The organism is Saonia flava (genome assembly GCF_011927795.1).
Lineage (GTDB): Bacteria > Bacteroidota > Bacteroidia > Flavobacteriales > Flavobacteriaceae > Saonia > Saonia flava.
Genome location: NZ_JAATJJ010000002.1, coordinates 57,672 through 115,342, shown reverse-complemented (window position 1 = coordinate 115,342; position 57,671 = coordinate 57,672). Strand labels below are relative to the sequence as shown.

Sequence of the window (57,671 nt, the reverse complement as noted above, 5' to 3'; positions counted from 1 at the left end):
AGTAAGCCCGGACCATCCTATCCAAAGACTTTCACCCCCTTTGTGCACAGATTTCATACCAGTTGCCAAACCACCTACGCTCGGTGTTGCGGTTATAGAACCATTATGAATTTGTAATTGAACGGGTAATCTGTTTGAGATTATGATAGTTTTCCCCATAAATTGGATATGTTTTGACCTTTCTTGAAATTAATTTCTCTAAATTTCGGCAAAATTGATGGCATAAAAAATTAATAGAAAAAGAATTAAGGATATTGCGTGTATGAATAATTTGGATTACGGAATTATTGGAAATTGTAGGAGTGCAGCATTGATTTCTAAAACTGGGTCTTTGGAATGGTGTTGTTTACCAGAGTTTGATTCATCCTCGGTTTTTGCTAAAATTCTTGATGAAGAAATTGGCGGGAGTTTTGAAATCAATGTTGGAGAAAATTATTCAATAGAGCAACGATATAAAAAGGATAGCGCAATATTGATCACTATTTTTTCTGAGGGTAAAAATATTTTTGAAGTACATGATTTTATGCCTAGGTACTACAAGGAAAATGGAGGCTATCAGTCTCCTCCAGAGGTGGTTAGGTACATTAAACATATATCAGGCAGGCCTAAATTCAGTGTAAAATATGACCCAAGACTGGAGTATGCCACAGGAGAGACAAAGACCTATGTTAAACATAATTTTGTGGTAAGCCTTACGGAGGGAGAAAAATTTGATACGGTATTCCTGTACACCTCGTATAACAAAAATGCAGTTGTTGAAGGTAGGGAAATGGAGGTGACAGAGGATGGTTATTTTCTGTTTGGTTACAATGAGAAAATTTTATTGCCATCTACCCGTAAATTGTATTTAGAATTAGAACGTACTAAGGTCTATTGGTTAAATTGGGTAAATAAGACACCCAATTATAAAAAATACAATAACCAAATTATGCGCAGTGCCATTACATTAAAGCTGTTGAGCTATGATAAGTCGGGGGCTGTTTTAGCCGCTGCTACCACCTCATTGCCAGAAACAATTGGTGAAGTTCGTAATTGGGACTACCGCTTTTGTTGGATAAGGGATTCCTCTATGGTTATAAAGGTAATGTCCGAACTAGGGCATAAAAATATTGCTAGACGATATTTGCAGTTTATCATTGACCTTATTCCCGATAAGGATGAAAAACTACAAATAATGTACGGTATCAATAAAGAAAAGAAACTTACAGAAGTATCTTTGGAGCATCTGAGCGGCTATAAAGGGTCAAAGCCCGTCCGTGTTGGAAATGCGGCCTATAAACAAAAGCAGAATGATATTTATGGCATTCTAATGGATGTCATCTATGAACAGTTGGCTAAGTTTAGTATGGACATTGAGAATGGTGAAGAACTATGGGGCATTACAAAGGGAATTGTTTGGATTGTAGGAAACCATTGGAAAGAAGCGGATAAAGGTATTTGGGAATTTAGGGCAGAGGACAGGCATTTTACGTTCTCAAAGGTTTTGTGCTGGGTAGCTATTGACAGAGCAATAAAAGTGGCCAAGATTCTTGGGAAATCTGTAAAAATTGAGAAGTGGACCCTATTGGAGAAAGAAATTAGAGAAGATATTCATGAAAATGCATGGAACAAAAAGAAAAATGCATTTGTACAGTCCTATGGTTCTTCACATTTGGATGCCTCTGTACTATTAATGGAACCTTATGGATTTATTAATGCCAAGGACCCAAGATATGTGGGCACTGTTAAGGCAATTGAGGCGGAATTAAGCAATGATGGGTTATTGTATAGGTATAAAAATGAGGATGATTTTGGATTGCCCTCATCATCTTTTACCATTTGTACCTTTTGGTTTATAAACAGCCTTTTTAAAATTGGGGAGGAAGAAAAAGCAATGGCACAATTCGATAAATTATTGAGCTATAGCAATCATTTAGGATTGTTTAGCGAAGATATTGATTTTAAAACTAAAAGGTTATTGGGAAACTTTCCACAGGCATATTCTCATTTGGCATTGATAGAATGCGCTGTAAACTTCTCTAAAAAAGAGGGAGAAGAAAAAATATTGGAATCTATGCGGGAATAGGGTAAACAAAAAAACGCTCCCAAAGGGAGCGTTTCTCAAATTCAGCTTCAAAACTTAAAGCACTTACTTGAATTAGTCAAAGGTATAACCATTATCTGCAGCTACTTTATCAGCAATTTGTGTGCGTAAAGCCACTACATTAGGGTTGTTGGTATATTTTGTGAAACGTTTAAGTCCCATTAACATCATACGTTGTTCATCTCCTTCAGCAAATGAAACGATAGCTTCTTTTCCTTTTTTAACTACTATATCCGTTGCATTGTAAAGATATAGTTTGGACATGGCTATTTGTGCAGCCTGGGCTTCCTCACCAAAACGTTTTGCATTCTTTTCTGTTCTAAGAATTGTGGATTCCACCATGTAAGCTTGAATGAGGATATCTGAGGCAGCCATCATTAATTGTTGATGTTGTTCCAGTTCAGGACCAAACTTTTGTACAGCACTTCCTGCCACCATTAAGAATACTTTTTTAAGTCTTGCAACAAGGTCTTTCTCTTCTGCAAACAACTCTGAAAAGTCTGGAGTGTCAAAAGAAGGGATTCCCATTAATTCTTCACCAACGGCTGTTGCAGGGCCCAATAAATCAACATGCCCTTTCATTGCTTTTTTGACCAACATACCAACAGAAAGCATTCTGTTTATCTCATTGGTGCCTTCATATATTCTAGAAATACGTGCATCCCTCCATGCTTTTTCCATTGGGGCATCTGCACTAAAGCCCATTCCCCCAAAAATTTGAATGCCTTCATCTGAGACAAATTGGACCAATTCTGAAACTGCCACCTTTAGAATGGAACATTCAATTGCATATTCCTCAACACCTTTTAGTTCTGCTTCTTGGTGTGAATTTCCTGCTGCTTCCCTAAGGGAAATCCTGTCTTCAATATTTTTGGCAGCTCTGTAGCTTGCAGATTCACTTGCATAACATGCAGTTGCCATTTCTGCTATCTTAGATTTTATAGCACCAAAAGTTATAATTGGAGTTTTAAATTGAATTCTTTCATTGGCATAATTTACAGCTTCACCAATGATTCTACGTTGGGCATCCAAACAGGCAGCTGCCAATTTAATTCTACCAATGTTTAGGGCGTTCATGGCAATTTTAAAGCCATTTCCACGCTCTGAAAGCATATTTTCCACGGGAACCTTGGTTTCATTAAAAAATACCTGACGGGTAGAGGAGGAGTGTATCCCTAGTTTTTTCTCTTCATCCCCTAAAGTAATTCCATTTTTTGGATTGTTTTCAACAATGAACCCAGTTATGTTTTTGTCATCACCAATACGGGCAAAAACAATAAATAAGTTACAAAAACCGGCGTTGGAAATCCACATTTTTTGACCCGTAATACTGTAGTGCTTTCCATCATCTGATAGAACTGCTTTTGTCTTACCAGAATTAGCATCTGAGCCAGCTCCAGGTTCCGTTAAGCAATAGGCTCCAAACCATTCTCCAGAAGCCAATTTTGGAACATATTTTTGTTTTTGTTCTTCAGTTCCGTAGAGTGTTATGGGCATAGTTCCAATGCCAGTATGAGCACCAAAGGCCGTACTAAAGGAACCAGTAGCACCAGAAATATAATCACAGACCAACATAGTGGAAACAAATCCCATTCCCATGCCACCATACGCTTGGGGTACTGCGATACTTAGCAAACCCAGTTCCCCGGCCTTACGCATACATTCCTCTGTATAAGCATAGTCCTTATGTTCAAATTTTTCCCAATGTGCCCACAATTCCCTATCAACAAATTCTTTTGTTGAATCGCGCATCATTTTATGCTCTTCGGTTAAATCCTCAAGAGTGAAAATATCCTCGCATTTAGTTTCTTTTACGAGAAATTGACCTCCTCGTAAAATCTCTTTATTTATTGTATCTGTACTCATTTGTATAAAATTTTATATAACCCTTTAATTCAAAAACTCATAGATTCCTGCAGCACCTTGACCCGTTCCCACACACATGGTTACCATGCCGTATTTGCCCTGCATATTTCTTTTTCTCATTTCATCAAATAATTGGACAGATAATTTTGCTCCGGTACAACCTAAAGGATGTCCCAAGGCAATGGCACCACCATTTACATTTACAATATCTTGATTCAAATTTAATTCGCGCATAACAGCCAAGGATTGTGATGCAAAAGCTTCATTAAGCTCAATTAATTCAATATTATCTTGTTTTAAACCAGCCTGTTTTAGAGCTTTTGGGATAGCTTTTACCGGACCAATTCCCATGATGCGAGGCTCAACACCAGCTGCTGCATAGTTTACCAAACGTGCAATAGGCTCAATATTTAGTTCTTTTACCATGTCCTCGCTCATAACCAAGACAAACGCGGCACCGTCACTCATTTGAGAGGAGTTCCCAGCAGTTACACTTCCACCAGCGGCAAAAACAGGACGTAATTTATTAAGAACCTCAATTGAAGTTCCTTTTCTTGGTCCTTCATCTTTAGTAACCGTATACTTTCTTGTTGCCTTTTTTCCGTTGGTGTCAACATATACCTGTTCCACATCAATGGGAACAATCTGATCCTGAAAACGGTTTTCCGCCTGTGCTTTCAATGCTTTCATATGAGAGTTGTAGGCAAACTCATCTTGATCTTCCCTAGATACTTTAAACTCATTGGCGACAGCCTCAGCTGTATTTCCCATTCCCCAATAATAATCTTCATGTCCAGATTTGGCCAAATCATAATTTAATTCTGTTTTATATCCCGTCATAGGAACAGAGCTCATACTTTCTGCTCCACCAGCAATAATACAATCTGCCATTCCTGACTGAATTTTTGCAGTTGCTATGCCAATGGTTTCGATTCCTGAAGAACAAAAACGATTTACCGTAACACCGGGAACATCAACAATATCCAATCCCATTAAAGAGATTAAGCGGGCCATGTTCAACCCTTGGGAGCCTTCCGGCATTGCATTGCCAACAATAACATCATCAATGCGTTTTTTATCTAATTGAGGAAGCTCCTTCATCATATACTCGATGGTTTCAGCAGCTAATTCATCGGTTCTTTTAAACCTAAAAACTCCTTTTGGGGCCTTACCCACCGCTGTTCTATATGCTTTTACTATATATGCTGTTTTCATTTTTTTAATTTCTTAAAGGTTTCCCTGTTTTTAGCATGTGTTGAATTCGTTCCAATGTTTTACGTTCGGTACAAAGTGATAAGAATGCTTCACGTTCCAAATCCAATAAATATTGTTCGGTCACCAAAGTAGGTTCAGATAGGTCACCACCTGCCATAACATATGCCAATTTGTTTGCAATTTTATGATCATGCTCACTTATATATCTACTGGCTTCCATAGCATCTGTACCTACCAAGAACATTCCCAATGCTTGTTTACCCAATACTTTTACGTCTTTTCTTTTTACAGGTTTTGTATAGCCAGCTTCTGCCATTAACTTAGCATGTGCCTTTGCAGTTGCTATTTGTCGGTCTTTATTTACCACAACAAGATCTTTTCCTTTTTGAAGGATTCCCAAATCATAGGCTTCGTAGGCGGAGGTAGATACCTTTGCCATACCTATCGTTAAGAAGTATTCTTGAAGTATATTTAGTTCTACATCCCCTTTTCTAACCGAATCGGAAGCTCTAAGGGCAAATTCTTTTGAACCACCACCACCAGGAATAACACCCACTCCAAACTCTACCAAACCAATATATGTTTCTGCTGCGGCAATTACCTTATCTGCATGAAGTGATAGTTCACAACCACCACCAAGACACATTCCATGGGGGGCAGAAACCGTAGGAATAGAAGAGTATCGCATACGCATCATCGTATCTTGGAACATTTTAATGGCCATGTTTAACTCATCATATTCTTGTTCTACGGCCATCATGAAAATCATTCCAATATTGGCTCCAACAGAGAAGTTCGCAGCTTGATTACCAACTACAAGACCTTGGAAGTCCTTTTCGGCCAAATCTATACCTTTATTTAAACCTGACAAAACATCACCTCCAATGGTGTTCATTTTTGATTGGAATTCAACATTTAAGATTCCATCTCCTAAATCCTCGATTACAACACCACTGTTTTTAAATACCTCTTTGGATTTTCTAATATTATCCAAAATAATAAAAGAGTCCTGTCCAGGAACTTTCTCCATTCCTTTCTTAGGAATATTGTAGAAGTAAGTGGCACCGTCTTTTACAGAATAGAAAGAAGGCTCTTTCATTTCCTTAACCCAATCGGCTGCGGTTAGCCCTTCTGCCTTTATTAACTCCAATCCTTTTTCCTTACCAATGGCATCCCATATTTGAAAAGGCCCATGCTCCCATCCAAAACCGGCTTTCATGGCATCATCAATCTTATATAGGTCATCCGTTATTTCAGGAATACGATGCGATACATAGGCAAATAAAGCCCCAAAACTTTTTCTAAAAAACTCTCCGGCCTTATCTTTTCCATTTATCAAAATAGGAAAACGGTCCACAACTTTATCAATGGTTTTGGTGAGCTCTAATGTGGCAAATTTTGCACTCTTCTTAGAACGATAATCCATCGTATCTAAATCCAATGTCAATATTTCACTTTTCCCACCTTCACCTTTTACCTTTTTATAGAATCCTTGACCAGATTTACTGCCAAGCCATTTATTTTCTGACATGGTTTTAATAAAATCCGGTAATTCAAAAAGGTCTAAACGTTCATCATTTTTACAATTTTCATGGATTCCGTTGGCAACATGTACTAGGGTGTCCAAACCAACAACGTCTACTGTACGGAATGTAGCGGATTTTGGTCTACCAATTACGGGACCGGTCAATTTATCAACTTCTTCTACGGTCATTCCCATTTCTTTGACAGCGTGGAAAAGGCTTTGAATGCTGAAAATTCCAATTCTGTTTCCTATAAAGGCTGGAGTGTCTTTGGCAATAACCGAAGTTTTGCCCAAATACTGCTCCCCATATCCGTTTAAAAAGTCTAATACTTCGTTGGAAGTTTTAGGTCCAGGAATAATTTCAAACAACTTTAAATAGCGCGCTGGGTTAAAGAAGTGTGTTCCACAGAAATGTTTTTGAAAATCATCACTTCTTCCCTCACTCATAAAATGAATAGGTATACCAGATGTGTTAGACGTAATTAAAGTACCTTTCTTTCGATGGTTGTCTAAGCTTTCAAATACCTTCTTTTTGATATCTAATCGCTCTACCACCACTTCAATAATCCAATCCACTTCCGCAACTCTTGCAATATCATCGTCAAGATTGCACGTGGTAATTCTATTTGCAAATTTCTGATGATAAATAGGAGAGGGTTTGGATTTTAATGCGGCTGTAAGCGAATCGTTCACCAAACGATTACGCACCGCTTTATCCTCTAAAGTAAGTCCTTTCGCTTTTTCTTTGTCATTGAGTTCCCTGGGAACAATGTCAAATAACAATACTTCTACACCAATATTGGCAAAATGACAAGCAATGCCGCTCCCCATGATACCTGAACCAATAACAGCTACTTTATTAATATGTCTTTTCATTTTATAATTAATCGGTTGTTGTTTTTGTAAAAATCTCTTTTTCTGAAATTACCTTATTGATGGTTTCTATTACTTCAAAAAAGGTATCTAATTTTTCCTCGGAAACATTCTCTTTTATGGCGTCATTAAAACGTAAAACAGCGTTTTTTGAATCCTCCCTTTTCTGCAATCCAAGGGGAGTAAGATGAATTAAAACCCCTCGCCCATCTTCTGGGTTTGGCTTACGATAAATAAACCCTTTTTCCTCCATTCTTTTTAAAATCCTTGACAAGCTGGTTGCCTCCATTCCCATTTTGGGCCCCAATGCCGTAGAGGGAGTTCCCATTGAACGACTTATGCTGAGCAGTGTAAAACCAACGGCCATTGTAGAATCAAAATTCTTGGCTTCTTCATTATACATTTTAGATACTGCCTGCCATGTAGCTCTAAGAGCATAATCTATCGTCATTTCTTTCATATGGTCGGTTTTCAATCTTTCAAATATATAAAAAATTTATTATGCATGCATAATAAATTTAAGAAAAATCGACTAAATGAAAATGTATGATTATGGAATGGGGGTTTTTGGGAGTTAGACTATAACGGAACAATTAATGTCCATAAATATCATTGTATAAAGCAAGATATTTTTCTTTAATAATTTTACGTCTAAGTTTCATGGTAGGGGTCAGGTGTCCCTCGTCCACACTCCATACATCCGGGGTTAATCTAAATTGCTTTACTTTCTCCCATTTGGCGAAACTCTCATTGGCAATATCGACTTCTTCTTGGTAGCGAGCCAAAACTCTTTCATTATGAACAATATCTGAATTCTCCCCTAGAGTAATATTATGACGATTTGCCCACTCATATAAAAACTCAAAATTTGGTTGAATCAAAGCTGCAGGCATTTTCTCACCTTCGCCCACAACCATTATTTGTTCAATGAAGCGGGATTGTTTAAACTTATTTTCCAATAATTGCGGAGCAACATACTTGCCGCCGGATGTTTTGAACATCTGTTTCTTGCGATCTGTAATTTTAAGAAAACCATCTTCATCAATTTCTCCAATATCTCCCGTATGAAAATAGTCATCGGTCATTACTTCTGATGTTTTCTCTGGATCTTTATAATAACCCATCATTACTTGGGGGCCTTTGGCCAAAATCTCACCATCCTCAGCAATTTTTATTTCAGTTCTGTCCAAAGGTCTTCCAACGGTTCCTATTCTAAATCCTTTTTTCCGCATATCATTAACGCTGAGCACAGGGGACGTTTCAGTAAGGCCATAACCTTCCATGACACCCATTTCTGCTGCGTTAAATATTCTTGCCAATCTTGGTTGTAAGGCTGCACTACCAGAGGCTATCAGCGACAGGTTACCTCCAAGACCTTCTTTCCATTTGCTAAAAATTAGTTTACGTGCCAAGGACAACTTCTTTTCATATAACCAACCATTCTGACCGTAAGGTTCATATTTTAATCCCACTTCAACAGCCCAAAAGAACAGTTTCTTTTTTATTCCCTTAAGTTCAGTTCCTTTGGCAATGATTTTGTCATATACTTTCTCAAGTAATCTTGGAACGGCGGTCATTACATGTGGTGCAGTTTCTTTAAGATTGTCACTTATTTTATCCATGGATTCGGCAAAATAAATGGATACTCCTTGATATTGATATAAATACATCAACATACGTTCATAAACATGACAAACTGGTAAAAAACTTAAAGCTCTCACATTGCCATTTTCTATTGGAAGACGCTTAGAGCTTTCTAACGCATTGCTTACCAAATTGTTATGGGATAACATTACACCTTTTGGCCTACCAGTAGTACCAGATGTATATATTATTGTAGCTAAATCTTCTGGCTGAACCGCAGCTTTTAATTTTTCTACTTCTTTTTGATTGGATGTATCAGACCCCAATTCCAGGACTTTTTCCCAATTACTGCAATTAGATAGGTCATCAAAAGAATAGACGTCTTTTAATTTTTTAAGTTTGGAGCTTATGGATAGTACTTTCTTTAAAACTTCAGAACAAGAAACAAAGCAATATTTAGCCTCTGAGTGATTTAGTACATATTCATAATCATCTTCAGATATTGTTGGATAGATGGGAACATTTTGGGCTCCAAGCTGGAGAATGCCAATGTCCATGATATTCCATTCTGTCCTATTGGTCATGGAAATAACAGCAATTTTGTCGTTTGGTTTAACACCCAGTTTTAACAACCCACGACTTATGGCATTTGCTTTATCCACATATTCTTGGGTAGAGGTGGGGGTCCATTTACCGTTATATTTGGTTACCAACGATTCTTTAAGATTGAATTTTTCCAATTGATATTGTGGAAAATCAAATAACCTGGTTATGTTTTGCATACTTAGTATCTAAATAGTAATTGCAAAGTAACAAAAGGAAATGGGAATTTAAAATGGTATTAATAAATATATACTGTTTTAATTGCAAATTTCTTGATCTTTTATAATGAATGTAGTTTACCGATTTTAACCATTTATCGACAATAAATTGTAATTGAACATGTTATAACTACACCTTAGTGTTTTGTAGGAAAAATCTTCACACAAACTCTGTAGGTTTGTTTTCATGTTTAAAAACCAAATCGTAGGAATTATGGAAAAAAAATACTTAATAAAATTTAATGTTCAATATATTACAGTTTTTATTTTTCTAGCTTTAGGAAGCTTCGAAGCAAGTTCACAATCGGAACCTTTTGATTGTGACTTCAATGCTTATTTATTTCAATATAATGATGTCTATGCTTTGGATTTGGCATCAGGGAGTTCATATTTGGTGGCTCCTAATATTACCTCTGGCAATATTAATGGTGCTGCATATAATTCTGCCGATGGATACCTGTGGGGTTATTTAAGTACGCCCCAAATTTCGTTAGTGAGAATCGGAAAGGATTTTAGTACCGATGTATATACCATACCAGAATTGCCCAATAATGGAAATAAATATGTTGGAGATATATCTATAGATGGTATATACTACTTTAGAGCTGGTTCTAGCACTTATTATAGTGTTGATTTAAATCCTGAATCAAACAATTATTTACAATATCTGGGGGCTAGCACCTTGAGCAAATCCATTAAAATTCACGATTGGGCATTTAATGCGGCTGATAATAAATTATATACTGTAGAAAAAGGAACAAATCATTTATATCGTATTGATGCAGAATCTGGAGTGGTGGAAGACTTAGGTGAAGTTCCTATTTTGGCCGGACTTAACTATACTTTTGGAGCTGTTTATTTTGATGTAGATGGTAACTTTTATGTATCTGCCAATCAAACTGGTTCTGTTTACAAGATTAATGAAGTGCACAATATTCAGAGCGGAATAATGACTTCTAATATTTTTGCATTTGGTCCAGCAGCTTCCAGTAATGATGGTGCTAGATGCCCAACGGCCCCAGTTCCGCAAGAAGATTGTATTAATGGTGTGGATGACGATGGTGATGGGCTAGTTGATTGTGATGACCCGGCTTGTTCTGGAATTGCGGAATGTCCTGTAATACAGACAGCGTCAAGTGCCAATGATGGTGGACTTGAAAGTAATGATAGGTTAGCCAATTTAATTAACAATAGAAATTACCAACGTGCTAAAAAGAATTATGTTTTTGATAAAAGCAAAGCAAAAAGAGTAAAAAAAAGTGACCTATATGGTATAAATGCTAAAACTAATGTAAACAATATTCCATTAACTAATTTAATTCCAATTGGTGTGGTAGGGGAAACCAGTACTATAGAATCTTCCCCAGATGATTTATTAGATTTAACCAATGCTTCCGATATTTATTCGGTAGATTACTTAAATGACACAAAAAACCTTGGTTCGGTTATGGTTATTAAAACTGATAATCAAGTATATGAGCATAGTAAATTTATATGTGATCGTTTTCTTGGCGCGGAACTATTATCCGTTTCTAATATTCAATTACGTGAAAAAGACTTTATAAAATCCATTATCAAACAACCAGATGGTAGTAAAGAATTTGCACTAACATTTTCAGCAAGAGTAAATAATGAAAATAGTTTCATAATAGAATCTCACTGGAATATAGATGCGTATGTTAAGGATACACCATATTATAATTTTCAGATTTGGTCCAATTCTATTGATGACCTTTTAAAACTTGCAGATGAAATTTTAAATTTGTTGGAAGCCAATGCTGAAATTTCAACATACAATGGCTCACCACCACCACCAGTGTTTGTGAAATCTGCCAGATATAGAAATGGTGAAGTACTGCTAAACATGGTAAATAATAATAATTCAAATTCCATTAACCTGGAAGGTGGGTTAAAACTTACTGAAACAAGTAATACTGAGATAATTGGTGTTTCTGCTAGTATTGATGGTTATCTGGACTCTGTTTCCTTGCACACAGGGACGTTGTTCGATTTAGGTTTTAGAATTTCTGCGGGTCTAGGAGATACACCAGATGATTTGTTTGTGGCCGATGCCCCATGGGGGTTAGATGGTTCTGCCGGGGATACCACAGTTGATACTTATGAAGTTTTACCGGCACAAGGACCATATATAGGTGAGGGCTACCCGATTGAACGAAATGTAATAATTGAAGGATCTACAAGTAATTACATGGGTGTATATAGAGCTCTTAGTCCAAGATTTGCAGCAGTAGACCTTAGTGATTATCAAAAGGTAAGTTTTAATGCCAAAGGTACTGGTACGTTGGAAGTACAATTATTAAAAGGGGATGGGTCTATATTTATAACCAGGGTCTTCTTAGAGAATGAGATGAAGACCTATATGTTAAGTGACTCTGATTTTAAGGATGATGGAGGAAATAATACAGATTTTGCCAGTATTAAAGTAATATCCTTTAATCTAATAGCCGCGAATGGACATAACGAGAAAAAAAATATGGAGTTGAGGAATATCGATTTTCATAATCGTGAAGCAAGTCAACAGTTCATAGATAGTAATCTCAATAAATCTATTGTATATCCAAACCCAATGGTAGAAAGTTCCATATTGTATTTTTATGAAGAAAAAGCGTCAGAATATCAATTTGATGTGTTCACACTCGATGGTCGTTTAATGACGAACCAGCACATGGAAGGTGCTAGTGTAGAAGGACAAAATGAAATCACCTTGAGTAGAAGAAATCTTGCTCCTGGCCTATACCTATATAAAATTCAAAACGCTTATGACAAAATTTGGAGCGGTAGATTGTTGGTTAAATAATTTGAGTTTGATTTATGAAAAGCTGCATGTTTTCATTTTGCTATGAAATATGTAGCTTTAAGTTTTGATAATAATATTAGGTTGTAATTCTTGATTTTATAAATTTAAATTGTCCGTTATGGTTAGATTCATGTTCACATACATGAAACCATTTACAATAGTTGTTTGTTGGCCCCCATGGCCAATCCTGATCTACAGATAATAACCATTCATCATCTCTTTTAGCAAACTCTTTTATGGTATGCTCACGCACTTGAGAAAGCTCATTTAGGTAAAACTCATAAGTATTACCTTTAATTTTCTTTCTTGCTTCATCCCCTAAACGAGAAGCGGTAGTCCATTTTTTTGCATCATCGGAAGGCCAGTCCCCCCAATTCTTATTTTCAAACGTATGTATTTGATAAAAACGCTCAGTAGCGGCTAAATGCATTAACATGGCACCAATACTATTTGCATTTTCATCTACAAGAAAATCCAAATCGAAAACACTCATATCTTTTACAGGGGAAAGAATTACCATGCGCATCCAATTCATCATAGAAACCAAAGTGCCAATTTGTGGAGTAAAACCTTCTTTGGGGCCAACAATATTTATATCATTTTCCTGACCATAATTTAAGGGTAGAACATCTGGAGACGCATAAATATTCCCAGTGCTAAAAGCTCCTAAGGTGAGTAATGATGATTTTTTAATAAAATTCCTTCTGTTAAAAGAATGCTCTATATTTTGCATAGTCTAATTATTTGACCATAAGTTAGTTATTATTTTTTAAAACCCATTTTCTTGCGTTTACAAAAGCCTCTAACCATGGGGACACTTCATCTTTTCTATCTTTTGGGTAGTAAGCCCAATTCCATGGAAAAATAGAGCGTTCTATATGTGGCATCGTCACTAGATGCCTACCAGAACTATCACATAACATAGCAGTGTTAAAATCACTGCCATTAGGGTTAGAAGGGTAGTCTTTATATCCATATGTGCCTACTATGTCATATAAATTCTCGGAATGTGGTAAGCTGAATTTTCCTTCACCATGGGATATCCAAACTCCTAAAGTAGTGCCTTCTAGCGAGGAAAGCATTACAGAATTATTTTTTTGGATTTTTACAGATGTAAAATTACTTTCATGTTTCCCTGATTCATTAAAGGTTAGTCTACCATGGGTCTCATGTTCAGGGTTTATTAAATCCAGTTCCATGAACAATTGGCAGCCATTGCATATTCCAATAGAAAGTGTATCAGGGCGAGCAAAGAAATTTTTAATGGAAGAATTGGCTTTTTTATTGTATTTAATGGCTCCTGCCCAACCTTTGGCACTTCCCAAAACATCGGAGTTGGAGAACCCGCCCACAGCGCCAATAAATTGAATATCTTCTAAAGTTTCACGACCAGAAATCAAATCGGTCATGTGAACATCTTTTACATCAAAACCAGCTAAGTACATGGCGTTGGCCATTTCTCGTTCAGAATTACTTCCCTTTTCTCGTAAAATTGCTGCTTTTGGTTTCTTGGCTCCATCAGAAATAACGGGCAATATACCTGTGAAGTTTTTAGAAAAAGTGTATTGAAGAGGCTGTGCCTTATAATTATTAAATCTGTCTTTTGCTAAATTATTGGCAGTTTGCTTACTATCTAATAAATAAGAGGTTTTGAACCATTTGTCTCTTAATGACACTACATTGAGTCCCATTTCCATTCCTCCATTTTTAATTGTCAACGTACTTTCTGAAACTACCTTCCCAATTTTTTTGAAATCAATTTTGGCATCATTCAATAGGGTTTCAATTGAGCTGTTATTGGCTTGAAAAACTATTCCAGCATTTTCCGAAAACAATAGCTTAATAGTATCAGTTTCTCCCAAATCGGTTAAATCCAATTTGGCACCTAAATCGTTGTCCGCAAAGCACATTTCCAACAATGTAGTAATTAATCCACCCGAAGCTACATCGTGTCCAGCAACAATGTGATTATTTTTTATAGCATTTTGAACAGTATTAAAGACGGTCTTTACATAGCTGGCATCTTTTATGGTAGGGGCTTCATTGCCAATTTTATTTAGAATTTGCGCAAAAGAAGAACCGCCAATCTTATAAGAATCTTTGGATACGTTGATGAAATATATATCCCCACCATTTTTTTGAAATACTGGCTCAATAACATTGTTAACATCATTACAGTTTCCTGCTGCTGATATAATTACAGTCCCTGGGGCTATGACTTCCTCATCTTTGTATTTTTGCTTCATGGATAGGGAATCCTTACCAGTGGGTACATTGATTCCCAGGGCAATGGAATATTCTGATACGGCTTTTACAGCTTTGTACAACCTTGCGTCTTCCCCTTCATTTTTACAAGGCCACATCCAGTTGGCTGAAAGTGAAATAGATTGTAGCCCTTCTTTTAAAGGAGCCCAAATAATATTGGTCAAAGCCTCTGTAATACTGTTTAAACTTCCTGCTACGGGGTCAATCAACCCAGAAATAGGGGAGTGTCCAATGGAAGTGGCAATCCCTTCTTTTCCTTTAAAATCCAATGCCATTACCCCGCAATTGTTCAAAGGCAACTGTAATGGTCCCACACACTGTTGTTTTGCCACGCGACCCCCAACGCATCTATCTACCTTATTGGTCAACCAATCTTTGGAGGCTACTGCCTCCAATTGCAATACTTGTTCCAGATAATCGTGGAAGTTTTCCAACGAATAGATGGGAGTATTGTACTTCCTTTCTATGGAAGTGTCCGTCATAATTGTTTTTGGAGAACTCCCAAACATACCAGAAAGAGCTAAGTCCATTGGCTTTTCACCACTTTTTTTGGACTCAAAAGTAAATCGATGTTCCCCTGTAACATGTCCTACTTCATACATGGGTGAACGTTCTCTTTCTGCAATTCGTTGTAATAAGCCAATATTTTTTTCGCCAATTACCAATCCCATACGTTCTTGGGATTCGTTCCCAATGATTTCTTTCGATGATAGGGTAGGGTCACCTAAAGGGAGTTTGTCCAAATCTATCTTACCGCCTGTTTCTTCTACAAGTTCAGACAAACAGTTTAAATGGCCACCTGCACCATGATCATGTATGGATACAATTGAGTTTACATCACTTTCCACCATGCCTCTTACTGCATTCGCCGCTCTTTTTTGCATTTCTGGATTGGAACGTTGTATGGCATTCAATTCTATAGACGAATCAAAGGCACCCGTATCTGCACTGGAAACAGCTGCGCCACCCATACCAATGCGATAGTTGTCACCCCCAAGAATTACTATTTTATCCCCTTTTGCAGGAATATCTTTTATGGCTTGGTCTGCTTTTCCATATCCAATACCACCTGCTTGCATAATTACTTTGTCATACCCTAGCTTTCTTGATTCTTCTTGGTGTTCAAATGTCAACACAGAACCTGCAATCAATGGCTGTCCAAATTTATTTCCAAAGTCCGATGCCCCATTGGATGCCTTAATTAAAATGTCCATTGGGGTTTGGTATAGCCATTCTCTTTCTGTCATTCCACTTTCCCATGGACGATTTGGGTCCAACCTTGAGTAAGAAGTCATATATACTGCCGTTCCTGCCAAGGGAAGTGAACCTTTGCCTCCAGCCAATCTATCTCTAATTTCTCCTCCAGAACCTGTAGCTGCACCATTAAAAGGCTCTACAGTTGTTGGGAAATTATGGGTTTCAGCCTTTAAGGAAATTACAGATTCAAACTCTTTTTCTTCATAAAAATCTGGCTTATCGGCACTTTTGGGAGCAAACTGAGTCACTTTAGGTCCTTTAACAAAAGCAACATTATCTTTGTATGCGGATACAATATCATTTGGATTCTCTTCAGATGTCTTTTTAATGAGTTTGAACAAAGAAGTGGGCATTTCGCTACCATCTATTATAAAGGTGCCATTAAAAATCTTATGCCTACAGTGTTCCGAATTTACTTGACTAAAACCAAAGATTTCAGAATCGGTCAATTTTCGATTTATCTTTTTGGACAGTTCATTTAGATATTCAATTTCTTCATCACTCAAAGCAAGGCCTTCTTGTTGATTGTAGCCAGCTATATCTTCTATTTCCAAAATAGGTTCTGGTTGAATATCAATTGTAAAAATACCTTGTGAAAGCCCCTCATATTTTTGAGAAATCATGGGGTCATAATCCTCGAAGTCTTTTGAAACCACTTTAAATTCTTCGATGCGAACAACACCTGAAATACCCATGTTTTGTGTGATTTCCGTAGCATTTGTACTCCATGGTGTAATCATTGCAGCTCGTGGGCCAACAAAAAAGGCATCCAGGGATGCCATGTTTAGTTTTGGTTGGTCGCCGAACAACCATGTAAGTTTTGTAATGTCCTGTTTTGAAATTTCTTGATTGGCCTGTACCGCAAAAACCTTGGTGCTTAAGTCCCCGAAGAAGTGAATCATAAAGTGCAAAATTGTTTAGCTTAAGAAAGTACAAATTTACGCCTTTAACTTTGAATTTTGAGGTTGACTTTAAACAGTTTTGAACGATTATTGTTGATTACTTTTTTCCAACAATGCCATATAAAATCCATCATAACCACTTTTGGATGCATAGACTTTGTTTTCTTTGACCAATTTAAATTCTTTTCCTTCATCCGATGCCAAAAAAGATGTTACTTGGTCAGAATTTTCTTGTGGAAGTATGGAGCAAGTTGCATAGACCAGTTTACCCCCATTTTTAACTATTTTGCTATAGTTTCTGAGTATTTCTTGTTGAGTTTTGGTTATTTTATCAAGAAAATCTGGTTGCAATTTCCATTTAGTATCGGGATTTCTTCTAATGACCCCTAACCCTGTACATGGAGCATCTATTAAAACCCTATCAGCACTCCCGTATAATTTTTTATAGACTTTAGTGGAATCTATTTCACGAGGTTCAATGTTATGGGCACCATTTCTTCTGGCTCGCCTTTTTAGTTCTTTTAATTTGCTGCCATATATGTCCATCGCAATTAATTGCCCTTTGTTTTCCATTAAAGCGGCGAGGTGAAGAGATTTTCCACCTGCTCCAGCACAAGTGTCCACTACACGCTGTCCAGGCTTTACATCTAGAAGTTCTGCTACTAGTTGGGAACTGGCATCTTGAACCTCAAACAAACCATTTTTAAAAGCTTCCGTTACAAAAACATTGGCGCGTTCTGGTAACCGTAATGCTAAGGGATATCCTTTTATAGGTTCAGTCTCAATACCTTCCTTTTTTAAGGCATTGCGCAATTGTTCTTTGGTGTTTTTTAGCGTATTGGTACGCAATATTACTTCTGCTTTTTTATTTAGGGCCTCTAGCTCTTTTGTCCATAATTTATCACCTAATGATTTTGCGCATAACTCATCTATCCAATCTGGAACCGCTTCCCTGTACTTTCTAATTTTTGAAAGTTCATCAAACTTTCCCTTAATTCGCCTTTCTGGAGTAGGCTCTATTTGTTTCCAATCTGGAAGTTCAATTCCTTTGAGCACGGCCCATACAGCCCACATACGGAACAATTCCGGCCTACTAAAAGGCGCCTTTACTTCAGCAATTTCGGCGTACAACCTCTTGTACCTTACCATTTCATATGTGGTTTCCGCAATAAAACCACGATCACGCGCTCCCCAACGTTTATCGTACTTTAATACTTTTTGTACCACCTTATCTGCATATTCACCTTCATTGAATATTAAATTCAAGGCATCAATAACCGCAAAGACCAAATTTCTGTGTAAACGCATCAAAAAAAATTAAGAATGCAAAGGTATTGTTTTGATGGGGATTCCTCTTATTTTTAGCAAAATTTAAAGCAATGAAATTCCTTTTCCTTTTTATAACCTTTTGTTTTTTAGTTTCTTGTGACCAGAGTGAAAAATCACACCTATATTCATCAGTGACCGTTGATGATGTTTATCAAGATTCCGTCAGTATTAGAGCAATTGAAATTATGAATGGAAGCTTAGCTTTTGCAGGAAGTAATGGAAATTTTGGTTCTGTAGATTTAAGTTCGAATAAAGTGCGTACAAATATTCAAATATATGATTCAATTTTCCCCAGTTTTAGGGCAGTTGGTCATACAGCTACTGATTTCTTTATGCTTTCCGTGGCCAATCCAGCATTGTTGTACAAAACTGGTGATAGTGGACAAATGGAGTTGGTTTATATAGAAGAAGGTGAAACAGTTTTTTATGACTCCATGACATTTTGGAACAATAGGGAAGGAATTGCGATTGGTGATAGTGTGGATGGTTGTTTGTCTATAATCATAACTAGGGATGGAGGTACTTCATGGAACAAATTACCATGCGAAATATTACCAAAAGCCATCATTGAAGAAGGAGCTTTTGCTGCCAGCAATACCAATGTTGATGTCAAAGGAAATAAAACATGGATTGCCACTACTGGTAGCCGAATTTATTTTTCCCCAGATAAGGGAAACACTTGGGAATACGTACAGACCCCAGTATTGGGAGATGGGCCAACCGAGGGCATTTATTCTATAGACTTTTATGATGAAAATATTGGTTTTGCATTTGGGGGAGATTTTACTAAGCCAGAAAATAACCATGCAAATAAAGCCATTACATTAGACGGTGGAAAAACATGGGAATTGATTGCCAATAATCAGGAACCTGGATATAAAAGTTGCGTGCAATTTGTACCAAATGGCGGTGGTAAAGATATTGTTGCTTTGGGGTTTACTGGAATTTCCTATTCAAAAGACATGGGCAGCACATGGAAACAACTATCGGAAGAGCCTTTTTACACTATTCGTTTTTTGAATGATTCCATTGCTTACGCAGCTGGAAAAAACAGAATAGCTAAATTGACCTTTAGATAAGTCTAGTTAGCGACCTCCGTGTTTTTTACGGTATCCCCTGATTAATTCTTTCTGAAAATCTTTTTCAGCTTTTACTAAGAGAAGTGTTTTTTTGGCAGAAAGCATTTTTTTTACTTTAAGCATGAAAGCTTTATCTAATTCTTCCTCCTCTTCTTCAATGGATAAATATTTGTTCAAAAGAGCATCGGCTTCTTTTTCACTAATATTTTCGTCTCCCAATTTACTGTAAAAACCATGGTACTGTTCTTTTCCCAATCGGTGCCTTTTCTCTTCATACTCATTATAAATGGGCCAAAATGATTCTGCCTCATTACTACTGAGACTTAAACGCTCGGTAAAAAATGCTACTTTTAAAGCTTTTATTTTTTCAAAATCGGGTTTATCTTGCCCAAATGACATAGTTACGGTCATAAGAAAAACTGCAATGAATAATACTATTCTATTCTTCATCATATATATTATTTAATTCTTGTAAATCCTCAATATTGTTGTCCAAATACTCAACAATTCCTTCTTGGTTTATTTCTTTATTTAAGATATCATTTATTTCCACATCATGAATTGGCAATAACTCTGCCAATTCGTTCTCATTGAAATCCAGTTCATAGTCTTCAAAATAATTTTCTATGGTACTACTTGTCAAGCTATCAAAGGAGGGTGTTTTGTTGGTATTCGTTCTAATTGCAAAAAACACCACAAAAACAGCAGCAATTGAAGCAGCTACATAATAATATTTTTTATAGAGTGAAACTACTTTGGTTTCCTTCTTATCAACTTTTTCGAGAATATCCTGAGTTAGATTTTCAAAATAGCTCTGGGGCACCCTAAATCCATCATGCTGAACATCAGAATTTGGCAAAGTAACCTCCTCATTGGATATTTTGCTTAAAAGTTTAGCAGGTAAACTTTCAAAATATCCCTCGGGAGTTTTAAAACCACTATTTTTATTTGCCTTTTTCATTCTTTAGTTTGACTATCAATGTTTTAAAAGGTTTAATCTTCTTTTAAAAACGATTCTATCTTTTTTACAGCCAAGTGATAGGATGCTTTTAACCCACCAACTGATGTCTCTAGAATATTGGAAATCTCTTCATATTTTAAATCATCAAAATATTTCATATTGAACACCAACTTTTGTTTTTCTGGTAGTGTTGCAATGGCTTGCTGTAATTTAAATTGAATAGCATCGCCCTCAAAATACACATCTGATTTTAAATTACCAACCAATCTCTCTTGAAGCTCTTCCGAATTTACTCCCATTTTTTTTGATTTCGACTTAAAAAAAGTAAGTGCTTCGTTTGTAGCGATGCGGTACATCCAAGAGAACAGCTTGCTATCCCCTTTAAAACCATCAATGTTTTTGTATACTTTAATAAAAGTATTTTGTAGTACATCATCTGCATCATCGTGACTTAGCACAATTTTACGGATATGCCAATAGAGTCTTTCTTTATAGGTGTTAACCAGCACCTCAAAAGCCTTGGAAGACGACGTCTTATCCTTTTGTTTTAATTGAAATAATAATGTTTCTTCGTCAATCAAAGACATTGTCCTTTGTATTTATATGACCTTTTTTTGAGGAAAAGGTTTAGTCTAGGAATCAAAAGATTGCATAGCTACCAATTTTTGATAGGCTCCTTTTTTTGCCAATAATTCTTCATGGGATCCTATTTCTGAAATTTTTCCCTTTTTCAAAACTACAATGGTATTTGCCTTTTGGATGGTGGATAATCTATGGGCAATAACCAAGGATGTTCTATTCAGCATCATTTTCTCCAAAGCATCTTGCACCAAACGTTCACTTTCTGTATCCAAAGCGGATGTTGCTTCATCTAAGATCATGATTGGGGGATTTTTTAAAACAGCACGGGCTATGGATAATCTTTGTTTTTGGCCACCACTTAATTTATTTCCGCTATCCCCAATATTGGTGTCATATCCATTAGGAAGATCTAAAATAAACTCATGTGCATTGGCAATTTTAGCAGCTTCCGCAATTTCTTCATCGGTAGCATTATCTTTCCCTAGGGCGATATTGTTTTTAACAGTATCATTGAATAAGATAGAATCCTGGGTAACTAGACCCATAAGGTCCCTCAAGGATTTTTTGGTCATGTCCTTAATATCGATGCCATCTATGAGGATTCCACCTTCGTTCACATCATAAAACCTAGTAACAAGATTGGCAATTGTGGATTTTCCACTTCCAGATTGACCAACCAAAGCCACAGTATGGCCCTTTGGGATTTTTAGATTTAGACTTTTTAGGACGAAATCATCTTCATATTTAAAGGAGACACCTTTTAATTGAATTTCTTCATTGAAATCAGTTTTTACTACTGCATCGCTTTTTTCAGTGATGGAATTTTCAGTTTCCAATATTTGCAGTACCCTTTCGGCTGCTGCATTTCCTTTTTTAACACCGTATGATGCTTTGCTAATTGCCTTTGCAGGAGTTAAAATATTGTATGCTAATCCCATATATGCAATGAATGAAGAAGCATCCAAAGTTTTATCTACCAGAACCATTTTGCCACCAAACCAAAGCAACACACCTATAACCAAAATACCTAGGAATTCTCCAGTAGGGGATGCCAAATTTTGCCTGTTCAACAATGTATTGGAGAATTTAAAAAAACGATTCGTGGAGTTTTTAAACGTATTGTAAAATTTTGATTCTGCATTAAATGCTTTTATTACCCTGAGCCCACCAAGAGTTTCCTCTACGATGGACAAAAATTCCCCTTGCTCTTTTTGTACTCTATCAGATTTCTTTTTTAAAGATTTTCCAATCCTGGAAATAATCATTCCGGCAATAGGGATGAATATAAATACAAACAATGTCAGTTTTGTACTTATCCCAAACATGATGATGATGGTAAACAAAATGGTAAGGGGTTCTCGAACGATCAACTCAAGAACTGACAAAAAAGAATGTTGAATCTCCAGCACATCAGATGTAACCCTGGCAATGACATCGCCTTTGCGTTTTTCAGAAAAATAAGAAACAGGTAAATCTGTTATTTTTTGGTACATTTTGTTTCTAATGTCCTTTAAGACCCCATTCCTTAGAAAGGTAATAAAGTACATCGCCAAATAATTAAAGAAGTTTTTTAACAGAAACAAGATGAGAACTAACCCAATTACCAAAACTAATCCCTTCATTTGATCATCACCGGAATATAGATTGACCCTGTAATTAATATATTCCTGTAAATAATCTTTTAAGTGCCCTAAATCTGTATAAACTGGTTTAACAGTAATTCTGTTCTCTGGCTTAAAAAGAACATCCAACATGGGAATCAATGCGGCAAATGAAAGCGCACTGAACAATGCATAAAGTATATTGAAAAAAATATTTAAAAATCCATATTTGCGATAAGGAAGTGCAAATTGTAGAATCTTTTTAAAGTACTCCATTAACCTAATTTCAGTTCCTCCAAGATACCATTTATTTTAGCATCCAATTTTTTATCAACTACCTTGAAATCTTCAGAATTGTCCAATGTTGTATTGGTAGTGATATAAAATTTCACCTTGGGTTCTGTTCCACTTGGTCTGGCCGCTATTCTGGTACCATCTTCGGTTACATAGACTAGTACGTTGGATTTTGGAATCTTAATTGCTTTTTCCTCGCCAGAAATAACATTTTTGGCGATAGAGGTATTATAGTCTTCAACCCAAATAACTTTAGAGCCTTGAACAGATTCAACGGGATTTTCTTTAAAGTTTTTAAGCATTTGCTTAATTTCTTTGGCACCGCTCATTCCTTTTTTGGTTATGGAAATAAGATGCTCTTTATAAAAACCATAATCAACATAACAATCAATTAAATCCTTATAAAAAGAACTTCCATTTGCTTTTGCTTGGGCAGCAATTTCACATGCTAGTAGAGTAGAGGTAACAGCATCTTTATCACGAACAAAATCGCCTACCATGTAACCAAAACTTTCTTCACCACCACCTACAAAATATTCGTTCGGGAAGTCTTTGATCATTTTGCCGATCCATTTAAAACCAGTAAGGGAAGTTTTGTATCCTACACCATATGCGTTTGCCAATTTTTCTACCATAGGCGTGGAAACAATTGTAGTGGCAATAAATTCATTTCCTTTAAATCCGGCGGTCTTTCTTTGGTCCAATAAAAACTTGGTCATTAGGACCATGGTTTGGTTTCCATTGAGCAATTCCATTTCACCTTCTAAGTTGCGTACAGCAATTCCTAAACGGTCACTGTCCGGATCTGTACCCACAACCATGTCTGCACCAATTTTTTCAGCTTTATCAATGGCCATTGCCAAGGCTTCTGGCTCTTCTGGGTTAGGAGATTTTACTGTTGGAAAATTACCATCTGGTTTCGCTTGCTCTTCAATTACTGTAACATTTTTATAACCTGCCCGCTTTAGAACTTCAGGAATGGCAGTAATGGATGTTCCATGGATAGAGGTGAATACAATTTTAAAATCATCCTTTCCCTCGGCATTAAAGTTTCCGTTGGCGACAGATGCTTCAAAGAAAGCCTCATCAACTTCTTTATCAATTAATTCTATTAAATTATCGTTTGCGTCAAATTTAATATCTTCAAAAGAGAGTTTGTTGATTTCAGCAATTATTTCCCCATCTTGCGGAGGGACAATCTGTCCACCATCTGCCCAATATACTTTATAACCGTTATATTCTGGCGGATTATGGGAAGCTGTTAAAACAATTCCAGCATGACAGCCCAGGTGTCTTACAGCAAAAGAAAGTTCTGGTGTAGTTCTTAATTCGGAAAACAAAAAAACCTTTATTCCATTTGCAGAAAGCACTTCCGCTACCGTTCTGGCCAGCGTATCACTATTATGTCTGCAGTCATAGGCAATTACAACTTTTAACTGCTCGTTTGGGTATGTCTGTTTTAGGTAATTACCCAAACCCTGTGTGTTTTTCCCTAAGGTATACTTGTTTATTCTATTGGTGCCCACACCCATAACTCCACGCATTCCACCAGTTCCAAATTCCAGATCTTTGTAGAACCGTTCCTCTAATTCTTGAGGGTCATTCTGCATAAGATTTTTAATTTTTATTCTAGTCTCAGAATCAAAAAAATCTGTCAACCAAGTTTGTGCGGTTTTTAAAGCGGAATCGGCAATTGTACTCATGGAAATTATTTTTGGCAAAGTTACATTAGATTTTTTATTTTTCAGTGTCCACGGGTATATTTCATGTTATATGTCCATGGTTTACTGTATTTGTACCGTGTAATTTTTATATATATCGAAAAGTCATTATTTTTAAAAATTTACTCTACTAACTCATTGGAAATGAAACAAGCTATATGCTTCCTTATGCTTTTATTGGCTTGTACTACTTATGGTCAGCGAGAAGCGTCCAACTGGTTTTTTGGAGCAAATGCTGGACTGGATTTTAACTCTGGAGCTCCCCAAATTTTGAATGGGGGACAGTTAAATACAGTAGAGGGATGTGAAACTTTTTCAGATGTGAACGGTAATTTGCTTTTTTATACAGATGGTAAAACGGTATGGAATCGTAACCATGGTATAATGCCCAATGGAACAGGTCTAAAAGGAAGTTTTTCTACTACGCAATCTGCATTGGTTGTGCCAAATCCAGTTATTGAAGATATTTTCTATGTCTTTACACCAGATGATGCACTTGCCTATAATGGAGAGGGTGGTTCCAATGGGTTTAATTATTCTGTAATTGACATGGGTTTGGATGGGGGTAATGGAGACGTATTAATTAAGAATATAGACTTATTGGAAAATGCCTCCGAAAATGTTACTGCGGTAATAGGACCAGACGGTATTTCTTATTGGGTCGTAACACACTATCAAAACCAATTTTATTCATATTTAGTTGATGGGACTGGCGTAAATGAGGAGCCTGTTATATCTATTTTGGGGCCAACGGTAACAGGCGGTGATAATATAAGGGGGAGTATTAAAATATCCCCTAATGGAAAAAAACTAGCCATTGCCAATACTATTATTGAACCGGAGTACACAAGTAGTTTACACCTATTCGATTTTGACAATATCACTGGAGTGGTGAGCAATGCGATTCAAATTCCTTCAAAGAGACTCTATTATGGAGTGGAGTTCTCGTCTAATTCTTCCAAGCTATACAGTAGTGGTCTGGCAATAGATGATACTGTGGGAGATGTAGATGTCGGTAGCCTTGAAATAGTTCAATTTGATTTGAATGATTTTGATATTCCCGCTTCTGAATATTTGGTTGGAACCTACCCTAGTACCCTAGCGGGAAATGTGTCTGGGGCATTGCAAATGGGAATAGATAAGAAAATATACCATGCTGTTCCCGGCGAAAAACTTTCTGTTATAAGGACTCCCAATTTAAAAGGAATTGATTGTGATTTTAGGTTGTTTGAAGTTGATTTAGGAGATAATGCCCTATCTACATATGGACTTCCCCCTTTTATTCAGTCTTTCTTTGAGACCATAGTGACCATTGAGAACTTTTGTGAAGGGGAAGCAACAACTTTTACAACTGATTCTTCAGCAGATATTGCATCAATAAGCTGGGATTTCGGAGACCCTAGCTCCGGTTCAGACAACAGCTCTTCAGATTTAAACCCTACCCATATATTTTCTGCCTATGGAGTCTATACCGTAACTATAGATGTTGATTTTATTAGTGGTCCATCAAAAAAATATATTGAATTTGTTGAAATAGCGGAATCGCCAAATGTAACCAATAGCATAGAATTGGTGCAATGTGATGTTGATGGATTGGATGATGGTTTATCAATCTTTAATTTAAGTGAGTCTATTAGTTTGTTCAGTAATGGAAATGAAGATATTAATGCATTATTTTTTATATCAATGGATGATGCAATTGCCAACATTAATCAACTGTCTTCTGAAAGTTATGAGAATACATCAAATGGGCAAATTATTTATGCTAGAGCCTTTGAGAATGCTGAATGTTATACATTTGTGCAAATAGAGCTTACCGTAAAAGCAATGTCTGATCTAGGAACGTATGCAGCAGCCCAGATATGTGATATAGGAAATTCCTTATTGGTTTTTACTGTTGATATAAGTGATGTTTATGAGTACATAGCAAATGATTTCCCAAATAATGATGGAATTTCGATATTCACATCAGAATCTAATGCCTTGTTGGAGGTGGAACCTCTTGCATTGGAAAAATATCAAATAGGACCTTTTGATGAATGGGCTTTTTACTTTAGGTTGGAGAATAATAACGCTTGTGATTTTATGGGAAAATTACCATTGGATATTATTTCAAGACCAGAATTTGAAGATACCGTAAACCTAAAATTATGTGGTAATGGAACCGTTCTTGAAGCGCCAGAAGGCTTTCTAACTTATTCATGGTCCACGGGAGAGAATGCCCAATCTATTACCGTTAACGAAGTAGGAAATTACTCAGTAGATTTTAGTGTTGATAACTGTAGCTATACCCAACACTTTATTTTGGAAGAAAGCTCCGATTTAAAAATAAATGAAATAGAGGTTTGGGATTTTAGGGATAACAATGAAGTTATTGTTCATGCTGAGACCGAAAATAGCGAAATACTATATTCAATAGATGATGGGTTTACCTATCAAACGGTAAATTCCTTTAAGAATTTAAAACCTGGGATTTATGGGATTAGCGTAACTGATAATTGTAAAACCATTGATTCCAGTGTGGTGGTAGGTGGGTTGAATTCTTTCTTTTCACCAAACAATGATGGTATAAATGATATATGGACGTTGGCCAATGCCGAGTTTTTTCCCAATTTTGAAATATCAATTTTTGACAGGTTTGGACAATTGATATCTACTTTTAAGGATGGGCAAGAGGGTTGGAATGGCACTTATAACAATCAATTAATGCCTTCAACAGATTATTGGTATAAATTGAAACTAGAAAATGGCAGAACGGTTAATGGCCACTTTGCATTAAAGCGCTAAATGTTCGTTGTTTTGTCTATGGTATAGTTTGCCTTGTTCTGCTTTGACCTTAATATAATTTCCCCTAAAAATCCTGCCAAGAAAAATTGGGTGCCAATAACCATAGAAGCTAAGGCGATAAAAAATTGGGGACGGTCGGTAATAAGTCTACCCGTGGTGTTTATGAATAATTTGTCTATTCCCAAGTAGAGGGCAAACCCAAATCCAATAATGAACATTACTACGCCCAAAGCTCCAAATAAATGCATGGGGCGCCTTCCAAATTTGGATACAAACCATATGGTGATTAAGTCCAAAAAGCCATTTATAAATCGTTCCATTCCAAATTTTGTTTTCCCATACTTTCTAGCTTGGTGTTGAACCACTTTCTCGCCAATCTTTACAAAGCCTGCATTTTTAGCCAATACAGGTATATAACGGTGCATTTCTCCTGATACTTCAATTGTTTTCACTACAATTTTATTATATGCCTTTAAGCCACAATTAAAGTCGTGGAGTTTAACACCAGAAGTTTTTTTTGCAGCCCAATTAAAAAGCTTGGAAGGAATATTTTTTGTGATAACAGAGTCATATCTCTTTTTCTTCCAGCCAGAAACTAAATCATAATTTTCATTGGTTATTAAGCTATAAAGTTCTGGGATTTCTTCTGGATTGTCCTGTAAATCAGCATCCATAGTTATTACAACATCCCCTTGTGCAGAACTAAAACCTGCATGCAATGCCTGGGATTTCCCAAAGTTTTTTAGAAATTTAATTCCTTTGGCATTGGGGTTTTCTGCACTAAGTTTGGAGATTATTTCCCAAGAACTATCCGTACTGCCATCATCAATAAACAGAATTTCATATAAAAAATGATTGGATTGCATTACGGATACAATCCAATCATGTAGTTCTTTTATAGATTCTTCTTCGTTAAGTAAAGGAATTACAATGGATAATTGCATTGACTTATTCTGAAATTCCTTTCAAAAGTAATGCTTTTTGGTTTTTTAATAGTCGTCCTTGCTCTTTTTCAAGATCAAACCACTGATAAGCCCTAAAACCAATCCAAGTAAACAACCAATGATTAAACCAATAGGATACCTTAACCATGCAAATTTTTCCTGCATTGCAACCCCTGTGTCCCATTGCTCCTGTGTAAGTTTTGGGTTTTTTGCAAAAGCATTTGTTTTGGCGATCTCCATGGCTTTGTCCATAAAGTCCGGCTCAATAAATGTCATTAAAACATAATTGTACAAAAGACTAATAATGGTAGAGATAAGTGCTATACCAACCCCAATTTTTAGGGCCTCGGCAATTTTTAAATATCCTCCATTGGCCTTTTTGAAAGCGTTGACGCCCAAGAAAACGAAGACGCCAGTAAGAACAATGGAAACTATAATTATAGGTAAAGACTGTTCATAGTGCATATTTTGTGTCATTAACATTACGCCAAACACTATACCTACGGCTCCTAGAATTAGGCCATAATTAAGAATGAATTTTTTTGGTTTTACTTGAATTTCTTCCATTTTATCAAAAGTTTTTAGTTGATTGTTTAATAAGTTGTTGGTTATCTAATTTTGTTACATTTAAAGATACAATTTTTTATTTTTCTTTTTTGTGAATTAGTATTGGATAATCGAGGAGAAATTTCTAAATTTGCACCTCCAAAATTTAAGTGGAATAAAGTTTATTAAAATGAGAAAAGGGATACATCCAGAAAATTATAGATTGGTAGCGTTTAAAGATATGTCTAATGAAGATGTTTTTATCACCAAGTCTACTGCGGATACCAAAGAAACTTTAGAGGTTGATGGTGTTGAATATCCATTGATTAAATTGGAGATTTCAAGAACCTCTCACCCATTCTATACAGGTAAGGCCAAATTGGTGGATACTGCTGGTAGAATTGATAAGTTTAAGAACAAATACAAGAAGTTCAGCAAGTAATAAATTGCTTCTTAAAGAGTTATTAAGTCACGTTCCTATTGTTTTGGGAAGGTGACTTTTTTATTTTTACAAAAACTCCTTTGATGAATTACATTCTTTTTGATGGTTCTGTTAGAAGCGCACTGCTTCCATTTACCTTTACTCGGCCTGTAGCGGATATTAGGGTGGGGATTTTGACCATACGTGAAAAATGGGAAAAATATCTTGAAAGTGCCACCAGTACAATCACGGAGAATTACTTGGCAAAAAAGTGGCCTTTAATAGAGTCTTCATCAAATGTATTGATAAACGCTTCTTTTTTACCAAATGAAGAGTTGATGCAATTAGTAAAAAACCTCAACGAAGGTGAGGCTATATTTTATAATGGTGATGTCATTGCTTTTTATTCCAAGAAATCTAAATTGGAAACAGATTTTTCATCTTATAAAATAATTGAATATAGAGGAGAAGTACTTCGAATAGAACATACTTGGGATATATTCTCAAAGAATGGAGACGCACTGCAGTCGGATTTTGATTTTTTGACAAAAAACAGAAAAAGTCAGCCTATTTCAAAATCCAATACTATTATAAGCCCTGAGAATGTGTTTTTGGAAGAAGGAGCAAAAATTGAATGTAGTATTCTTAATGCATCTACGGGTCCTATTTACATTGGGAAAAATTCAGAGATTATGGAAGGTAGTGTCATCAGGGGCGGTTTTGCCCTTTGTGATGGCTCTATTGTAAAAATGGGGGCCAAAATATATGGTCCAACTACTATTGGCCCATATTCTAAAATTGGTGGGGAAGTAAACAACGTGGTTCTTTTTGGATATTCCAATAAGGGGCATGAAGGTTTTTTGGGCAATTCAGTTTTGGGTGAATGGTGCAATCTTGGTGCGGATACCAATACTTCTAACATGAAGAACAATTACGCCGAAGTGCGTTTGTGGAGTTACGAAACAGAGGGATTTGCCCGCACTGGCCTTCAATTTTGTGGATTAATGATGGGGGATCATAGTAAGTGTGGTATTAATACTATGTTTAATACAGGAAGCGTAATTGGAGTTAGCAGTAATATTTTTGGTTCCGGTTTTCCAAGAAACTTTGTTCCCAGTTTTAGTTGGGGAGGAGCTTCAGGATTTTCCAACTATCTTCCAAAAAAAGCTTTTGAAACAGCTACGGTTATGATGGGTAGGAGAGGAGTGGAGTTTGATCAAAAAGAGGCAGATATCCTAAGCCATGTTTTTGAAGAAACCAAGAAATGGCGAAAAGGATAGTTTTCCTTTTAGGATGGTGCCTAATGGCCGATTTCAATTTGTTTATCTTTGCAATCCTTTTTAAGGAATTTGTCATTAATGGAAAAGAAAGTTGCTTTTTACACCTTGGGCTGTAAGCTCAATTTTTCTGAAACTTCAACAATCGCAAGAAATTTTCAAGAAGAAGGTTTCGAACGAGTTGATTTTTCTGAGGTTGCAGATATGTATGTAATAAATACATGTTCGGTTACCGACAATGCCGATAAACGCTTTAAAACCATAGTAAAACAAGCTCAAAAGGCAAATCCTGATGCTTTTGTTGCCGCTATAGGTTGTTATGCACAGCTAAAGCCAGAAGAATTGGCTGCCGTAGATGGAGTTGATTTGGTTCTAGGAGCCACTGAAAAATTTAAGATTACCGATTATATAAATGATATACTTAGTCGTCCTGAACGAAACCGAGGAATGGGAGAGATACATTCCTGTGAAATAGAGGATGCGGATTTTTATGTTGGTAGTTATGCCATTGGAGACAGGACAAGGGCTTTCCTAAAAGTTCAAGATGGGTGCGACTATAAGTGTACTTATTGCACAATTCCATTGGCCAGAGGAATTTCTCGGAGCGACACTTTGGACAATGTATTAAAAAATGCCGCTGAAATATCTGCCCAAGGAATCAAGGAAATTGTATTGACAGGGGTTAATATTGGTGATTATGGAAAGGGAGAATTTGGAAATAAAAAGCATGAGCATACTTTTTTAGAGTTAGTAAAAGCATTGGATGAAGTGGATGGTATCCATCGACTAAGAATATCATCCATAGAGCCAAATCTCCTTAAAAATGAAACAATAGATTTTGTTGCCAGGAGCAATTGCTTTGTGCCTCACTTCCACATTCCATTGCAGAGCGGTAGTGATGCCATTTTAAAATTAATGCGCAGAAGGTACTTACGCAATTTATATGTTGAAAGGGTAGCCAGAATTAGGGAAGTAATGCCACATGCCTGTATTGGTGTAGATGTCATTGTTGGTTTTCCTGGAGAAACGGACGAGCACTTTTTGGAAACCTATCATTTTTTAAATGAATTGGATATATCCTACCTCCATGTTTTTACGTATTCAGAAAGGGATAATACCACTGCTGCAAATATGGATGGAGTAGTGCCTAAAAACATAAGAAGTAAGCGCAGTAAAATGCTAAGGGGATTATCTGCGAAGAAACGAAGGGCATTCTATGAAAGCCAGATTGAAACCGAACGGACGGTTTTATTTGAAGGGGAAAATAAAGAAGGTTACATACGTGGATTTACAGAAAACTATATTAAGGTGAAGACGCCATGGAATCCATCCCTTGTTAATACGCTGCATAAAATTGAGCTTTCTGGTATTGATGAAGATGGATTGATGCGATTGAACTTTGTAAATGATGAAGTAGAGGTATAAAAAAACCTCTCGGAAGAGAGGTTTAAATACTTTAGATTCTGATACCTACAGGAAGCATTTCTTTATACTGCCTATTTTTTCTTAGAAATCCTGCTATCTGTGGGCTTGTAGGAACTACTCTTAAATTTTTATCCTGTATTTGATGAAGAACACCTTTAATGAACTCTTCCTTAAAACTTTCTTTGGTAATTCCTTCTGGAATTACAAGTTTGGTTAAAAAAACCTTACGCTCCTGAGATGAGTATTCAATTTTGGCCAGTTGCCCATTTACCCTAGTCTCAAATTGACGCAAAAAACTATTGTCATTAATTTCCATTTCATTCATATAGTTCTATTTAATGTTGATTTAGATAAAAAAATCACGACGTTCTCTAATCGTAATCCTCTTAATATTAAGTATTTTTGATTAGTTTTTAAATTCAGGTAAAATTAACAGTGAGCTTACAAAAGTAATAAAAAAAATGCTAAATTCCTAGCTAAAACCCATTGTTGTCCCAATATGATAGATGAGAAAATACATGTTTACCTAATGCCTGGAATGGCAGCAAACCCGTCTATTTTCAAGAATATTTCATTACCAAGTGATAAGTTTGTTGTTCACCTTCTTGAGTGGTTTGTTCCTAAGAAGGGCAGTAGTATTCAAGAATACGCACTAGAGATGTGTAAAAAGATAGAGCATCGCCAGCCTGTTCTTATTGGCGTTTCATTTGGAGGAATCTTGGTACAGGAAATGGCAAAACAAATGCCTGTTAAAAAGGTAATTGTAATATCCAGCGTAAAGCACAAGTCAGAACTGCCTAAAAGAATGATATTTGCCAAATACACCAAAATACATAAACTTCTCCCTACGGGATTGGTGAACAATGTGGAGTTATTGGCAAAATATGCTTTTGGGGAAACAGTTACTAAACGATTGGAACTATATGAAGAGTTTCTTTCGGTTAGGGATAAATATTATATAGACTGGTCCATAGATCAAATTGTAAACTGGGGACATACAGAACCTATACCCAATTTAGTTCATATCCATGGAGAAAAGGACCCAGTTTTTCCAATGAGTCATATAAAGGAATGTATACCGGTTAAAAATGGCACTCATACCATGATAATACATCGTGCAAAATGGTTCAATGAACAATTGCCCGCAATTATTTTGGAATAAAGGAGTTGTATTTAATACCTTTAGTTCATTAAAAAAATAGCTGTTATGAAGTTTTTAAAGAATATCTTAATGTTTTTAGGGATGGTTTTTGTTGTAAGCACCCTAATTTTTGCCATTCAGGACAATACAGATGTAGCTGAGGCAAATATTGAAAACATTAACGAAACACCTAGTGGTTACAGAATTTCTACTATTGATATTCCTAAGGATTTAAATTTCGCCAATGAATCTGTTCCTTTAGAGGACCCAGAGGTAATGGAACGAGTGGACAGAGAGTTCTTGGTAAACACATATTGGCAATCCAATGCGCTTTTGCTAATGAAAAGGGCCAATAAATATTTCCCTATTATAGAACCTATTTTGGCCAAAAATGGTATTCCAGATGATTTTAAATATTTGGCTGTTGCCGAAAGTGGTCTGCAAAATGTAGTATCACCTGCTGGTGCAACTGGTTTTTGGCAGATTATGAAAACTACCGGTAGGGAATATGGGTTAGAGGTCAATAACAATGTTGATGAAAGATATCATATTGAGAAAGCAACGGAAGTGGCATGTAAGTATATTCAAAAATCAAAAGATAAGTTTGGTAGTTGGACCTTGGCTGCGGCATCCTATAATGCAGGACCATATGGCATTCAAAAATTCATGGGCATCCAAAAAGCAGAAGATTACTACAGTCTTTTATTGGGAGAGGAAACAGGTCGTTATGTGTTTAGAATCATGGCCATAAAAGAAATTTTATCAAGTCCGGATAAATATGGTTTTGATATCGCCAAGGATGATATGTACACCACAGTACCCACATTTAATGTGGAGGTGGAGGAGCCCATAACCAATTTTGCAGATTTTGCGGAGCTTTATGAAATTAACTATAAAGTTCTTAAACGTCATAATCCTTGGTTAAGGGAGCCACATTTAAACAATGCTTCAAAGAAAAAATATGTTATAGAAATTCCGGTAAAGGGGTACTATTCATTTTCTAAATAGAAATGCTTCTTTTTCTAAAAGAGAATCTTTGGAAAATCTTACTAGGGCTTAATTATACTCTGGTCATCGTAGTCTCTTTTATCATAGTTCTTAAAAATAGGAACCCCGTAAAAACACTTTCTTACCTTTTTGCCTTGGCCGTTCTGCCTTTTTTAGGACTATTGGTATATTATTTCTTTGGACAGGATTATAGAAAGGACAAGATTTTTAAAAAGAAATACCTTTCCGATAACACAAAATTGAAAAAATGGAGAGAGGAGCTGGCTTTAGATAGTAAGGAAAAGGAAGATTTTGAAGATGAATATGGACCAGCCATATACAAAATATACAGGCTATTAAGGAACAATGAAAAAGCCGTGTTAACTTTTAACAATAGCTGCCAAATTCAAGTAAATGGAGAGGAAAAGTATAAAACACTAAGGAAAGACCTATTAAATGCCAAACATCATATTCATTTGGAATACTTTGTTTTGGTAGATGATAAACTGGGAGGGGAGATTATTGATATTTTGTGTAATAAAGCACAAAAAGGAGTCAAGGTTAGATTGATATACGATGATGTGGGAAGTAGTATCAGTAGCAAATCAAAAAAACTTCTCACGTCCAATGGAGTAGAGCACTTTCCTTTTATGCCAGTATTGTTTTCCAATTTTACTAGTAAAATAAACTATAGAAATCATAGGAAAATTATAGTCATTGATGGAGAAGTTGGTTATGTAGGGGGAATTAACATTGAGCAAAAGTATGACAACAGTTTTGTGAACAAAAGGTTTTGGCGGGATACCCATGTAAGATTGGAAGGAGAAGCAGTAGGTTCCTTACAAGCAAGTTTTTTATTGAACTGGAGTTTTGTATCCAATGGTAAACCAGAAATAGACAATGGCTACTTTCCAAAACCCCATAAAATTTTCCAAAACCCAAAAGCAGTACAAATTGCCTCCAGTGGGCCTGATTCGGATTGGGCAAATATAATGGAAGCTATATTTTCACTAATTAATTCTGCCAGGGAATATCTGTTCATTACCACCCCTTACTTAATTCCCAATAGTGAAATACTAACTAGTATTAAAACCGCGGCAAGGAGTGGTGTGGATGTAAAAATTCTTATTCCGTGGAAATCAGATTCATGGGCAGCACAATACGCATCTGATTCTTATATAGAGCAATTATTGGAGTCTGGGGTTAGAATTTTTAGATATAAAAAAGGATTTATACATGCCAAGAGTATGGTTTCGGACAATAGGATAACCACCATTGGAACTGCAAATCTTGATTATAGAAGCTTTGCCATTAATTTTGAAATTAATTCTCTGATCTACGATAGAGAGCTAGCTATGAACGCCAAAGAAATTTTCCAATCAGATTTGGTTGATAGCGAAGAAGTAGACTTGGAAAGATGGAAAAACAGAAGTATTCGTAGAAAACTTCAGGAATCTTTTAGTAGACTTTGGGCCCCGCTACTTTAGATTTTTTTCATTTGTTGTTGCATCATTTTTATTTGATCTGTCAACATATTGTTCTTGTCCAACTTTTTTGCTTCTTGTAATAGCGTAGTTGCTTCTCGTTTTCTTCTCTTTTGCATGGCTATACCTGCAAGACTTAATTTTGCCATAGCTACATCATAATCCATGCTTAGACCTAATTTTAAAGCCTTTTTAAAATATTTTTCTGCCTGGGTAAGGTTTTTTTGAGAAAAAATGATTCCATGAAGATAATTGTAATACCCCTGTTGTTTTTTGACAAGAGCACTTTCAGGATTTTTTATTTTTGCCAACCAATTTTGTGTTCCATCCAAATCCTGTTTTCTCATTCTCAAAAAAGACATCAGTATAATTTCATTTTTAAAATAAAGAAAGATGAATATTCCAGATAGAAGAAGTAAAAAAATGCCATTCCCAATGGACCCTTCTATAAATTGATATACGGCATAAGCAATAATAAGTCCGGCAATGACAAGTTTTATGTTTTTATTGAACATGGATATATAGGTTACTCTTAATTAATGATTGTTTCTGTTTAACGTGTAAAAAACTGCATGCAAAAGTAATAAAACTATCCTAAAATATTTTTTTAAATAGATTTGGGAAAGCAAAAACTCTTCGTATATTTGCGCCCAGTTTTGCGATAGCAATAAACAGATCCATAGAATAAGACATACAAGTATATAAAATAGTCAGTAATGAGCAAAAGAACATTTCAACCATCAAAGAGAAAAAGGAGAAACAAGCATGGTTTCAGGGAACGTATGGCTACTGCCAATGGCAGAAAGGTTCTTGCTAGGAGAAGAGCAAAAGGAAGAAAAAAATTAACTGTATCCTCAGAGCTGAGACATAAAAAATAAATGATAGGATTGTTTTCTAAAATATTAAAGGTGTTACTTTTTTTAAAGTAGCACCTTTTTTTTGATTAAAAATATAACAAAATAAAAAATGCCGAAAAGAAAAGATATAAAATCAGTTTTAATTATTGGTTCTGGACCTATTGTTATTGGACAAGCATGTGAGTTTGATTATTCTGGTTCGCAGTCTTTACGCTCCTTAAGAGAAGATGGAATTGAGACTGTTTTGATAAATAGTAATCCGGCAACTATTATGACGGATCCGTCCATGGCGGATCATGTATATCTTAAACCCTTGACTACAAAGTCAATTATACAGATTCTAAAGAACCACCCTAATATTGATGCTGTATTGCCAACAATGGGAGGACAAACGGCCTTGAACCTTTGTATAGAAGCAGACGAAAAAGGGATATGGGAAGACTTTAATGTTGAAATAATAGGTGTGGACATAGACGCTATCAACATTACGGAAGACCGTGAAAAGTTTAGGGAGCTTATGTTGAAGATAGGGGTAGGAATGGCGCCACAGGCGACAGCTACATCTTTTTTAAAAGGGAAAGAAATTGCCCAAGAGTTTGGTTTTCCGTTGGTTATTAGAGCGTCCTACACATTGGGTGGGGCAGGAGCATCCATTGTATACAAACCTGAGGATTTTGATGAGTTATTGAGCCGTGGTCTGGAAATCTCCCCTATCCATGAAGTAATGATAGACAAGGCCTTAATGGGCTGGAAAGAATATGAATTAGAATTGTTGCGGGATAAAAATGACAATGTTGTCATTATCTGTGCCATTGAGAATATGGACCCTATGGGAATCCATACAGGGGATTCCATTACCGTGGCGCCTGCTATGACCTTGTCCGATAGGACGTATCAGAAAATGAGGGATATGGCCATTAAGATGATGCGCAGCATTGGTGATTTTGCTGGAGGATGTAATGTTCAGTTTGCGGTAAGTCCAGATGAAAAAGAAGATATTATCGCTATCGAAATTAATCCAAGGGTTTCCCGTTCGTCTGCTTTGGCATCAAAAGCAACAGGGTATCCCATTGCAAAAGTTGCCACAAAATTGGCCATAGGCTATCATTTGGATGAGTTGGACAACCAGATTACAAAATCTACATCGGCTTTGTTCGAGCCAACTTTGGATTATGTAATTGTAAAAATACCACGTTGGAACTTTGATAAGTTTGAGGGCTCTGATAGAAGTTTGGGGCTTCAAATGAAATCGGTTGGAGAGGTAATGGCCATTGGCCGTTCCTTCCAAGAGGCTTTGCACAAAGCCACCCAATCATTGGAAATTAAAAGAAATGGACTAGGAGCAGATGGTAAAGGGTACAAGGATTATGACCAAATTATCCAAAAGCTAAAGGTAGCCAGTTGGGACCGCGTATTTGTTATTTATGATGCCATACAAATGGGGATTCCCCTTAGCAGAATACACGATATTACCAAGATAGATATGTGGTTCCTTAAACAATATGAGGAATTACATTTATTGGAGAAGGAAATATCAAAATATACAATAGAATCCTTGCCAAGGGAACTTTTGTTGGAGGCTAAACAAAAAGGTTTTGCGGATAGACAAATTGCCCATATGTTGGATTGTTATGAGAGTGAGGTCCATAAGAAACGTTCGTCACAGGGAATAAACAGGGTTTTTAAATTAGTAGACACCTGTGCCGCTGAGTTCAAGGCCATGACCCCTTATTACTATTCCACTTTCGAAGAAGAAATAGAAACTCCAGATGGAGTAAAATATGTGGCAAATGATAGTATTGTAACCGATAAGAAAAAAATTGTGGTGCTCGGATCTGGGCCTAATCGTATTGGTCAAGGTATAGAATTTGATTACTGCTGTGTACATGGGGTATTGGCAGCTGCCGAATGTGGTTATGAAACCATTATGATCAATTGTAATCCAGAAACGGTTTCCACTGATTTTGATACTGCGGACAAACTATATTTTGAACCTGTTTTTTGGGAACATATTTATGATATAATTCAGCATGAAAAGCCAGAAGGTGTTATCGTACAATTAGGTGGCCAGACGGCTTTAAAACTTGCAGAGAAGCTATCCAAGTACGGTATAAAAATTATAGGGACAAGCTATGAATCTCTTGATTTGGCAGAGGATAGAGGAAGTTTTTCTAAACTTTTGATGGAAAACAATATTCCTTTTCCAAGGTTTGGTGTGGCAGAAACGGCAGATGAAGCATTGACCCTTGCAGATGAACTGGATTTTCCATTACTGGTTAGACCGTCTTACGTTTTGGGAGGTCAAGGAATGAAAATTGTCATCAATAAGCAGGAATTGGAAGAGCATGTGGTAGACCTGCTTAGAAAAATACCCAATAATAAGTTGCTTTTAGATCACTATTTAGATGGAGCCATAGAAGCTGAAGCGGACGCTATTTGCGACGGTAAGGATGTTTACATAATTGGTATTATGGAGCATATAGAGCCTTGTGGTATACACTCAGGGGATTCCAATGCTACATTGCCTCCCTTTAATTTGGGTGAGTTTGTAATGCAACAGATTAAGGACCATACCAAAAAGATTGCCTTGGCATTGAATACAGTTGGATTGATTAATATACAGTTCGCTATAAAGGATGACATGGTGTATATCATAGAAGCCAACCCAAGAGCCTCTAGAACGGTTCCTTTTATAGCTAAAGCATACAAAGAGCCTTATGTTAATTATGCAACCAAGGTAATGTTAGGGGAAAAGAAAGTGAAAGACTTTAAGTTTAATCCACAATTGGAGGGCTATGCCATAAAACAACCAGTGTTCTCATTTAATAAGTTCCCTAATGTAAATAAGAACTTAGGCCCAGAAATGAAGAGTACAGGGGAAAGCATTTTGTTTATAGATAGTTTAAAAGACGATGAGTTCTATACGCTTTATTCCAGGAGAAAAATGTATTTGAGTAAATAAACTCCGGAAACTATAGATACACATATTTAGCGGATTTAAGATAACTGGAATGGGATATGACTTAGTTTTGTAAAGGCTCACATACCTTTCAATATGTCTTAAAGTTAGTTAGTGAATATACAAGGATTCCCGATTGGAAAATCCAACAAAACGAAGGGTTATAGGTGTTTAGGAACCCTTTATAAATATTTAAAGAATTAACTCTCCTTTTAAGTCATAATGCTCAGCTGTTTTGTTATATCTCTTTAATACTAACTTTGCATTATCTGGTATATAGGCCTTTGAATAGTTTTCTCCAGCAAAGGATTTTACGGCATCAATAGAATTAAATTGTAGGACAAGGAAAAATTCAACTTCATCTTTTTTGGTTTTTGTAGAAATACTAACTTTTTCCAATCCAGATACCCCATTCTTTTTTACAGTAGGAAATACCTCATTGATCAACATATCCTCATAGATAGGGGCATTCTCCAAAGTAGTCCAACCTTTCCAGGTTCTAATGATTTTCGGTTTGCTATTCAAGTTATTCCAATTAGTGTTAGGCACCGTGCTTTTTCAGTCATATTTTTTCTTTAATGGCTTTTCTCCAATAGTATATCCCAAAGACAAAAGTTACAATGGCAAACATAATCCCATTTTCACCAAGCCAGTGTTCGGTTCCTTCAATTTCTGTTGTTAAAGGAGGAAATATTTTTTGAATATAAACATTACTTACAGCGTGAAATAGTACTGCCGGCCATAAACTTTTGGATTTAAATGTGTAATAAGTCATAATAAATGACATTGATATAATAACAATATAAAATGTAATCAATTCCAAGATTACATTATTTCCATAATATACAATTAATGGCCAATGCCAAGAAGCCCAGATAATTCCACTAAAAATAGAAACACCAGTAAAGGAAAGAACCTTTCTTAATTCATAAATGAAAAACCCTCTCCATCCAATCTCTTCTCCTAAAGTTGTTGCTGCTGCTCTTATTACTTCAATAGATCCTAATAAGATAATGGCTATAATTATAATTGATGTTGGATTTAATGTTCCTATTCCAATCAAACCAAGTTCTTTTGCCCAATCTGTAATTGCTTCTTCATTTGTCAAACTTCCAAATCCAAAAAGCCAGATTAGTATATAAGTGATTAAGCCATACAAAGCAGGAATAAAATAAGACAACCGAATATATTTCCAATTTCCCCAATTCCAATTTAGAGAGGAAATAGAACGTCCTTTCAATTTGAGTGTTATTATTGTAGCTATTGCGGGACACCACATCAATCCACCAATGTATATTCTAGAAGGATATAAATTAACTATAGCATAATGAAATATAGTACTAATAACAGCGACAATTGCCAAGAAAATAAATATTGTTTTCCAAGCTTCTTTACGTTCTGATGGATTTTTTGGCATTTGACTTTTCGGATTGATTTATCTATGGGAGACGAAGAGATTATGGTTTTGTTACAATAACCTGCTATAAAGCGTAGGAACGGTTTGGTTGGTCAGGCCCATGCTTCATAGGCACTGTTGTAACCAGTTTAAATTGACTTTTCATAAGCTTCAGAAATCCAACTTTTCAATTCTTTATCAATTTCTGACTTATCCGATAATCGCACTCTATGGGTACACATTGTACCAAATGGACCCGAGTTCTCTAGTCTATCGGTTGTCGGTTTATCTTTTAACTTAAATCCAAGGTCGATTCTTGTTTTAGTCGCAGGCTTAATAAGAATAAATTGTCTTTTTCTAATAATACTTACACTTCCTTTTTTAGGTGTAATTGTAACATCAGAGCCTAAAGAATTAACATACTTAATTAACTCCTCATAAATTGGTCTTAGATTCTCTTTTCCTGTGTATTGGGTTGCTACTAAATCTTCATGTGTGTTATTTTCTTCTTTTGACAACGCAACAATAGTGTTGGCAAACCCATGTGTAACATTGTGCTCGGACTTTAAAAAACTGACTCCTTCAGAATGTTTGGCAAAGGATTTTTTTTTCAAAATATTTTTCCATTCCTCTAATGACTTGCCTGTCTTTTCAGGCATATTGTCAATCATTGTTTGTAATGCTTTGTCCATAATTCTTTAATTTTTATACAAGACCTGCCAAACGCAGTTTGTTGATTTTTAAGGAAATATAGCAAAATCCTATAACTATCATTAGAAAATTTGGCTGATTATTGGGAGTTGGGTTTCAAACACTAGGTTTCCAAAAAGGCCGCGCAGCGGTCGTACCTTTTGGATTTTGTGGTATTTGGAATAAAATTTGCCGTGCCACCGATCGCAGCGACCGATGAACACCCGTGAAATAAAAAGCAACAGTGAATAAATTGCATGCCCATCTGCCAGACGGGCAGGTAGCGTTCTGATATGTCGTAAAATAAGGCCGTTGCGGCGATTATGGCAAAAAGGTCCCTTATCCTATGGATTTGGCAATCTGACAGAGCGCAGCGATGATTTATGGCGGCGTTGGAACTCGTTAGAGTTCCAACCGTGTCAAATCCAGCCCTTGATGTTTTATGTTTTGAAGTTAACAAATTGCAGCTATAAATTATAGCCCGTGTTGTGTTTAGTTGTTTTATAGCTGTAATAGTAGATAATCCCAAAAATTAAAATTAATTGGGCTATAATCGACAAATAGGAACCTTCAAATCCAAATGCTCCTCCATTAATTAAATTTGCTTCGACTATTTGATGTTCAACAATTGAGTAAGAATCTTGTCCACTAACATTGAATCCTAAAAGTGATTGGAAAAGATTCCAACTGAAGTGCAATGCAATTGGAAACCATAAGTTCTTTGTAAAGATATACGTTGCGCCCAAGAGTACTCCAGACAAGAACAATCCCATTAATGAAAATTGACTAATATTTGGATTGAAGCCATGCATAAGTGAAAACAAACCTGAGGAAAGAAACAGGGCAATATATTTATTAAAGGAAATCATAAGGTTTCTTAAGATGTACCCCCTGAAAAGAACTTCTTCAACAAGAGCCACGATAAAAAAATGTAATATGATTAGAGTCAAATCAGTAAAATTTAACACTACTCCAGTAAATTGAATTTCTTCTAAAAAATAAAGTAATATATATCCTGCACCCATTATAATGGCACCAAATAAAGTCCCGGTAACGATATCTTTAATTCTGTTTTTTATTTGCAATCCAAGTTGGACGAATTTTTGCTTGTCAACAAATTTCATAAAAATCCAGACTACTAGGAAAGTGCCAAGTAAATTAAATATACCTATAATAAATTGCTGAAAAACCGTTTCCTCAGGGGAATTTTCAGATAAATCAACACCTGCAGCTAAAACACCGATATATTGAAATATGCCGACTATAAAAAAGTATGGAAGCACTAAAAGAAGAACTCGATACCAACCCACATTTTTAGATTCTTGTTCGATCATATAAAATTAAACACAACACCGCGCTATGTAAGACATCTGCGAAAGCAGTGTGCGAGTTGTAGCGCTGGTGGCTAATTTTAAGGAAATATAGCAAAATGCCATATTAGTCGTTGTTAGCCTTTCGTTATTTTATTATCTCTAATTCGACCTCAATATTTTTCAATAAACTTACGATAGCTTTTTTGACACTTTTATTTTCTATTTCCATATGCCAAAATCTCTTGTTTTTTAGACTTTTTAAAAAGTAAAGATACTCTTGGTCATTTTTAAGTTTTTCATAATTAATAGGCGTCATTTCGCCTATTAAACCATCCGTTGTATAATTTTTATCGGCAAAGTCATTTTCTTCTACCCAACTCTCATAATTACTTTTCCACATCTCATCAAATCTTGAAATGAGAATTTTTGCCGAACCTTCATCTACCAAATCTCTATATCTATTATTTCGCTCTTTTTGTCCTATTATCAGTTCGTCATAAAGCCTTACTAATCTCTGTCTTAATCCTTTGTTTGAAATGAGAGTTAAACCTTCTGATTTTAATGATTCGAACACACTTCTGTTAATTTGTGCCGTCCAGGTGTCATTAGTATTCCCAAAATGATATTTTAGGGAATCTGAATAGGGTAAATTAGTCTCTAAATGAGTTAATACTATTTCCATCGAGGCCTTTGTCTGTTCTCCACGTATTATTGCTCGATTGATATTTACTAAGTCTACCTCTAGACTTGCTTTAAAATCATTAAGAATTTCGATTTCCTTAGCTTCAGATTTATTACGTTCATTCAGATTATTTAATTGCAATGCAATCAAAATCCCTATTACGACAAGCACAATCTCTCCAATGGCATAAAGAAGATATTTACCGAACTTACTTTTAGTTAATAATTGTTGCCGAATGTGCCTAAAAAATTTGATCATGTTTTTTTGTTTTAAAGCCCTCGCTTCAGCTGGCTACTCACTATCAAAGGTCTACCAGACCTTTGCTTTCCGTTCGGCCCTCTATAAAATTTAATCATTGGCTATCGGTTGGTATATGAAAAGTAGCGTGTAAAAAGACACTGGACTTCCCGGTTATATACAAGCCGAATTTTTAAAAATTCTTTTTACTTTATTCTCTCAAAAAGCCAATAAAAGCTATGTTTTATATACGTTGTCACCAACTGTTATTTTCCGTGCAAGTTGTTTTCGTACTCGCTTATTCCAACTTTTTGTTCTTCCGTCCGAGTGGAATTTACGCTTTATTTTCGATTTCGAAGAAGTGACAATTTCGGCGTTCAATTTTTAAGAAACCAGTCCATTATTTTCAAAACTCTTAACTCCCTTTCAAATTTTAATTAGATTCCGGATGTCCGCTATCAATCCATCATTTTCTTTGGCCATTTCCAAGCATACCATACAATTAAAGCAGTGATAATACTTTCTAAAAATGCTAAAAACACATAAAATAAGTACCATTCGTTAGTTGAATAAATACCTATAACAATCATCATTAGTGTAAATAAAGTTCCAAATATGATATTGAGAATTCGGTTTAATTTTGGTTTGAGGATAACTGATGCTGCAACCATCACTGAAGAAATTGCCAAAATTATGGATGCTATTAGTAATTTAGTTGGACTGTCCAAATTATTTTCGCCTGTAATTAAACTGTTTACTTTATCTGGTGTATACAGCTCAAAGTAGTCTCCATATAAATAACACAAAGTTACAGAAGTCCACAATGCGGCAAGTTTGATTTTGATATTAACTTTTGGATTTTCTAACATTCAAGTTTTATTAAATTTGGTTCAGAATTAAGACGATTTATTCAAAGTTTTGTTACTAGCAATATTTTTCATAATAGTTGGTAACGCCGCGCTATGTACGACATCTGCGAAAGCAGTGCAACAAAATTACGCCGCAGGCGACCGAGCGCAGCGACCGATGAATACTTTTAAAAACAATAAAAATCAATGAACAATTCGACATCATCGGTCTAGTATAAGAGTAGTAGCGGATTAAAACACACTACTTTTCGTATTGTAATATACTTAATTAAAATAAAATAGCGGTTTGGGTTATAACCCAAACCGCTATTGCTTTTATACATTGTTTTATGCAGTTTTTACTTTCCCAAAAACCCTTTGATTTCTTTCCAAGGGTTATTCAGAACATTCGAAGAAGGTAATCCCAGCACAAATTCTTTTTTCAAGAATTTTCCATTTCGCTTTAGTCTAAAACTCCGTTTGAGTAAAAAAATCGAGTCGTTTTTTTTAATTTCAGAAATGTTGGTTACAACAAGCTGAGTTTGCCCATCATTTGTTTTCTTGATTATTTGATTTTCTAATTCAGGGTAACCTTTTTCATTTTCTCCTTTCAAATCCATAGTTATAACTCCATAATCATGTCCGAATTCCAGAGGAACAACCTCTGTAACCGTACCAGATAATTCCAAGTTCAGTTGCTCAAAATATTTTTGATTAAAATCACTTTGTTTGCCAGAACTAATGATATCATATATTACAAAGCCTACAAAAATCAAAAATAATGGAGTTAGTTTCAAGAGGCTTTTCTTCATGAAGGGTCAAATTGCATATAACCCCGCGCTATGTAAAACATTTGCAAAAGCAGTGTGCGGGTTGTAGCGCTGGTGGCTAATTTTAAGGAAATATAGCAAAATCGCATGACTGTTGTTTGGGAATTTGTCTTTTTTTGGACATTGTGTCCCAAATAACAGGCCTCAAGAAGGCCACAGAGCGGCCGTATCTTATGGATTTTGCGGTATTGGGAATAAAATTTGCCGTGCCACCGAGCGCAGCGACCGATGAATACTTTTAAAACAATAAAAATCAATGAATAATTCGACAACATCGGTCTAGTATATGACGCGTAGCCTGCCGATAGGCGGTTATGATTTCAAATGCGTTGTTGTATGTCGTGTTTTACTACCTATTCATTTATTAGTCCTTCGTTCTACTTCAGCTTTGAGTTCTCTATTAAAAGTCAAGTATTGTGGAAGTACAAATCTCGCCAAATCGATATTGCTTATGTTAGGATTAGATCCTCTAAACTCATCTGACTGAATAAATTTCGTTCGGGATTTTCCATTTTTCCGAACCTCATATAAATGTCTGTCAATTATTCCAGGCAATACTGCAATTGTATCAGACCAGCCATAATATTTATTTTCTGAGTAGATAAGATTATGTGGAATTATCTGATTTTGCCCATCTACTTTGTAAATTATATTGATGTCTTGTCCATCCTCTATCTTAATTCCATCAATTTTTTGAAGTGTAGAGCTCCAAATAGACATGTTCTCAAAGTCTGTCAGTACCTCCCAAACTTCACTTGTAGTTGCATCAATTGTTATTGATGTAAATAAAGAATAATGATTTTCATCAATTTGCCTTATAGATACTTCTTCAATAGGTTCTGTTCTACTATTAGAAGTAGTATCAGTTTTAATCTTACTACCACACCCTGTTAAAATATAGGGTAAAATTACCATAAAGAACAAACTTTTAAGAAGGGCAATTTTCTTGTAATTGCAAAAGGAAATCTTACAATTCATTTTATAGATTATTTTAAAGTTAAGTTAATGGCTTTTTCCGCTTAGTTGATTAGTCTTTCTACAATTAATGATGAAAAGTAATTTACGCCTGTTTTGATGCAACTTTCATCAACTTGAAAGTTGGGTGCATGTGGCATTGATAGTATTCCCTTTTCAAAATTTGAGCCACCTAAATAAAAATATACGCCTGGCACATGCTCTTGATAGTATGCAAAATCATCTCCACGACCATCTGGCATTTCTCCGTACATCAAAATTGTATTTTCAGCACCATAAATCTTACCAATACTGTTCAAAGCGTTTTTGGTCAAATCCTTATCGTTGTATATATTGGCTCGTTCTAGCGTATATTCAATATCAATTAGATTTTCTGCATATTTTGATTCGTTTATCTTTTGTTTTAATAGTGGTAGTACAGAGTCTAATTTTTTCATAATGCTCGAACCAATATATGTACTAATTGATATTTCTTTTTCCGTTTCCTCAACTTTGAAATTTTGGTTTACTGTCGTGAAATTTTTGAAGATTGTGTTTGGACTTGCAAGACCAATATTAGGGTCCAATAGATTTCTATTGTCCCAAAATTTACTATCGGGCTCTATATTTTGAAAACTTGAAATTAGTTCTTTAGTATAATCTATAATTTGTTCATTCTCAGTCGAATTTTTATAGGATACTTGGATGATTTTATAATCCGCGAACATCCATTCAGGTTTTGTAGTAATTACTGTTGTGGGTGCGGGTGCAATATGTGAACCATATATTTCATTAGGTTGGATGGTTTCAAATAGGCCATCATCAATCATTGTTTTTGCACCTTTGTAAGTTTCTTCCGAAGGTTGGAAAATGAAATATACCGTACCTGCCAATTTAGCTTTTTGACTTGCCATCACATTAGCTATACCGAGGGCAATAGTTGTATTGACGTCATGCCCACAGATATGTCTAACTCCTTCATTTTTTGACTGAAAATCTACAACATCCGGAATATCTGAATGCATTGCATCCATATCTGCCCTCCACGCAATCCGTTTCCCTGCTTTTCCAGTATTTAAGATTCCGACAACACCATGGCCGCCAATACCTGTTTTAACTTCCAGTCCTAGTGCTAATAGATATTCAGCAATCTTTTCTGAAGTTCTTTTTTCTTGCCCTGACACCTCTGGGTTCACATGAAAATCTCGACGGATTGTTATAAGGCTATCGAAAATTTCGTTTGTCTGCTCTTGTACATTTTTATGGATAGAGGATTCAACTTTTGTGTTTTGAGCACACGAAACTAATCCTAAAAATAGGAACTGTATGGTGAAGGCGAGTTTAATTATTTTTTTGTTTGAATTCATTTTTGCAATTCTTTGAATTAATACTGCAAAAATGAGTTATTATGGTATGGTTTACCTGACACATTTGTGACAAAATCATTTTTCGGAAATTTTTCTTCTTATTCTACTCAATGATTGTCGTTCTATTCCAAGATGTGATGCTAAATGTGATAAACTAATGCGATTAATAATGTCTTTGTTCTGTTCAATAAAGTTTAGATATCTTTCTTCGGCATTTTCGAACAAAAAGCTTTCAACCCTGTCAGTTTGAACGGTTAATACATATTCAGCTATTAGCCTACCGTACATTTCACTTGCTTTATATTTGCGATACCCTTCTTGAATTTTATTGTAAGGTAGTTTTATGATAATAGACGGCTCAAGGCATTCAATAAAATATTTAGATGGTTTTTGCCTTATAAATGCAGGATAATCAGTTGCATATTTGTTTTCATTGATAAAACCAGTTGTTATTTTATTACCTTTTTCGTTGATGTAATATCTTCTTAACAGTCCCTTGCACACAAATCCAACTTCTTTTTGCACTTCGCCACTTTTGAATAAAAACGCTTTTTTGGCATATTTTTCTATGGTCAAAGATGAGTTTAAGAAGGCCAATTCCTCCGAGTTTAAATCAGGAAATAATTTTAGATAGGATTCAATATATTTTGCAAACTCTTCTTGCATTTAATTTTTTAGCTTGTTGCCAACGCCGCGCTATGTACGACCTCTGCGAAAGCAGTGTGCGAGTTGTAGCGCTGGTGGCTAATTTTAAGGAAATATAGGAAAATCGCATGATTGTTCTTTGGGAACCTGTCTTTTTTTGGTCACCTTGTCCCAAATAACAGGCCATCAAGAAGGCCATATAGAGGCCGTATCTTTTGGATTTTGTGGTATTGGGAATAAAATTTGCCGTGCCACCGAGCGCAGCGACCGATGAACACTTTTAAAAACAATAAAAATCAATGAATAATTTGACATCATCGGTTCGGCTAAGCGTAGTGGGGAGGAAAGGAAACTTTTCGTTTCCGTCTGCGTACGAAGCTAAAGCTTTTGGTTTTGTTTTTTCTTTTTTTGTGTCAAAGCGAAATCCTAAAGATTTTGCGGTCTTCATAAAAATATACAAACCTTTCGATTAAGCCCGAAGCCCGTATTGTTTATAGGTTTTGTTGTAACTAGTTTTTAATTCACGATTTCATTTATATGACAATCAATTTTTCCATTAATCTCATTATATACACCATAAGCCGCTCCAAAAACATCTTCTCTTTTTAAATAATATCTAATAAAAAAGTTTCCAGCATTTACGAAAAGATTTGTTTTTAAATATTTCGAAAATTCCGCCAATTCGTTTTTACTTATTTTGTTGGACAATAGTACTTCTAAATCGCCTCTTTTGATGATTTCGGCATAGCTTTTTTTAACTATTTCGAAATTTACCACTTGTTTTTGAGTGATGTTTTTTGGGATTTGTGTCAGATATTTAGGTTCATCTAAATAGGGGTCTGTAACGCTCTCTTTTTTTAGTTTGTAACTTTTGTCTACTTGTACGATCTGATAGTATTTAACTCCTCTGCCTTTAAGCTTTTTCATGATACTATCTTTGAACTTATCTTCCATTCTTAGCCCAAAATAGATAGCTTTTAATGCCTTGTAGTCGTAATAGTATTTACCTGAAAAGTTTGTGACAACCCTATATTCTTCTTCATAATTCCAACGAAGAGATTTATAACTCGCTAATTTTTCAATGAGACTTTCATTGTTGCCTGGAATGTCAGCGAAATTTATTTCTGGAGGCTTTTTAGAATACTTAACAGGAAAGGAGAAGAGTTTACTACCGGAATAATTGCTTAAAAGGTCGTTTAATTCATACTCAATACAAAAGCCTTTATGTCCATTCCCATAATGCGCCCACAATATTTCGTCAAGATAGTTGCCAGCCAATGAATAAATTCCAGCCTTTTTTAATGTTTTCAAAAGGTTCATTAATGCACCTTCTACTTTGGCAAGCGCATTTTTTCTTTTTGAATTAAGAAAAAAGCCAATTGATTTTGATTGTGTATTAAATTTATCGGATTTGACTATTGTTTCCCAAGGGTCGTTTAACTTATCAATAGATGAACTCCAAAAAGAATTTTGTTCTAGAGATTCAATGTCTCTTTCTAATATTTTATCTGAACCACCTCGATATTTATAAACTAGCAATTAGGTTTATTTAAATTAGTTACAATCGCCCGAGCTATGAGTAGTGCGGGAGCAGACCTTCACTTGCCTTTTCTCCTCACACCAAGCAAAAGCTTTGTGTTTTCTTTTTATTTATTATTTCCAAAGCAAAATCGGAAAGATTTTGCGACTTCATAAATATAGACAAAACCTGGAATTGAACACCAGGCCCCGCATTACTTCATAGGTTATGTTGTGGTTAGTTTTTATTTTCAATCCCGTTCAGTTTCTTAATAAATAAAATTGACAGAGCAATTAAAATCAACCACCTTGAAAAGTATATTCCCGAAGTCATCCATCCGTAAACTTGAAGGAAATCAGAAGAGTTAATGTTTTCCATTCTAGTTGAATGTTCTGTGTAAAGTCCAGATAATTTATGCGTTATTGGATTTAAGGTCAACGCAATTAGAGCAAGTATTATAAATATTCTTTTTGGGAATTTAGTCAGATAAATCCCTGATGAACTTGAGTTCAGTTTGAGTTTTTTAAAAACCAAAAATGTGGTCAGAACATATAAAATTAGAGTAATAATCGGCATCGAGTATTTCATAATTCCATAAGAAAGTCCTAATTCCGATTTCACAAAATATATTAGGTAGGTTATGAAAAATAGGATTGAGTCTATTCCGCTAATGAATATAAATCCGAAGATTATCCACAATATTAATAAGACATTTTCTTTATTCATTAGGTTTTTAACAAATTAACCACAACGCCGCGCTATGTACGACCTCTGCGAAAGCAGTGTGCGAGTTGTAGCGCTGGTGGCTAATTTTAAGGAAATATAGCAAAATCGCATGACTGTTGTTTGGGAATCTGTCATTTTTTGGTCACCGTGTCCCAAATAACAGGCCTCAAGAAGGCCACATAGTGGCCGTATCTTTTGGATTTTGTGGTATTGGGAATAAAATTTGCCGTGCCACCGAGCGCAGCGACCGATGAACACTTTTAAAAACAATAAAAATCAATGAATTATACACTTCTTAAGTTTGATTCTGATTAAGGAAGAATTTGTTTGTTTTTTACCTCAGTTCTTTGTTGGCAGTAGTTTTTATATTATAGTTCCAACAAGTCTTTGTTCAATTCCCTTTTCAGTAAAGACCCAAACAATTTCATATGCTCCAGCACCATCGCTATTCCATTGATGAACAAAATAAGTTTGACCAATTTTGTAAATATTAAAATTATTATCACATTCGTAAATGTCGCTTATCAAAATTTCTGGAACAGTTATAGAATTCTCTTTAATTTTTATTTCAAGTTCTTTGACTTCAATTTTAGGTTTTCCACCATCTGTACCCCAAGGATGTAATCCTTCTATTGAAACTATATAGTCGTTTTGGTAATCTATAATTTTATTTTTTTCATTGAACGGTTGGGTCTTATAATAAAACTCAAGTTCTGTTCCTTTATATTCTTTTATTGTATTGAGAGGTTTAATTCTGCTCTTGTGAACATAACCTATCAGATTATCCAAGGAACCACATTCAATTGAATACTTATTTTTAGTGATTTCTACCATTATCCAATCAACATTATCTGAATAAAAATCTTCTTCTCCAAACCAAAAAACCTGATTTGTTTTTAGGTTATAAATAATTTCAGAGTTCTGTTGAGGCTTTAGTCGAACGTTTGTAAATCCATCTTTATCATTAATAATTGCAACTTGTCCAAACAAATTTAGAGAGGTTGTAAAAAATAAAATTCCTATTAAATATTTCATTGCTTTAATTACTGCCAACGCCGCGCTATGTACGGCCTCTGCGAAAGCAGTGTGCGAGTTGTAGCGCTGGTGGCTAATTTTAAGGAAATATAGCAAAATCGCATGATTGTTCTTTGGGAATCTGTCTTTTTTTGGTCACCTTGTCCCAAATAACAGGCCATCAAGAAGGCCACATAGAGGCCTTATCTTTTGGATTTTGTGGTATTGGGAATAAAATTTGCCGTGCCACCGAGCGCAGCGACCGATGAACACTTTTAAAAACAATAAAAATCAATGAATTATACACTTCTTAAGTTTGATTCTAATCAAGAAAGAATTTGGTTGTTTTTTACCTCAGTTCTTTGTTGTGGTTTCGTTATTTTTTATTTAACTCATTTTTAATTTCACTTTTTAGTTCAACCATTGTATTAATTAATTTCGTTAATCTATTAGAGGATCCTTTATCAGTTTCTAATTTTAAGTTCAGAAGATTGGTTAATTCCAAATTATCAATTAGATGCTCTTTTTGGGTTAATTCAACAGTATTATTTTTTTCCGAAAACTTTAAGTTTTTCATAGTATATGGTGATATGAGATTATGAAATGAATCAACCATATAAGTTTGATAAACATCGAGAAACGTTAATTGGGATTTAAAGTCTTGTAGTAGTTTTAATAGTTTTTTATTTTTTATTATTTCAGGATTTGTTTTTTCTATAAATCCTAAAGCAACTGGGAAGTCATATTTTAATCGAGCCAACCTAGTAAGTCCTTTGAGGTTAAAATTTAATTCATTTATTGAGTCGTAATTATTGTTATCTAATAGGTTCAAAGATTTTTGAATATAGACTATTGTTGAGTCATTTCTTGCATATTGATATTCAACAATAGGACTCACAAATTCAATTTCGTCTACTATGCTTTTATAAGAGTCAACTAATTTATTTTTTTCTTGATTCTCATTATTCCAATTATTTATGGAAAGTGCAATTAAAATTCCAATAACAACAAGTATAATTTCTCCAATTGCATAAATAAGATATTTACTGAACTTGTTTTCAGAGAGCAGATTTTGCCTAATTTTTCTAAAGAATTTTATCATTGGTTAGCGGTTTCTGAAAAAGAAGCATAAACGGTGTTGTACTTTCGTTATTTTCTACTTTCTTTTTTGTCAATATTTTTTGATGATTTTTTCAAAAGAATTTTATCATTCTGTTTCTTTAATAATATCATCAATAATTATTACTAATTCTTCAAGATTATCGCCAGCCGATTTTACCCTATACAAATAATCATCCATAATGTTCTCAAACTGTATATCTTCAAAAATATATAGCTTATCAATTGTCAATAACGTTTTATTCTTCCATTCTAATTTGCCATACAGATCAATGTCTTTCATAGAATAATGTTCTGAAAGATATGGAACTAATTCGTTATCAATTTTTAATTCAATTCGATTAAAACTAACATCCGTTTTTTTAAGGTTTCTTGTCCACTTATAAAGCAGATTTTTTAAATCATCATTTTGCAGTAATTGTAATTTACCTGATTGTAATAAGTCAGAAATTGTATTTTCTGAAGGTCTAAATGAACCAGTTTCTAACATTACATACATCAAACTGTCTAAATTATGTTGTTGGATATATTCTCTGTTCTGCCCGACAAGATTGAGTAATGTAATGGAAGCTTTGCAACCTTGATTGTTTTCTTCAAGTCCTAATTTTAAAGCATTCTTATTTTCTAAAAATTCAGTATGTATGTTTTTTAGAATAACCTTTTCTTCATTTTGCAACTGTCTTTCTTGATTCCAATTATTAATTGATAAGGCAATTAAAATCCCTATGACAACAAGAATTATTTCTCCAACGGCATAAGTCAGATATTTCCCGAATTTGTTTTCAGTCAGCATTTTTTGACGAATTTTTCTAAAGAATTTTATCATTTGTTAGTGGTTGGTTATAATGAAGCACAACGCCGCGCTATGTACGACATCTGCGAAAGCAGTGTGCGGGTTGGAGCGCTGGTGGCTAATTTTAAGGAAATATAGCAAAATCGCATGACTGTTGTTTGGGAGCCTGTCTTTTTTTGGTCACCGTGTCCCAAATAACAGGCCTTAAGAAGGCCACATAGTGGCCGTATCTTTTGGATTTTGCGGTATTGGGAATAAAATTGGTCGTGCCACCGAACGCAGCGACCGATGAATACTTTTAAAAACAATAAAAACACTTCCTAAGTTTGATTCTGATCAAGAAAGAATTTATTTGTTTTTTACCTCTGTTCTTTGTTGTAGCCAGTTATTTCTATATTTTTTCTTTAATAAATAAAAACCAGCCCAAAGAAATATGATACTAATTATCATACCTCTAATTCCTAACTGTTGATGTAAATGATTTTCAGTTAAAGGCTTTATGAAATAGTTCATTGCTCCTATAATTATTCTTAATACAGACCAAATAATTAACGAAATTGCCCAAAATTTAATGCTGAATATTAATAGTTTAATTTTTTTTCTTGAAATTAAGAACACGCCCAAAACAAACAGAGAAAGGATAATTGGAAGATAACCACTAATTGACAAATACATAATGCCCTTTCCGATAAATGCAAGAATCGAAAGTGAAAGAACAAAAAAGTAGGTGTTCATTTTTCTATTCATTTTCATTGTTCTTAGAGACTAGTGTTTTAATTACTTCATAAATAAGATTTGTAGTAGATTCTACGTATTCAAAATTTATAGTATTAAACTTATCATTTGGTGTATCCTTGAACGGACTTGTGTCTTTATTGACATATTCTTCCGTAATCCCAACAGCATTAATTCCCATATCTCTGAAGGATTGATGGTCGGTTGAGTTTACTCTAGTTGTATGAACAGGAATGCCTAATTTAATTCCCTGTTCTTTATAAATTTCTTCTAGTTCAATGGTCGGTAACTCTAATTCTATTGCCCTATCCTCATCTTTATCCCAACCAATTTGGTCAAAAGTATGTGCCGAAAGAATTTCAAGCTTTTGTTTCTGAATATATCTTGCAAATGCCTTACTACCTATAAGCTCCTCTTCTTCTTGGTCAAAGAATACGATTAAAACATTTGCTTCTCTGGTCGAGATTTCAGAAAGTCTTTTGGTAACTCCATATAATAATGCAATTGCTGAAGCATTATCATTTGCTCCTGGACAATCTCTTGCTGTATCGTAATGAGCACCTAAAATTATATATTGATTGGTGCTTTTACTGGCTGGTAAAACACCATAAATATTCGTTCCTTTAAATGGACCTATCAGGATATCGACGAATGAATTAACGTTTTTTTGTCTATAATTTTGTTCAATTGGTTTAAGAGATAGTTTTTTCAAAAGTTCAATTAGATATGCTCTTGACAATTTACGTTCTTTTAAAGTTGCCCTTGCGTTTAATTCTATACCTTTTGGTTGAATTGGTTGGTTTCCTGAAAGTGATGAAACTATTTCAATTTGAGCTTCATTTATGTCTTGCGGAAAATTATCTATAACAACTTTTTCTTCCTCACTATTTGAGCAAGAAGTAAAAACAAAAATCATTATTATAATTAGCTGCAGTTTCATTTTTTTAATTGGCTACAACGCCGCGCAATGTACTACATCTGCAAAAGCAGTGCAACAAAAGTACGCCGCAGGCGTACTCGAAGGTCTAGTATAACCGTCAGTTACGGGTTTATATGCGTTAATTTACGGTTTGGCACAGACTTTAGCAATTCCGAGTGGATTCTAGCCTGTGCTGAGCGCAGTCGAAGCATAGTCGAATCTGCCGTAATTGTGTTGGCAATAGTTATTTTTCATATTTCTACACAAGTTCAATCTAATTCAGTTTCCAAATCTTGTCATTGTTACAAAAACCAGTACCAATGTCAATATTCCAATTATTGTGGTAAATCGTCCTACTTTTTTTGATTTAGTCCAACCCGATAATGCAATCATAGCGGATAGTGAAAAAAGTCCAATCATAAATGTTGTCATTCCGACTATTCTGGCAATTGCAAAGTCATTCAAAGAAACATTTTTAATATATCCTCCTGGTGTAGTTGTCATAACAATATTCACCATTGCAAATACACTCACGAGAAAACATCCCGCTGATAAAGTAGCTGATTTAAGAATTCGATTAGTCAGTTTATCATTTTTATCAGAAACCAGTAAATTCGCAACTACTGTAATTGAAAATCCGCTCAATAATGAAGTAATGAGTAAAGTCTGTTTTCCTAATTCATTCCAATATTCTAAAGTAATTTCCATTTAAATTTTGTTCATTTTAATTATTGCCAGGGATGCCCTATGATGAGAATTATGTGTCTGGATTAACTTAAAAGAACTTGTTTTTAACTCAGTTCTTCTTAAGTTTGATTCTGATCAAGAAAGAATTTGTTTGTTTTTCACCTCAGTTCTTTGTTGTGCCACGTTATTTTTATAAATAATCAATTTTTATAATCATTTCTGGACTAATAATTTTGCCATTGTTACTAAAGTTAGCATTAGACCTCCAATCCATTTTTTCATTATTTATTTTATTATAAAGGTAATTAATAACGTATAATAGTCTTTGTTGATGAAATTCAGTTTCTGTTTTGAATTTAATTATACATTCAACTGTTGAATTTTGGAATTCCCGAAATATTAAATCATATTTTTCGGGATATTTAAAATGTATAATATCTTCAATTAATTCAGGACTTTTCAAATAATCGTGTATTCCATCAACTTTCTCAAAAGCAAAATCACGTATTAAAAAAGCCCAAGGACCTTGATTTGTTTTAGAATTTAATTTATTTTGAATTACAGAACATCCTAACAATGAATTATTATTTATTGGAATTTCTATTTTTTTTATTATCTCATTTATTAAAATTTCTATTTTATTTATTGCTAATGATAAGGGTAAAATTCCCTCTTTAAATTCAGAGCCTTTCAAAACTCTTGTGTTATGAAACCAGTAAGCTTTGATGATTTTAGATTCATCTATTTTAAATTCATTAATAAATTCATCGAAAAGATATTCGTCAGCGTGTTTTTCTTGTCGGCTTTTTTCCCATATTTCGTTTATATCTATTGACTCTAAAAAATTTGATATATCATTTCCAGAAGTTGAGAAAATCGAATTTAAGGATGTTAGTATAGATTCGTAATTTTCACAATCTAAAATCGAAATTTCTGTCATTAGTGTAGATTTTTTCTAATGTGGCACAACGGTTAGGCTAAGCGTAGTGCGGAGGCAAGGAAACATTTTCGTTTCCGTCTGCACACGAAGCTAAAGCTTATTGTTTAGTTTTATTTTTTCTTGTCCAAAGCTAAATCCATAAGATTTAGCGACATCATAAATATACACAGACCTTTCGGTTTTGACCTAAAGTCCGTATTACGTTTAGGTATTGTTAGGCACTGTTATTTTTCGCAACAGTGGCCATATTTATACCTAGTTTACATAATTCTAAAGTTTCTTCTAGGTCGATAGCCTTTTTTAATCTGAAAAGACACTTTTTACCGGAAAATTCCATTTCAACATTTTTTAATTCGGCAATTGAGTTTATTAATTGTCCATTCATCGCCGTTAAGAATTTTTTCTTGTCCGATGTCAACAAATGGTAATTACGGTTAAATTTATCAAATCCTTTTATATCCAATTCATTAGAAGAAAAGAACTCGCTTATTTTGTCCCCTATTGTTTCAGGGCGCAAAAAAGCTCTTCCAAAATCGCTATCGATTTTTAAGTGTCCAAATAGATATTTATGAGAGTTGGTTCTGATAGTCCCTCCGTAAGAGTGAGCCTCTAGATGCGAGGTATTGTATTCAATCAAACAAAGTGTAAATTGA

At 35.1% G+C, this 57,671-nt stretch carries 50 protein-coding genes (2 of these 50 cut by a window edge); 12 read left to right on the top strand and 38 right to left on the bottom strand.

The annotated features are described in order from the left end of the window. A protein-coding gene (locus tag GGR42_RS12620) for a bifunctional alpha,alpha-trehalose-phosphate synthase (UDP-forming)/trehalose-phosphatase (protein WP_167964737.1) crosses the window boundary here: on the bottom strand, positions 1-159 show its start. Its footprint begins 2,052 nt before the window's first position; 159 of the gene's 2,211 nt are visible here — the first part of the coding sequence; its start codon is at positions 157-159; its stop codon lies beyond the left edge, outside the window. Positions 160-262: 103 nt separating this feature from the next. On the opposite strand from GGR42_RS12620, the gene GGR42_RS12615 reads away from it, so the two are divergent. Beyond that, the gene (locus GGR42_RS12615; protein ID WP_167964735.1) at positions 263-2,065 is read left to right on the top strand and encodes a glycoside hydrolase family 15 protein; all 1,803 of its coding nucleotides are present in this window, start codon (positions 263-265) and stop codon (positions 2,063-2,065) included. 72 nt (positions 2,066-2,137) lie between these two features. Here the strand turns inward: GGR42_RS12615 and GGR42_RS12610 are convergent, their stop codons facing one another. From GGR42_RS12610 to GGR42_RS12590, 5 genes are all read right to left on the bottom strand, one after another. Then, the gene (locus GGR42_RS12610) at positions 2,138-3,949 is read right to left on the bottom strand and encodes an acyl-CoA dehydrogenase family protein (protein ID WP_167964733.1); all 1,812 of its coding nucleotides are present in this window, start codon (positions 3,947-3,949) and stop codon (positions 2,138-2,140) included. Between the two features lie 24 nt (positions 3,950-3,973). After that, positions 3,974-5,164: an acetyl-CoA C-acyltransferase gene (locus GGR42_RS12605; protein WP_167964731.1), complete on the bottom strand. Its 1,191-nt coding sequence runs from the start codon at positions 5,162-5,164 to the stop codon at positions 3,974-3,976. Between the two features lie 4 nt (positions 5,165-5,168). Beyond that, positions 5,169-7,565, bottom strand: coding sequence for a 3-hydroxyacyl-CoA dehydrogenase/enoyl-CoA hydratase family protein (locus tag GGR42_RS12600; protein ID WP_167964729.1), 2,397 nt, complete (start codon positions 7,563-7,565; stop codon positions 5,169-5,171). A gap of 7 nt (positions 7,566-7,572) precedes the next feature. Next, a complete protein-coding gene (locus GGR42_RS12595) occupies positions 7,573-8,022 on the bottom strand; it encodes a MarR family winged helix-turn-helix transcriptional regulator (RefSeq protein WP_167964727.1) in 450 nt (149 codons plus the stop codon). Positions 8,023-8,155: 133 nt separating this feature from the next. Further along, the gene (locus GGR42_RS12590) at positions 8,156-9,928 is read right to left on the bottom strand and encodes an AMP-dependent synthetase/ligase (protein WP_167964725.1); all 1,773 of its coding nucleotides are present in this window, start codon (positions 9,926-9,928) and stop codon (positions 8,156-8,158) included. A gap of 253 nt (positions 9,929-10,181) precedes the next feature. Between GGR42_RS12590 and GGR42_RS12585 the strand changes: the two genes are divergently transcribed. After that, entirely contained in the window at positions 10,182-12,785 is a 2,604-nt protein-coding gene (locus tag GGR42_RS12585; RefSeq protein ID WP_167964724.1) for a T9SS type A sorting domain-containing protein, read from the top strand. 76 nt (positions 12,786-12,861) lie between these two features. Here GGR42_RS12585 and GGR42_RS12580 read toward each other — a convergent pair whose 3' ends face one another. The 3 genes from GGR42_RS12580 to GGR42_RS12570 all read right to left on the bottom strand — a co-directional run bounded on the left by GGR42_RS12580 (position 12,862) and on the right by GGR42_RS12570 (position 18,517). Beyond that, positions 12,862-13,518 carry a DinB family protein gene (locus GGR42_RS12580; RefSeq protein WP_167964722.1) on the bottom strand — a complete coding sequence of 219 codons (657 nt, stop codon included), beginning with the start codon at positions 13,516-13,518 and terminating at the stop codon, positions 12,862-12,864. Positions 13,519-13,540: 22 nt separating this feature from the next. Continuing rightward, positions 13,541-17,209 carry a phosphoribosylformylglycinamidine synthase gene (gene purL, locus GGR42_RS12575; protein WP_167964720.1) on the bottom strand — a complete coding sequence of 1,223 codons (3,669 nt, stop codon included), beginning with the start codon at positions 17,207-17,209 and terminating at the stop codon, positions 13,541-13,543. 87 nt (positions 17,210-17,296) lie between these two features. Continuing rightward, entirely contained in the window at positions 17,297-18,517 is a 1,221-nt protein-coding gene (locus GGR42_RS12570) for an RsmB/NOP family class I SAM-dependent RNA methyltransferase (protein WP_167964718.1), read from the bottom strand. Positions 18,518-18,588: 71 nt separating this feature from the next. On the opposite strand from GGR42_RS12570, the gene GGR42_RS12565 reads away from it, so the two are divergent. Beyond that, positions 18,589-19,617, top strand: a complete 1,029-nt coding sequence (locus tag GGR42_RS12565; protein WP_167964716.1) for a WD40/YVTN/BNR-like repeat-containing protein — start codon at positions 18,589-18,591, stop codon at positions 19,615-19,617. A 6-nt stretch (positions 19,618-19,623) separates the two neighbouring features. Here GGR42_RS12565 and GGR42_RS12560 read toward each other — a convergent pair whose 3' ends face one another. Genes GGR42_RS12560 through GGR42_RS12540 form a run of 5 tightly spaced genes read right to left on the bottom strand, consistent with a single transcriptional unit; the run spans position 19,624 to position 24,758 of the window. After that, positions 19,624-20,070: a hypothetical protein gene (locus GGR42_RS12560; protein WP_167964714.1), complete on the bottom strand. Its 447-nt coding sequence runs from the start codon at positions 20,068-20,070 to the stop codon at positions 19,624-19,626. Then, positions 20,057-20,578: a hypothetical protein gene (locus tag GGR42_RS12555; protein ID WP_167964712.1), complete on the bottom strand. Its 522-nt coding sequence runs from the start codon at positions 20,576-20,578 to the stop codon at positions 20,057-20,059. Before GGR42_RS12555 ends, GGR42_RS12560 begins: the two co-directional genes overlap by 14 nt. Positions 20,579-20,610: 32 nt before the next feature. Beyond that, on the bottom strand, positions 20,611-21,165 hold the full coding sequence (locus GGR42_RS12550) for an RNA polymerase sigma factor (RefSeq protein WP_394352761.1): 555 nt from the start codon (positions 21,163-21,165) through the stop codon (positions 20,611-20,613). A gap of 45 nt (positions 21,166-21,210) precedes the next feature. Beyond that, a complete protein-coding gene (locus GGR42_RS12545; protein ID WP_167964710.1) occupies positions 21,211-23,037 on the bottom strand; it encodes an ABC transporter ATP-binding protein in 1,827 nt (608 codons plus the stop codon). Further along, positions 23,037-24,758 (bottom strand): phospho-sugar mutase, encoded by a 1,722-nt coding sequence (locus GGR42_RS12540; RefSeq protein WP_167964708.1) that lies wholly within the window; start codon positions 24,756-24,758, stop codon positions 23,037-23,039. The genes GGR42_RS12545 and GGR42_RS12540 overlap by 1 nt, the downstream gene beginning before the upstream one ends. A 162-nt stretch (positions 24,759-24,920) precedes the next feature. On the opposite strand from GGR42_RS12540, the gene GGR42_RS12535 reads away from it, so the two are divergent. Then, complete coding sequence (locus tag GGR42_RS12535) at positions 24,921-27,563, top strand: T9SS type B sorting domain-containing protein (protein WP_167964706.1); 2,643 nt, start codon at positions 24,921-24,923, stop codon at positions 27,561-27,563. Here GGR42_RS12535 and GGR42_RS12530 read toward each other — a convergent pair. Further along, positions 27,560-28,507 (bottom strand): glycosyltransferase family 2 protein, encoded by a 948-nt coding sequence (locus tag GGR42_RS12530; RefSeq protein WP_167964696.1) that lies wholly within the window; start codon positions 28,505-28,507, stop codon positions 27,560-27,562. The genes GGR42_RS12535 and GGR42_RS12530 overlap by 4 nt on opposite strands. A gap of 45 nt (positions 28,508-28,552) precedes the next feature. Continuing rightward, positions 28,553-29,074, bottom strand: a complete 522-nt coding sequence (locus GGR42_RS12525; RefSeq protein WP_167964694.1) for a DUF4199 domain-containing protein — start codon at positions 29,072-29,074, stop codon at positions 28,553-28,555. 169 nt (positions 29,075-29,243) lie between these two features. Here GGR42_RS12525 and GGR42_RS12520 point away from each other — a divergent pair, with 169 nt between their 5' ends. The 3 genes from GGR42_RS12520 (at position 29,244) to mtaB (ending at position 32,176) form a co-directional block, all read left to right on the top strand. Further along, positions 29,244-29,495: a type B 50S ribosomal protein L31 gene (locus GGR42_RS12520; protein WP_167964692.1), complete on the top strand. Its 252-nt coding sequence runs from the start codon at positions 29,244-29,246 to the stop codon at positions 29,493-29,495. Between the two features lie 83 nt (positions 29,496-29,578). Beyond that, positions 29,579-30,754, top strand: coding sequence for a GlmU family protein (locus GGR42_RS12515; protein WP_167964689.1), 1,176 nt, complete (start codon positions 29,579-29,581; stop codon positions 30,752-30,754). 78 nt (positions 30,755-30,832) lie between these two features. Beyond that, positions 30,833-32,176 carry a tRNA (N(6)-L-threonylcarbamoyladenosine(37)-C(2))-methylthiotransferase MtaB gene (gene mtaB / locus GGR42_RS12510; protein ID WP_167964687.1) on the top strand — a complete coding sequence of 448 codons (1,344 nt, stop codon included), beginning with the start codon at positions 30,833-30,835 and terminating at the stop codon, positions 32,174-32,176. A 31-nt stretch (positions 32,177-32,207) separates the two neighbouring features. Here mtaB and GGR42_RS12505 read toward each other — a convergent pair whose 3' ends face one another. Continuing rightward, positions 32,208-32,501: a GNAT family N-acetyltransferase gene (locus tag GGR42_RS12505; RefSeq protein WP_167964685.1), complete on the bottom strand. Its 294-nt coding sequence runs from the start codon at positions 32,499-32,501 to the stop codon at positions 32,208-32,210. A 174-nt stretch (positions 32,502-32,675) separates the two neighbouring features. Here GGR42_RS12505 and GGR42_RS12500 point away from each other — a divergent pair, with 174 nt between their 5' ends. The 3 genes from GGR42_RS12500 to cls are packed head-to-tail and all read left to right on the top strand — an operon-like array spanning position 32,676 to position 35,791. Then, a complete protein-coding gene (locus GGR42_RS12500) occupies positions 32,676-33,338 on the top strand; it encodes an alpha/beta fold hydrolase (RefSeq protein WP_167964683.1) in 663 nt (220 codons plus the stop codon). A 45-nt stretch (positions 33,339-33,383) separates the two neighbouring features. Beyond that, on the top strand, positions 33,384-34,325 hold the full coding sequence (locus tag GGR42_RS12495; RefSeq protein WP_167964681.1) for a lytic transglycosylase domain-containing protein: 942 nt from the start codon (positions 33,384-33,386) through the stop codon (positions 34,323-34,325). 2 nt (positions 34,326-34,327) lie between these two features. Further along, positions 34,328-35,791, top strand: coding sequence for a cardiolipin synthase (gene cls / locus GGR42_RS12490; protein ID WP_167964679.1), 1,464 nt, complete (start codon positions 34,328-34,330; stop codon positions 35,789-35,791). Here cls and GGR42_RS12485 read toward each other — a convergent pair. Further along, the gene (locus tag GGR42_RS12485) at positions 35,788-36,303 is read right to left on the bottom strand and encodes a DUF2892 domain-containing protein (RefSeq protein WP_167964677.1); all 516 of its coding nucleotides are present in this window, start codon (positions 36,301-36,303) and stop codon (positions 35,788-35,790) included. The genes cls and GGR42_RS12485 overlap by 4 nt on opposite strands. A gap of 201 nt (positions 36,304-36,504) precedes the next feature. On the opposite strand from GGR42_RS12485, the gene rpmH reads away from it, so the two are divergent. Both rpmH and carB read left to right on the top strand, forming a co-directional pair. Then, positions 36,505-36,666 (top strand): 50S ribosomal protein L34, encoded by a 162-nt coding sequence (gene rpmH, locus GGR42_RS12480; RefSeq protein WP_167964675.1) that lies wholly within the window; start codon positions 36,505-36,507, stop codon positions 36,664-36,666. An 88-nt stretch (positions 36,667-36,754) separates the two neighbouring features. Beyond that, the gene (carB, locus tag GGR42_RS12475) at positions 36,755-39,607 is read left to right on the top strand and encodes a carbamoyl-phosphate synthase large subunit (protein WP_167964664.1); all 2,853 of its coding nucleotides are present in this window, start codon (positions 36,755-36,757) and stop codon (positions 39,605-39,607) included. A 189-nt stretch (positions 39,608-39,796) separates the two neighbouring features. Here carB and GGR42_RS12470 read toward each other — a convergent pair whose 3' ends face one another. From GGR42_RS12470 to GGR42_RS12375, 20 genes are all read right to left on the bottom strand, one after another. Further along, positions 39,797-40,129, bottom strand: a complete 333-nt coding sequence (locus GGR42_RS12470) for an antibiotic biosynthesis monooxygenase (protein WP_167964651.1) — start codon at positions 40,127-40,129, stop codon at positions 39,797-39,799. Positions 40,130-40,166: 37 nt separating this feature from the next. Next, positions 40,167-41,021: a CPBP family intramembrane glutamic endopeptidase gene (locus tag GGR42_RS12465; protein ID WP_167964649.1), complete on the bottom strand. Its 855-nt coding sequence runs from the start codon at positions 41,019-41,021 to the stop codon at positions 40,167-40,169. Between the two features lie 128 nt (positions 41,022-41,149). After that, complete coding sequence (locus GGR42_RS12460) at positions 41,150-41,692, bottom strand: DUF4287 domain-containing protein (RefSeq protein WP_167964647.1); 543 nt, start codon at positions 41,690-41,692, stop codon at positions 41,150-41,152. Between the two features lie 465 nt (positions 41,693-42,157). Continuing rightward, positions 42,158-43,024: a CPBP family intramembrane glutamic endopeptidase gene (locus tag GGR42_RS12455; protein WP_167964645.1), complete on the bottom strand. Its 867-nt coding sequence runs from the start codon at positions 43,022-43,024 to the stop codon at positions 42,158-42,160. 124 nt (positions 43,025-43,148) lie between these two features. Beyond that, entirely contained in the window at positions 43,149-43,943 is a 795-nt protein-coding gene (locus tag GGR42_RS12450; RefSeq protein WP_167964512.1) for a DUF6090 family protein, read from the bottom strand. A 437-nt stretch (positions 43,944-44,380) separates the two neighbouring features. After that, a complete protein-coding gene (locus GGR42_RS12445) occupies positions 44,381-44,791 on the bottom strand; it encodes a DUF6326 family protein (RefSeq protein ID WP_167964643.1) in 411 nt (136 codons plus the stop codon). A gap of 338 nt (positions 44,792-45,129) precedes the next feature. Beyond that, positions 45,130-45,567 (bottom strand): hypothetical protein, encoded by a 438-nt coding sequence (locus tag GGR42_RS12440; RefSeq protein WP_167964641.1) that lies wholly within the window; start codon positions 45,565-45,567, stop codon positions 45,130-45,132. 390 nt (positions 45,568-45,957) lie between these two features. Continuing rightward, on the bottom strand, positions 45,958-46,578 hold the full coding sequence (locus GGR42_RS12435) for an SRPBCC family protein (RefSeq protein WP_167964638.1): 621 nt from the start codon (positions 46,576-46,578) through the stop codon (positions 45,958-45,960). Between the two features lie 41 nt (positions 46,579-46,619). Beyond that, positions 46,620-47,921 carry a M20 metallopeptidase family protein gene (locus GGR42_RS12430; protein WP_167964636.1) on the bottom strand — a complete coding sequence of 434 codons (1,302 nt, stop codon included), beginning with the start codon at positions 47,919-47,921 and terminating at the stop codon, positions 46,620-46,622. A gap of 75 nt (positions 47,922-47,996) precedes the next feature. Continuing rightward, positions 47,997-48,587, bottom strand: coding sequence for a Crp/Fnr family transcriptional regulator (locus tag GGR42_RS12425; protein ID WP_167964634.1), 591 nt, complete (start codon positions 48,585-48,587; stop codon positions 47,997-47,999). A gap of 495 nt (positions 48,588-49,082) precedes the next feature. Continuing rightward, positions 49,083-50,105 carry a DUF2971 domain-containing protein gene (locus tag GGR42_RS12420; protein WP_167964632.1) on the bottom strand — a complete coding sequence of 341 codons (1,023 nt, stop codon included), beginning with the start codon at positions 50,103-50,105 and terminating at the stop codon, positions 49,083-49,085. Between the two features lie 217 nt (positions 50,106-50,322). After that, positions 50,323-50,811 (bottom strand): hypothetical protein, encoded by a 489-nt coding sequence (locus GGR42_RS12415; RefSeq protein ID WP_167964630.1) that lies wholly within the window; start codon positions 50,809-50,811, stop codon positions 50,323-50,325. Between the two features lie 363 nt (positions 50,812-51,174). Then, entirely contained in the window at positions 51,175-51,846 is a 672-nt protein-coding gene (locus tag GGR42_RS12410) for a hypothetical protein (protein WP_167964628.1), read from the bottom strand. A gap of 355 nt (positions 51,847-52,201) precedes the next feature. After that, positions 52,202-52,927: a hypothetical protein gene (locus GGR42_RS12405; protein ID WP_167964510.1), complete on the bottom strand. Its 726-nt coding sequence runs from the start codon at positions 52,925-52,927 to the stop codon at positions 52,202-52,204. A 105-nt stretch (positions 52,928-53,032) separates the two neighbouring features. Next, on the bottom strand, positions 53,033-53,770 hold the full coding sequence (locus tag GGR42_RS12400; protein ID WP_167964626.1) for a DUF6090 family protein: 738 nt from the start codon (positions 53,768-53,770) through the stop codon (positions 53,033-53,035). 315 nt (positions 53,771-54,085) lie between these two features. Further along, positions 54,086-54,484: a hypothetical protein gene (locus GGR42_RS12395; RefSeq protein ID WP_167964624.1), complete on the bottom strand. Its 399-nt coding sequence runs from the start codon at positions 54,482-54,484 to the stop codon at positions 54,086-54,088. Continuing rightward, entirely contained in the window at positions 54,477-55,412 is a 936-nt protein-coding gene (locus GGR42_RS12390) for a M28 family metallopeptidase (RefSeq protein ID WP_167964622.1), read from the bottom strand. The genes GGR42_RS12395 and GGR42_RS12390 overlap by 8 nt, the downstream gene beginning before the upstream one ends. Positions 55,413-55,670: 258 nt before the next feature. Beyond that, positions 55,671-56,099, bottom strand: a complete 429-nt coding sequence (locus GGR42_RS12385) for a hypothetical protein (protein WP_167964620.1) — start codon at positions 56,097-56,099, stop codon at positions 55,671-55,673. Between the two features lie 169 nt (positions 56,100-56,268). Next, entirely contained in the window at positions 56,269-57,018 is a 750-nt protein-coding gene (locus GGR42_RS12380; RefSeq protein ID WP_167964618.1) for a hypothetical protein, read from the bottom strand. A 214-nt stretch (positions 57,019-57,232) separates the two neighbouring features. Next, positions 57,233-57,671 carry the 3' portion of a hypothetical protein gene (locus GGR42_RS12375; protein WP_167964616.1) on the bottom strand. The gene runs 206 nt beyond the window's last position, so the window shows 439 of its 645 coding nt (coding positions 207-645); its start codon lies off the right edge, out of view — the gene reads right to left on this strand; its stop codon occupies positions 57,233-57,235.

Excerpts from the sequence above, each read along its gene's own strand:
- GGR42_RS12615 (WP_167964735.1), top strand. The coding sequence starts at position 263 with ATGAATAATTTGGATTACGGAATTATTGGAAATTGTAGGAGTGCAGCA.
- GGR42_RS12610 (WP_167964733.1), bottom strand. The coding sequence starts at position 3,949 with ATGAGTACAGATACAATAAATAAAGAGATTTTACGAGGAGGTCAATTT.
- GGR42_RS12605 (WP_167964731.1), bottom strand. The coding sequence starts at position 5,164 with ATGAAAACAGCATATATAGTAAAAGCATATAGAACAGCGGTGGGTAAG.
- GGR42_RS12600 (WP_167964729.1), bottom strand. The coding sequence starts at position 7,565 with ATGAAAAGACATATTAATAAAGTAGCTGTTATTGGTTCAGGTATCATG.
- GGR42_RS12595 (WP_167964727.1), bottom strand. The coding sequence starts at position 8,022 with ATGAAAGAAATGACGATAGATTATGCTCTTAGAGCTACATGGCAGGCA.
- GGR42_RS12590 (WP_167964725.1), bottom strand. The coding sequence starts at position 9,928 with ATGCAAAACATAACCAGGTTATTTGATTTTCCACAATATCAATTGGAA.
- GGR42_RS12585 (WP_167964724.1), top strand. The coding sequence starts at position 10,182 with ATGGAAAAAAAATACTTAATAAAATTTAATGTTCAATATATTACAGTT.
- GGR42_RS12580 (WP_167964722.1), bottom strand. The coding sequence starts at position 13,518 with ATGCAAAATATAGAGCATTCTTTTAACAGAAGGAATTTTATTAAAAAA.
- purL (WP_167964720.1), bottom strand. The coding sequence starts at position 17,209 with ATGATTCACTTCTTCGGGGACTTAAGCACCAAGGTTTTTGCGGTACAG.
- GGR42_RS12570 (WP_167964718.1), bottom strand. The coding sequence starts at position 18,517 with ATGCGTTTACACAGAAATTTGGTCTTTGCGGTTATTGATGCCTTGAAT.
- GGR42_RS12565 (WP_167964716.1), top strand. The coding sequence starts at position 18,589 with ATGAAATTCCTTTTCCTTTTTATAACCTTTTGTTTTTTAGTTTCTTGT.
- GGR42_RS12560 (WP_167964714.1), bottom strand. The coding sequence starts at position 20,070 with ATGATGAAGAATAGAATAGTATTATTCATTGCAGTTTTTCTTATGACC.
- GGR42_RS12555 (WP_167964712.1), bottom strand. The coding sequence starts at position 20,578 with ATGAAAAAGGCAAATAAAAATAGTGGTTTTAAAACTCCCGAGGGATAT.
- GGR42_RS12550 (WP_394352761.1), bottom strand. The coding sequence starts at position 21,165 with ATGTCTTTGATTGACGAAGAAACATTATTATTTCAATTAAAACAAAAG.
- GGR42_RS12545 (WP_167964710.1), bottom strand. The coding sequence starts at position 23,037 with ATGGAGTACTTTAAAAAGATTCTACAATTTGCACTTCCTTATCGCAAA.
- GGR42_RS12540 (WP_167964708.1), bottom strand. The coding sequence starts at position 24,758 with ATGAGTACAATTGCCGATTCCGCTTTAAAAACCGCACAAACTTGGTTG.
- GGR42_RS12535 (WP_167964706.1), top strand. The coding sequence starts at position 24,921 with ATGAAACAAGCTATATGCTTCCTTATGCTTTTATTGGCTTGTACTACT.
- GGR42_RS12530 (WP_167964696.1), bottom strand. The coding sequence starts at position 28,507 with ATGCAATTATCCATTGTAATTCCTTTACTTAACGAAGAAGAATCTATA.
- GGR42_RS12525 (WP_167964694.1), bottom strand. The coding sequence starts at position 29,074 with ATGGAAGAAATTCAAGTAAAACCAAAAAAATTCATTCTTAATTATGGC.
- GGR42_RS12520 (WP_167964692.1), top strand. The coding sequence starts at position 29,244 with ATGAGAAAAGGGATACATCCAGAAAATTATAGATTGGTAGCGTTTAAA.
- GGR42_RS12515 (WP_167964689.1), top strand. The coding sequence starts at position 29,579 with ATGAATTACATTCTTTTTGATGGTTCTGTTAGAAGCGCACTGCTTCCA.
- mtaB (WP_167964687.1), top strand. The coding sequence starts at position 30,833 with ATGGAAAAGAAAGTTGCTTTTTACACCTTGGGCTGTAAGCTCAATTTT.
- GGR42_RS12505 (WP_167964685.1), bottom strand. The coding sequence starts at position 32,501 with ATGAATGAAATGGAAATTAATGACAATAGTTTTTTGCGTCAATTTGAG.
- GGR42_RS12500 (WP_167964683.1), top strand. The coding sequence starts at position 32,676 with ATGATAGATGAGAAAATACATGTTTACCTAATGCCTGGAATGGCAGCA.
- GGR42_RS12495 (WP_167964681.1), top strand. The coding sequence starts at position 33,384 with ATGAAGTTTTTAAAGAATATCTTAATGTTTTTAGGGATGGTTTTTGTT.
- cls (WP_167964679.1), top strand. The coding sequence starts at position 34,328 with ATGCTTCTTTTTCTAAAAGAGAATCTTTGGAAAATCTTACTAGGGCTT.
- GGR42_RS12485 (WP_167964677.1), bottom strand. The coding sequence starts at position 36,303 with ATGTTCAATAAAAACATAAAACTTGTCATTGCCGGACTTATTATTGCT.
- rpmH (WP_167964675.1), top strand. The coding sequence starts at position 36,505 with ATGAGCAAAAGAACATTTCAACCATCAAAGAGAAAAAGGAGAAACAAG.
- carB (WP_167964664.1), top strand. The coding sequence starts at position 36,755 with ATGCCGAAAAGAAAAGATATAAAATCAGTTTTAATTATTGGTTCTGGA.
- GGR42_RS12465 (WP_167964649.1), bottom strand. The coding sequence starts at position 41,021 with ATGCCAAAAAATCCATCAGAACGTAAAGAAGCTTGGAAAACAATATTT.
- GGR42_RS12460 (WP_167964647.1), bottom strand. The coding sequence starts at position 41,692 with ATGGACAAAGCATTACAAACAATGATTGACAATATGCCTGAAAAGACA.
- GGR42_RS12455 (WP_167964645.1), bottom strand. The coding sequence starts at position 43,024 with ATGATCGAACAAGAATCTAAAAATGTGGGTTGGTATCGAGTTCTTCTT.
- GGR42_RS12450 (WP_167964512.1), bottom strand. The coding sequence starts at position 43,943 with ATGATCAAATTTTTTAGGCACATTCGGCAACAATTATTAACTAAAAGT.
- GGR42_RS12445 (WP_167964643.1), bottom strand. The coding sequence starts at position 44,791 with ATGTTAGAAAATCCAAAAGTTAATATCAAAATCAAACTTGCCGCATTG.
- GGR42_RS12435 (WP_167964638.1), bottom strand. The coding sequence starts at position 46,578 with ATGAATTGTAAGATTTCCTTTTGCAATTACAAGAAAATTGCCCTTCTT.
- GGR42_RS12430 (WP_167964636.1), bottom strand. The coding sequence starts at position 47,921 with ATGAATTCAAACAAAAAAATAATTAAACTCGCCTTCACCATACAGTTC.
- GGR42_RS12425 (WP_167964634.1), bottom strand. The coding sequence starts at position 48,587 with ATGCAAGAAGAGTTTGCAAAATATATTGAATCCTATCTAAAATTATTT.
- GGR42_RS12415 (WP_167964630.1), bottom strand. The coding sequence starts at position 50,811 with ATGAATAAAGAAAATGTCTTATTAATATTGTGGATAATCTTCGGATTT.
- GGR42_RS12410 (WP_167964628.1), bottom strand. The coding sequence starts at position 51,846 with ATGAAATATTTAATAGGAATTTTATTTTTTACAACCTCTCTAAATTTG.
- GGR42_RS12405 (WP_167964510.1), bottom strand. The coding sequence starts at position 52,927 with ATGATAAAATTCTTTAGAAAAATTAGGCAAAATCTGCTCTCTGAAAAC.
- GGR42_RS12400 (WP_167964626.1), bottom strand. The coding sequence starts at position 53,770 with ATGATAAAATTCTTTAGAAAAATTCGTCAAAAAATGCTGACTGAAAAC.
- GGR42_RS12395 (WP_167964624.1), bottom strand. The coding sequence starts at position 54,484 with ATGAATAGAAAAATGAACACCTACTTTTTTGTTCTTTCACTTTCGATT.
- GGR42_RS12390 (WP_167964622.1), bottom strand. The coding sequence starts at position 55,412 with ATGAAACTGCAGCTAATTATAATAATGATTTTTGTTTTTACTTCTTGC.
- GGR42_RS12385 (WP_167964620.1), bottom strand. The coding sequence starts at position 56,099 with ATGGAAATTACTTTAGAATATTGGAATGAATTAGGAAAACAGACTTTA.
- GGR42_RS12380 (WP_167964618.1), bottom strand. The coding sequence starts at position 57,018 with ATGACAGAAATTTCGATTTTAGATTGTGAAAATTACGAATCTATACTA.